Genomic DNA, 57671 nt, shown 5'->3' on the forward strand with positions numbered 1-57671 from the left:
GAAATTCGCCTTCCTCGGCCCACTGGTGGGTGCCCTGGTACGCCCATTGGGCGGCTGGCTGGCGGACAAGCTCGGTGGTGCGCGAGTGACCCTGTGGAACTTCGTGGCGATGATCGTGATGGTCTTCGCGGTCATGCACTTCCTGCCGCAGGACGGCAAGGGCGGCAACTTCTACGGCTTCCTCGGCATGTTCATGCTGCTGTTCATCACCACCGGCATCGGCAACGGCTCCACCTTCCGCATGATCCCGGTGATCTTCCGCACCCAGCATGAAAAAGCCGCCGCCGGCAAATCCGCCGCGGTGCGCGAACAGGCGCTGAAAGATGCCGGTAAAGAGTCGGCCGCCGTGCTCGGCTTCAGTTCGGCCATGGGCGCCTTCGGTGCGTTCTTCATTCCCAAGACCTTCGGCTCGTCAATGGCGCTCACCGGCAGCCCGGCGATGGCCTTCTACATGTTCGTCGGCTTTTACCTGAGCTGCATCCTCGTGACCTGGTGGTGGTACGCGCGCAAAGGCGCCGCGACACCCTGCTGAGACGACCTGAATCCAACCATTGCGTGGGCGGGGCGCAGAACCCCGCAGCAAGCCTGAGAGGACTACACCGTGAGTCATTTACTGGATCAACTGCGGTTTTTCAACCGCAAGCAAAACGAGTTTTCCGAAGGCCATGGCGAGACTCGCAAAGAGTCCCGCGACTGGGAGAACGTCTACCGCTCGCGCTGGCAGTATGACAAGATCGTGCGCTCGACCCACGGGGTGAACTGCACCGGTTCGTGCTCGTGGAAAATCTACGTGAAGAACGGCCTGATCACCTGGGAGACCCAGCAGACCGACTACCCGCGCACCCGTAACGACCTGCCCAACCACGAGCCTCGTGGCTGCCCGCGTGGCGCCAGCTACAGCTGGTACATCTACAGCGCCAACCGCCTCAAGTATCCGAAAATCCGCAAGCCGCTGCTGAAATTGTGGCGCGAGGCACGGCGGACCCTGGCGCCGGTCGAGGCCTGGGCGAGCATTGTCGAGAACAAGGCCAAGGCCGACTCGTATAAAAGCAAGCGCGGCATGGGTGGTTTCATTCGTTCCAGCTGGGACGAAGCCAACGAGATCATCGCGGCGTCCAACGTCTACACCATCAAGCAATATGGCCCGGACCGCATCGTTGGCTTCTCGCCGATCCCGGCCATGTCGATGGTCAGCTACGCCGCCGGCGCCCGTTACCTGTCGCTGATCGGCGGCGCCTGCCTGAGCTTCTACGACTGGTACTGCGACCTGCCACCGGCCTCGCCGATGGTCTGGGGCGAGCAGACCGACGTGCCGGAATCGGCCGACTGGTACAACTCCAACTACATCATTGCCTGGGGCTCCAACGTCCCGCAGACCCGTACGCCGGATGCGCACTTCTTCACCGAAGTTCGTTACAAGGGCACCAAGACTGTATCGATCACCCCGGACTATTCGGAAGTCGCCAAGCTCACCGACCTCTGGCTCAACCCGAAACAGGGCACCGACGCCGCACTGGCCCAGGCCTTCAACCATGTGATCTTCAAGGAATTCCACCTCGACAAGCCGAGCGCCTATTTCACCGACTACGCCAAGCGCTACACCGACTTGCCGGTGCTGGTGCTGCTCAAGCCCATGGGCGATGCCGGCTACCAGCCTGACCGCTTCCTGCGCGCCAGCGACCTGACTGACAACCTCGGCCAGGACAACAACCCGGAATGGAAAACCATCGCCCTCGATGCCTACGGCGAACTGGTATCGCCGCAAGGTTCGATCGGTTATCGCTGGGGCGAGAAGGGCAAGTGGAACATCCTGCCCCGTGAAGGCGGCGAAGGCCGCGAGATCGACCTCAAGCTCAGCCTGATCGGTGAAGACGTCGCCGAAGTGGCCTTCCCGTATTTCGCCGGCGAAGCCCACGACTACTTCCAGCATGTTGCCGGTGATGCCGTGCAATTTCGCCGGGTGCCGGTGCACAGCCTGACCCTGGCCGACGGCAGCGTGGCCAAGGTCGCGACAGTGTTCGACCTGTCCGCCGCCAACCTGGCGATCGACCGTGGCCTGGGTGGCGACAACGTCGCCAAGGACTACAACGACGCCTCGGTGCCCGGCACCCCGGCCTGGCAGGAAAAAATCACCGGCGTCAGCCGTGAAAAAGCCATCCAGATTGCCCGTGAGTTCGCCGACAACGCCGACAAGACCCGTGGTCGCTCGATGATCATCGTCGGCGCGGCGATGAACCACTGGTACCACATGGACATGAACTACCGTGGGCTGATCAACATGCTCATGCTCTGCGGTTGCGTCGGCCAGACCGGTGGCGGCTGGGCGCACTACGTCGGCCAGGAAAAACTGCGTCCGCAGTGCGGCTGGCTGCCCCTGGCGTTCGGCCTGGACTGGAACCGTCCATCGCGGCAAATGAACGGCACCAGCTTCTTCTATGCCCACAGCTCGCAATGGCGCCACGAGAAAATGAACATGCACGATGTTCTCTCGCCGTTGGCCGATAAATCCCAGTTCCCCGAACACGCGCTGGACTACAACATCCGCGCCGAACGCGCCGGCTGGTTGCCGAGTGCGCCGCAACTCAACACCAACCCGCTGCACATCTGCCGCGACGCGGCGGCGGCCGGCATGGAACCCAAGGACTACGTGGTCAAGTCGCTGCAGGACGGCTCGCTGCGCTTTGCCTGCGAACAGCCGGACAGTCCGGTGAACTTCCCGCGCAACATGTTCATCTGGCGCTCCAACCTGCTGGGCTCCTCGGGCAAGGGCCACGAGTACATGCTCAAGTACCTGCTCGGCACCAAGAACGGGGTGATGAACGAAGACCTTGGCAAGACCGGCGACTGCAAGCCGCAAGAGGCGGAATGGGTCGACGAAGGCGCCATCGGCAAGCTCGACCTGGTGACCACCCTGGACTTCCGCATGTCCTCGACCTGCATGTACTCCGACATCGTCCTGCCGACCGCTACCTGGTACGAAAAAGACGACATGAACACCTCGGACATGCACCCGTTCATCCACCCCTTGTCGGCGGCCATCGACCCGGCGTGGGAATCCCGTTCCGACTGGGAAATCTACAAAGGCATCGCCAAAGCCTTCTCGGCCATGTCCGAGGGGCACCTGGGTGTGGAGAAAGACCTGCTCACCGTTCCGCTGATGCACGACAGCGTCGGCGAACTGGCGCAACCCTTCGGCGGCACCGACTGGAAAAGCGCCGGCGTCGCTCCGCAACCGGGCAAAAACGCGCCGAACCTGCAAGTGGTCGAGCGCGACTACCCGAACATCTACAAGCAGTTCACCTCGCTCGGCCCGATCCTCGAAAAACAAGGCAACGGCGGCAAGGGCATCAACTGGAACACCGAGGATGAAGTGAAATTCCTCGGCGAACTCAACCACCACGAAACCGCCGCCGGGATCAGCAAAGGCCGGCCAAAAATCGACAGCGCCATCGACGCCGCCGAAGTGATCCTCTCCCTGGCCCCGGAAACCAACGGCCAGGTCGCGGTCAAGGCGTGGGCGGCGCTGTCGGAATTCACCGGCATCGACCACAGCCACCTGGCGCTGTCCAAGGCTCACGAAGCGATTCGCTTCCGCGACATCCAGGCACAGCCGCGCAAGATCATCTCCAGCCCGACCTGGTCGGGGCTCGAAGACGATCACGTCAGCTACAACGCCGGCTACACCAACGTTCACGAGAACATCCCATGGCGCACCATCACCGGCCGCCAGCAGTTCTACCAGGATCACCCGTGGATGCAGGCGTTCGGCGAGCAATTGATGAGCTATCGGCCACCGGTCAACACCCGGACCATCGAGGGCGTCAAAGGCAAACGCAGCAACGGCGAGACCGAAATCGTCCTGAACTGGATCACTCCGCACCAGAAATGGGGCATCCACAGCACCTACAGCGACAACCTGCTGATGCTCACCCTGAGCCGTGGCGGACCGATTGTCTGGCTCTCGGAGAACGACGCCAAGCGCGCCAACATCGAGGACAACGATTGGATCGAGTGCTTCAACGCCAACGGCGCATTGACCGCCCGGGCGGTGGTCAGCCAGCGGGTCAAGGACGGCATGGTGATGATGTACCACGCCCAGGAGCGGATCGTGAACGTGCCCGGCTCTGAGACCACCAAGACCCGTGGCGGCCACCATAACTCGGTGACCCGCGTGGTGCTCAAACCGACCCACATGATCGGCGGCTATGCCCAGCAGGCCTACGGTTTCAACTACTACGGCACCGTCGGCTGCAACCGCGACGAGTTCGTCGTAGTGCGCAAAATGTCGAAAATTGACTGGCTCGATGGCTCAACCGGCGATGACCTGCCGCGTCCGTTGCCGACCGATATCGAGGAGAACTGAGATGAAGATTCGCTCACAAATCGGCATGGTCCTGAACCTGGACAAATGCATCGGCTGCCACACCTGCTCGATCACCTGCAAAAACGTCTGGACCAGCCGCGAAGGCATGGAATACGCCTGGTTCAACAACGTTGAAAGCAAGCCTGGTATTGGTTACCCGAAAGAATGGGAAAACCAGGACAAGTGGAAGGGCGGTTGGGTGCGCAATGCCAACGGCAGCATCAACCCGCGCATCGGCGGCAAGTTCCGGGTGCTGGCGAACATCTTCGCCAACCCTGATCTGCCGAGCATCGACGACTACTACGAGCCGTTCGACTTCGACTACCAGCACCTGCACACCGCACCGCTGGGCGAGCACCAGCCGACCGCGCGGCCACGTTCGGTGATCTCCGGCAAGCGCATGCAGAAAATCGAGTGGGGCCCGAACTGGGAAGAAATTCTCGGCACCGAGTTCGCCAAGCGTCGCAAGGACAAAAACTTCGACAAGATCCAGGCGGACATCTACGGCGAGTACGAAAACACTTTCATGATGTACCTGCCGCGCCTCTGCGAGCACTGCCTCAACCCGGCGTGCGCGGCGTCCTGCCCGAGCGGCGCGATCTACAAGCGTGAAGAGGACGGCATTGTCCTGATCGACCAGGAGAAATGCCGCGGCTGGCGGATGTGCATCAGCGGCTGCCCGTACAAGAAAATCTACTTCAACTGGAAGAGCGGTAAATCCGAGAAGTGCATTTTCTGCTACCCACGGATCGAAGCCGGCATGCCCACCGTCTGTTCGGAAACCTGCGTCGGACGTATTCGCTACCTCGGCGTACTGCTTTACGACGCCGACCGCATCAGCGAAGTGGCGAGCACCGCCAACGAGCACGACCTCTATGAGAAGCAACTGGAGATCTTCCTCGACCCGAACGACCCGGCAGTGATTCGCCAGGCCCTGAAAGACGGCGTACCGCAGTCGGTGATCGACTCCGCCCAGCGTTCGCCGGTGTACAAAATGGCCGTCGACTGGAAACTCGCACTGCCGCTGCACCCGGAATACCGCACCTTGCCAATGGTCTGGTACGTGCCGCCCCTGTCGCCGATCCAGAACGCTGCCGAGGCCGGCACCGTCGGCATGAACGGGGTGATCCCGGACGTCGACAGCCTGCGTATTCCGCTGCGCTACCTGGCCAACCTGCTGACCGCCGGCGATGAAAAACCGGTCAAGCGCGCGCTGAAACGCTTGCTGGCGATGCGTGCCTACAAACGCTCCGAGCAGGTCGATGGCCTGCAGGATCTGCAAGTGCTCAAGGATGTCGGCTTGAGCGTGGAACAGGTCGAGGAGATGTACCGCTACCTGGCCATCGCCAACTACGAAGACCGCTTCGTGGTGCCGAGTGCCCACCGTGAAGACGCCATGAGCGACGCCTTCGCCGAACGCTCCGGTTGTGGTTTCAGCTTCGGCAGTGGTTGCAGCGGCGCTTCCGACACCAACATGTTCGGCGCGAAGAAAGCCAACCGCCGCGACGTTCTGAAAACCGTACAGTTGTGGGAGGACTGAGCATGCAAATTCTTAAAGTGATTTCGCTGTTGCTCGATTACCCGACCGAACACCTGGTCACTGGCCGTGACGAACTCGAGCAAGCGATTCTGCAGTCGCGGGAAATCAGCCCGAAACAGCGCGGCGCCTTGTTCGAGTTGCTCGAGCTGATCTGCGGCAACGACTTGATGGATGGCCAGGAGCACTACGGTGCGCTGTTCGGCCGTGGCCGCGCGCTGTCGTTGCTGCTGTTCGAACACGTGCACGGCGAGTCCCGCGACCGTGGCCAGGCCATGGTCGACATGATGGCCCAGTACGACGCCGCCGGTTTCGCCATCGGCGTCAAGGAGCTGCCGGACTACATCCCGCTGTACCTGGAATACCTCTCGACCTGCGACGACCTCGATGCCCGCGAGGGCCTGGCGGATATTTCGCACTTGCTGGCGTTGCTCGCGGCGCGTCTGGAGGAGCGTGAAAGCGCCTACGCCAGCTGCTTCCGCGCGCTGCTGCAGATTGCCGGCGCCGAGCCTCATCAGGCGGTGGCCGATTTGCGCGAGCAAGTGGCCGCCGAGGTGCGCGACGACTCCCTCGAAGCCCTCGACAAGATCTGGGAAGAGGAGGCCGTGGACTTCCTCAAGGCCGAGCAGCAGGACCGTTGCAGTTCGCTGCCAAGCGCCCCGGGCAAGGCCCGGGAAGAAAGCGCGGTGCCGTTGCACTGGGTGGATTTTCAGCATGAAGGGCTGGCCGCCGCGCCGGCCAAGGAGGCACGCAATGTCTAAGTGGAATCTGTTGGCGTTCGGGATTTATCCCTATGTCGCCCTGGCGATTTGCCTGATCGGCAGCTGGGCCCGGTTCGACCTGTCGCAGTACACCTGGAAGGCCGGGTCCAGCCAGATGCTCAGCGGTCGCGGAATGCGTGTGGCAAGCAACTTCTTCCACATCGGCGTGCTGTTCGTGCTGGCCGGACACTTTGTCGGCCTGCTGACCCCGGCCTCGGTCTATCACCACGTGATCAGCACCGAGCACAAGCAGTTGCTGGCGATGGTGTCCGGCGGCTTCTTCGGCCTGCTGTGCCTGATCGGCTTGCTGATGCTGGTCAACCGCCGTCTCAGCGACCCTCGGGTGCGGGCCACGTCCAGTACTTCGGACATCCTGATCCTGCTGGTGCTGCTGGCGCAGTTGGTGCTCGGCCTGCTGACTATCGTCGCCTCGACCTCGCACATGGACGGCTCGGTGATGGTGATGCTTGCTGACTGGGCGCAGAACGTGGTGCTGCTGCGGCCGATCGAGGCGGCGCAATCGATCGCCGAGGTGGGCCTGGTCTACAAGCTCCACGTGTTTCTTGGCTTGACCCTGTTCGTGCTGTTCCCGTTCACCCGCTTGGTGCACATCGTCAGCGCGCCGATCTGGTACCTGGGACGTCGTTATCAAATCGTTCGGCAGAAATTCTGAGGAGAACATCATGTCAGGTGGATGTGGATGTGGCGGCGGTAACGGCGGCAGCGGTGGTTGCGGTTCTTCGGCCAAGGCCGAGGCGCTTGCGCCGGTCGTTGAGCCAGTGGTTGTGGCGCAGTTCGAAGGCTTAGCGGTCGAACCCGAGACACCCGCGCAGTTGATCGCCAGCAGTGAGCAGGAATGGCCGATCATCAGCGTCAACGAAGTCTCGATCAGCCCCGAGGCAATGGCCCAGGAGCTGCAGTATCACCCGGCTGACAGCCGCGAGGAGGCGGTGTACCAGGCCGCCAGCGCGCTGGTGATCCGCGAGCTGTTGCAGCAGCGGGTGGCCGAGCTCGGCGTGTCCCTGGAGATTGGCGCCGGCGAGAACGAAGAGGAGGCGGCGACCCGCTTGCTGCTCGAACGTGAAGTGCAGGTGCCGGAATGCGACGAGCCAACCTGCCTGCGCTTCTTCGAAAACAACCGTGCGCGTTTTCACAGCGCGCCGTTGCTGGCGGTGCGGCACATCCTGCTCGAATGCGCGCCGGATGATGCCGAGGCGCGGGGCATGGCCCACGATCAGGCGGAAGTGCTGTTGCAACGGCTGGCGGATTTCCCCGACAGCTTTGCCGAGCTGGCCGAGAAGTATTCGGCCTGTCCGTCGAAGGCCCAGGGCGGTTCGCTGGGGCAGATCAGTAAGGGCCAGACAGTGCCTGAGCTGGAGCGTCAGCTGTTCACCTTGCAGGCAGGGCTGGCGGCCAAACCGCTGGAAAGTCGTTATGGCTGGCACGTGATCAGTGTCGACCAGCGCATCGACGGCCAGCCTTTGCCGTATGAGGCGGTGGCGACGGCGATTCGCACGCAGTTGCAGCAGGGCGTCTGGCAAAAAGCCCTGGTGCAGTACCTGCAAACCCTGATTGGCGCGGCCGATATTCGCGGCATTCGCCTGCAGGGCGCCGACTCACCGCTGGTGCAGTAAGAAAACCGGGAGCTGTGATGGACGCTGTGATGCTGGATGGAATTGGGCGGCAAATCGATTATCTGCGGATGTCGGTGACGGATCGTTGTGATTTTCGCTGTGTGTATTGCATGGCGAAAAACATGACCTTCCTGCCCCGTCAGCAGGTGCTCACCCTGGAAGAGTTGCAGCGCCTGGCGACGCTGTTCGTCGGCATGGGCGTGCGCAAGATCCGCCTCACCGGCGGCGAGCCGCTGATCCGTCCGGGCATCGTCGACCTGTGTCGCAACATCGCAGCCTTGCCGGGCCTGCGCGAACTGGTGATGACCAGCAACGGCTCGCAACTGGGGCGCCTGGCGCGGCCCCTGGTGCAGGCCGGGGTCAAGCGCATGAACATCAGCCTCGACAGCCTCGATCCGGAGAAATTTCGCGCGATCACCCGCAACGGTGATCTGGCCCAGGTGCTCAACGGCATCGAAGCGGCGCGGGAGGCCGGGTTCGAGCGGATCAAGCTCAACTGCGTGGTGATGAAAGGCCGCAACTTCGACGAAGTGCCGGCGCTGGTGCAGTACGCCATCGACCAGGGCATCGATATCAGCTTTATCGAGGAGATGCCGCTGGGCGATGTGGGTCGTTCCCGGGGTGAATCCTTTTGTTCCAGCGATGAAGTCCGGGCGCTGATCGCCACCCGCCACAGCTTGCTCGATAGCACCGAAAACAGCGGCGGCCCGGCGCGCTACGTGCGCCTGGCACAACACCCCGAGACCCGCATCGGTTTCATCTCACCCAGCAGCCACAACTTCTGCGCCAGCTGCAATCGGGTGCGGATGACGGTCGAAGGTAAGTTGCTGCTGTGCCTCGGCCAGGATAATGCCCTCGACTTGCGTGGGCTGTTGCGGCGTTACCCGCTGGATGATCAGCCGGTGATCAAGGCGATCCACAAAGCCTTGCGTGGTAAGCCGCTGCGGCATGATTTCAATCCGCAGGGGGAGGTGCAGGTGGTGCGGTTTATGAATATGAGTGGGGGGTGAGTTTAAGTCTTGTGAGCGCTCGCTCAACAGTGAGAGCTGGCCTGTCGGGCCGCCGCATCGCAGCGATGGCTTAATTCCGGTGTACATATCCATTCCTGCGGTAACGGCCACCTATGGTTTCGCCCTTACGGCGAGTCCCTTTTCCAAACGCCGAAAAGTAAGCAAAAGGCTTTGCCCCAACGTCCGGCCCCTCGCCTAGGCTCGGGGTCCCTTCGCTCCAGTATCCATCCGTGGGTCATCGCCTCCGGTTGGCTTCGCTGGCACCTCCTCTCGATGACTGCGGCTGCGCCGCAGCGCGCTACGCGCTCCCCGCGGATGAATACCTGCGCTCAGCCTCCCGACGGGGCCTGTGAATCAAGATCAAAAGCGGCAGGCGAGCTAACGCTCGGCCTGTTGAGTGGTAACGACGAACGAGGCGGCCTGCCAGCCGACCTGATTGTTTGCGCCGTTCACCCCCTGTAGGAGCGAGCCTGCTCGCGAAAAACCTGAGGTCGCCGCGTGCATTCTGGATGCACGCGTTATCGTTAACGATCTTCGCGAGCAGGCTCGCTCCTACAATTTCCGTGGCCGATCGCAAAATCTGCATGCACCGCAGATCCACTGTAGGAGCGAGCCGGCTCCGGGCGGCGTTCCGACGAAAAACCTGAGACCGCTGCGTGCATTCTGAATGCACGCGTTGTCGTTGACGTCCATCGCGAGCAGGCTCGGTCCTACAATGTTCGTGGTCGATCGCAAAATCTGCGTGCACCGCAGATCCACTGTAGGAGCGAGCCTGCTCGCGAAGAACCTGAGACCGCTGCGTGCATTCTGAATGCACGCGTTGTCGTTGACGTCCATCGCGAGCAGGCTCGCTCCCACAATTTCCGTGGCCGATCGCAAAATCTGCATGCACCGCAGATCCACTGTAGGAGCGAGCCTGCTCGCGAAAAACCTGAGACCGCTGCGTGCATTCTGAATGCACGCGTTGTCGTTGACGTCCATCGCGAGCAGGCTCGGTCCTACAATGTTCGTGGTCGATCGCAAAATCTGCGTGCACCGCAGATCCACTGTAGGAGCGAGCCTGCTCGCGAAGAACCTGAGACCGCTGCGTGCATTCTGAATGCACGCGTTGTCGTTGACGTCCATCGCGAGCAGGCTCGCTCCCACAATTTCCGTGGCCGATCGCAAAATCTGCATGCACCGCAGATCCACTGTAGGAGCGAGCCGGCTCCGGGCGGCGTTCCGACGAAAAACCTGAGACCGCTGCGTGCATTCTGAATGCACGCGTTGTCGTTGACGTCCATCGCGAGCAGGCTCGCTCCTACAATGTTCGTGGCCGATCGCAAAATCTGCATGCACCGCAGATCCACTGTAGGAGCGAGCCTGCTCGCGAAAAACCTGAGGTCGCCGCGTGCATTCTGGATGCACGCGTTGTCGTTGACGATCTTCGCGAGCAGGCTCGCTCCTACAATTTCCGTGGCCGATCGCAAAATCTGCATGCACCGCAGATCCACTGTAGGAGCGAGCCGGCTCCGGGCGGCGTTCCGACGAAAAACCTGAGACCGCTGTGTGCATTCTGAATGCACGCGTTGTCGTTGACGTCCATCGCGAGCAGGCTCGCTCCTACAATGTTCGTGGTCGATCGCAAAATCTGCGTGCACCGCAGATCCACTGTGGGAGCGAGCCGGCTCCGGGCGGCGTTCCGACGAAAAGCCAGAGGCCACCTCGTACATTCAGGACAGCTGCGTCATCGTTGACGACCATCGCCAGCAGGCTGGCTCCCACAATGTCCTGGTCGTTCGAAAGATTTTCATCCACCGCATAGATCCTCAGTCAGGCCGGCCGGTAGGCCGCCTCGGCTGCTTTTGATTTTGATCCACCGGCCCCGTTACAGAAGGCTGAGTGGAGGCATTCATCCGAGGGGAGCGCGTAGCGCGCTACGGCGCAGCCGCAGTCATCGAGAGGAGGTGCAGCGAAGCCAACCGGAGGCGATGACCCGCGGATGGATGCCGGAGCGAAGGTACCCCGAGCCTAGGCGAGGGGGCCGGATGTTGGGGCAAAGCCTTTTGCTTACTTTTCGGCGTTTGGAAAAGTGAGTCGCTGTAAGAGCGAAACCATAAGCGGCCGTTACCGCAGGAATGGATATGTACACCGATAAATAGCCATCGCTGCGATGCGGCGGCCCGACAAGCCAGCTCCCACAGGGGATCAACGGTGGCTGCGGAATTTAGCAAGACTTCTCCAGGCCACCTCGTACATTCAGGACAGCTGCGTCATCGTTGACGACCATCGCCAGCAGGCTGGCTCCCACAATGTCCTGGTCGTTCGAAAGATTTTCATCCACCGCATAGATCCTCAGTCAGGCCGGCCGGTAGGCCGCCTCGGCTGCTTTTGATTTTGATCCACCGGCCCCGTTACAGAAGGCTGAGTGGAGGCATTCATCCGAGGGGAGCGCGTAGCGCGCTACGGCGCAGCCGCAGTCATCGAGAGGAGGTGCAGCGAAGCCAACCGGAGGCGATGACCCGCGGATGGATGCCGGAGCGAAGGTACCCCGAGCCTAGGCGAGGGGGCCGGATGTTGGGGCAAAGCCTTTTGCTTACTTTTCGGCGTTTGGAAAAGTGAGTCGCTGTAAGAGCGAAACCATAAGCGGCCGTTACCGCAGGAATGGATATGTACACCGATAAATAGCCATCGCTGCGATGCGGCGGCCCGACAAGCCAGCTCCCACAGGGGATCAACGGTGGCTGCGGAATTTAGCAAGACTTCTCCCACCCAATCTTGACATCCATCAATTCCAACCCCGCACTTTCTCCGTACCCTGCACCGCATGTTGTGTTTTTAAACGATTAAGAACCTATATGTAGTGTTTGGGGGCTGAATGCACAGTACGTTGATCTCAACCGGATGCAACCGTTTGCACAAGCGCAATGGCGACGTGGTTGCCTTTGATGCCGACAAGATCCGCCAGGCGTTGATCGCTGCCGGCAAGGCCACCGGCGACTACACCGAGCTGGAAGTCGAGGGCTTGTTGCCGGCGGTGCTGGCGCGCTTGGAGGGTATGAGCCGGCTGCATGTCGAGCAGGTCCAGGACCGGGTCGAGCGAGTGTTGATGGACGCCGGTTACTTCAACGCGCTGCGCGCCTACATCGTCTACCGCGAACAGCACGGACGCATGCGCCGCGACCGGCGGACCATGGTCGAGGTCGCGACGTCGATGAACGAGTACCTCAATCGCGAAGACTGGCGCGTCCAGGCCAACGCCAACCAGGGCTATTCCCTCGGCGGCCTGGTGCTCAACGTCTCGGGCAAGGTCACTGCCAACTACTGGCTCGACGAGGTCTACAGCGAAGCCATCGGCCAGGCCCATCGCGAGGCGGATCTGCATGTGCATGACCTTGACATGCTCGCCGGCTACTGCGCCGGCTGGTCGCTGCGCACCCTGTTGCACGAGGGCCTCAACGGCGTGCCGGGACGGGTCGAAGCCGGGCCGCCGAAGCACCTGAGCAGCGCCCTGGGGCAGATGGTCAACTTCCTCGGCACCCTGCAGAACGAATGGGCCGGCGCCCAGGCCTTCAGTTCATTCGACACCTACCTGGCGCCCTACGTGCGCAAGGATCAGTTGCCCTATGACGAAGTGCGCCAGGCCATCCAGGAGTTCATCTACAACCTCAACGTGCCCTCGCGCTGGGGCACCCAGACACCTTTTACCAACCTGACTTTCGACTGGGTCTGCCCGGAGGATTTGCGCGAACAGATCCCGGTAATCGGCGGTGAGGAAATGCCCTTTGCCTATGGCGAACTGCAAGTCGAAATGGACCTGCTCAATCGCGCCTACATCGAAGTGATGCAGGCCGGCGACGCCAAGGGCCGGGTGTTCACTTTTCCGATCCCGACCTACAACATCACCCACGACTTCCCCTGGGATAGCGAAAACGCCGACCGCCTGTTCGAAATGACCGCGCGCTACGGCCTGCCGTACTTCCAGAACTTCCTTAACTCGGACATGCAGCCCAACCAGGTGCGCTCGATGTGCTGCCGCCTGCAGCTGGACGTGCGCGAGTTGCTCAAGCGCGGAGGCGGGTTGTTCGGCTCGGCGGAACAGACCGGTTCGCTGGGGGTGGTGACGATCAACTGCGCGCGCCTGGGTTATCTATTCAAGGGCGACAGCAGCGGTTTGCTGCAGCGCGTGGATGAGCTGATGGAGCTGGCGATGGAGAGCCTGGAGGTCAAGCGCAAGGTGATCCAGCACCACATGGACGCCGGCCTGTACCCCTACACCAAGCGCTACCTGGGCACCTTGCGCAATCACTTCTCGACCATCGGCCTCAACGGCCTGCATGAAATGCTGCGCAATTTCAGCGGCGACGAGGAGGGCATGCACACCGAACAGGGCCGGCACTTCGCCGTGCAGTTGCTGGACCATGTGCGCGCGACCCTCGTGCGTTTCCAGGAAGAAACCGGCCACCTCTACAACCTCGAAGCCACCCCGGCGGAAGGCACCACCTACCGTTTCGCCAGGGAAGATTTGAAGCGCTACCCGGAGATTCTCCAGGCCGGCTGCCGCGAGGCGCCGTACTACACCAACTCTTCGCAGTTGCCGGTGGGCTACACCCAGGACCCGTTCGAGGCCCTGGAACTGCAGGACGAACTGCAGTGCAAATACACCGGCGGCACCGTGCTGCACCTGTACATGGCCGAGCGGATTTCCTCGACCCAGGCCTGCAAGCAACTGGTGCGCAAGGCCCTCGGGCGCTTCCGTCTGCCGTACCTGACCGTGACCCCGACCTTCTCGATCTGCCCGGTCCACGGCTACCTCGCCGGCGAGCACGAGTTCTGCCCGAAATGCGACGAAGCCCTGCTGTTGCAGGCGCAGAAAACCGCCAGCGTCCACTGATTTCGATCCACCCAACCGCAAGGAGCTACACCATGACTGCATCGACAACACTGCCCCAGGCGCAACGTCAACGCTGTGAAGTCTGGACCCGGGTGATGGGCTATCACCGCCCGGTCTCGGCCTTCAACCCGGGCAAACAATCGGAGCACCGCGAGCGCGTACATTTCACTGAAAGCGCGGCGCTGGCCGGGCGCCAATGAGCCGAATGCTCAGGGTCGGGGGCCTGTTGCCCCTGACCACCATCGACTATCCGGGGCTACTCGCCTGTGTGCTGTTTTGCCAGGGGTGCGCCTGGCGTTGTCGTTACTGCCATAACCCGCAACTGATCCCGCCTCGGGGTACCGAGGAAATGGACTGGCTGCGGGTTCTGGCGTTTCTGCAGCGCCGTCAGGATTTGCTCGATGCAGTGGTGTTCAGTGGTGGCGAGCCGACCTTGCAGCACGGCCTGCGGGGTGCCATGGATGAAGTGCGCGAGATGGGTTTTCGCATCGGTTTGCACAGCGCCGGGATCAAGCCGCAGGCGTTCGCCAAGGCGGTGGATGGGGCGGATTGGGTGGGCTTCGACGTCAAGGCGTTGCCTGAAGATACCCAGCTGATTACCCGGGTCGGCGGCAGCGGCGCGGCCAATTGGTGCAGCCTCGATTATCTGCTGGCCAGCGGGGTCGACTATGAATGTCGCACCACGGTGCACTGGCACCTGATCGATCCGACGCGGCTGCTGACCCTGGCCCGGCGTTTAAGCGAGCGCGGGGTCAAGCGCTACGCGGTGCAACTGGTGCGCACCGAGCAGATGTTCGATCCCTTGCTGCCAAGCCTTTCGGTCCATGGGGCAGCGCTACCGGAGTTGTGGCAGGCACTGCGTGAGTTGTTCCCGGTGTTTGTCTTGCGCGGATGACGGGGCAGGGCGATTCAGGCCCAGCCCCAGAACTGCAGCCACCAACCCACACCGATCATGCCAACGGCCAGCAGCAGACAGGCGCTGGCCGCGAGTTGCCGTTGCAAAGGCAGACGCGCGCTGTTCAGACGTTGCCAGCCCAGCAGCAGACTCCAGGCCATCGCCGCCAGCAGCAACGCCGCTCGGGCCGGCTGCACCCAGTCCAGGATCAGGCCTTCATAGCGCAGCAATTTCACCGTGGTCGCCGACAGGCCGAGAAACAGCCCGGCGCCACCCAGGGGTGTGAGTGTCAGGGCCAGCGGCCAATAGAGTGTTCGATCTCCCGCCAAACGCGCCGCCATCCTTGTTATCAGAACCAGCGCGCCGCCGAGCAGCAGCGAACTCAGCCCCAGGTAGGCGACGATGCTGAAACCGTCGAGCCAGCTGAAACTGTCGTTGAGTTGCGGGTAGTGAGTAAGCAGCCACCAAGGCGCGTTATCGGCCAGGGCCCAGAGTTGATCGTGCTCCACCAGCCATTGCGCGAGGCTCTGTTTGAGGGTGATGAACCACGGGCTGACCGTCCACTGGAACGCGCCCATGGCCAAGCCGATCACCCCGAACAGCAGCAGGCGCGCGTCCCAGGGTGAGAGGTTCTGCGCGCTCGCCTGGACAATCTCCTGATTGCTCGAACGGGCGATCAATTGCACCGCCCCGCGTTGCCCGCTGCAGCGTCCGCAGGCGTGGCAGTCGCTGGCGCCGCGCATGCGGCGGATATCCAGCAGCGGCGCGCAATTGGGCGGTGGCAAGCGCGCGGCGGAGTTTTCCAGCCAGCGCTGTTCATCGACCCGAAAATGCACCGGCGCCAGGCGTGCCAGCAGGCCGAACACGCCGCTCACCGGGCACAGGTAGCGGCACCAGATGCGTTTGCCGCGGGCGAACAGAAAACCCACCAGTACCGCCGCCACGGTGGATCCGCCGAGAATCAGCAGCGCCGCCTGGGCGTAGTCGTAGACGCTGATGAGTTGGCCATAGAGGGTGGTCAGGTAGAACGCCAACGTCGGCCAGCCGCCCCAGCGCAACCAGCGCGGCACTCGCAGGCCCTTGCCATGCTGGCTGGCCCACTCGCTGAGTGAGCCTTCGGGGCACAACACGCCGCACCAGAGCCGACCGAACAGCACAATCGACAGCAGCACGAACGGCCACCAGATGCCCCAGAACAGAAACTGCGCGAGCAGGGTCAGGTTATCGAGGATCCGCGCCTGGCTGTCCGGCAGCGGCAGCATCGCCGGGAGTAGCAACAGCACGGCGTAGAACAGCACCACCAGCCATTGCAGCCCACGAATCACTCGCGCGTGCCGGCGCATGCCGTCGCCCAGGCGTTGCAGCCAGCGATTGTGCGCACTCAGCCCAGGCATGGCAGCGGCTCCTCGCGGCGTTGTCGCAGCCAGCCGGCGATCAGCAGCCAGTAACCGAGCCACACCGCCAGGGTCAGGGCGCTGGGAGTCGCCCGATAGCCGGCGAATCCCGCGAGGAAACCGCCGATGCCATGGCTGTCATTGAGCCAATGGCTGCTGTCCCACAGCGCGTCGCCGACGCTGCCGTAGACCCATTCCGGCAGGTCCATGGCCAGCAGTTGACCGCCGATGCGCTCGCTGGCGCTGACCAGCAATGCGGCGCCGAGCATCAGCAGCACGGCTTCGCTGAGGGCGAAGAAACGCCGCCAGGAAATAAACCGTCGACTGCTGTGCAGCAAGACAATGGTCAGCGCCGACAGCACCAGGCCCAACAGCCCGCCAACGGCGAACAGCCCCAGCTCCGGCCCGCGCAACCGCGCCCCGGCGCCATAGAGGAAGACCACGGTTTCACTGCCTTCGCGGCTGACCGCCAGCAGCGCCAGCAGCATCAGGCCCAGGCCACCCCGGCGAGCCAGATGCTGGTCGGCGTGGCGCTGCAGGTCCTGCTTGAGGCTGCGGCCGTGGCGATGCATCCAGCCGACCATCTGCACCATCAGCAAACTGGCGATCAGCGCCATCCCGGCCTGGAACCATTCGTTCAGCGCGCCGCTCATGGCGTCGCCGGCAAACATGATCAGCAGCGCCAGCAGGCCCGAGAGCAACAGCCCCAGCAGCACACCGCTCCAGAGGAATTTACTCAGCCGGTGGCTTTGGCTCTGCTGGCTGATCCAGGCCTGAAGAATACCGATGACCAGCAGCGCCTCGACGCTTTCACGCCAGACGATGAACATTGATTGATTCATGCAAGCTCCGTAGGTCAACGGCTCACTTGGCGAGGATGCCGCCTTCTGGCAGCTGGGGGTTGAACTCGTCGAAGAAGGGGTAGTGACCGGGTTTGAGGGGATGAATGACGACGAAGGTGGTGACCCCGGGCGACAGGACTTTCTCCACCCGCAACGGCGTGCTTTCGAATTCGGCGGGCCCCTGGCCGATGTTTTTCAGGACGATCTTGAAGCGCTGCCCCGCCGGCACTTCGAGCACGGCGGGGGAGAAGTGGCCGTCGTTCAGGCTCAGTTCATAGCTGGGCAATTCGGCCAACGCCGGCAGCGGCAGGGCGGCGGCCAGCAGCAGCCAGGCGATCGGCGGGCGTTTCATTTAATAGCCGCCTTTTTTACCGATGCCGGCGTAGACGAACTCGTAGTGCAGTTCGCAGCGTTCGAACCAGGGCGCGACGCCGGTTTCCTTGTCGGTGTGACGGCCCAGTGAGCCATGGCCGCCGGGTGGCAGCAGGGTGAAGGTCAGTTGGTATTTGCCTGGGCCGAGCAGCTTGACGTTGTCACCGTAGTGCGGCCCGTCGTTGGCGACCATGGCGTGGAAATCGCCCTGGATCTGCTCGTCGCTGCCCTGTTTTTTCAGGTTGAACGAGACGTTGAGGTAAGGCACGAAACTGCCTTCCTGAAAGCCCTGGCGATTGTCGGCGGTGGCGCGGATGTCGGCTTCCAGGTGGACATCGGAATCGGCGGTGGCGCGCATCATCCCCGCCGGTTCCATTTCGATCGGCTGCAAATACACCGCCCCGACTTCCAGCCCCGGGCACAACTGCGGCGCACCGATCGGGTATTCCTTGGCCTGCGCCAGCGGAGTGAGCAGGAACAGGGCGAGTGACAGCGAAAACGCGGTACGCATGGTGGATTCCTGAGACGGCGGAGTGGGAAGCCGAGTCTAGGAAGCTTTGTTGTAAACAATAATGATTGTGATCAAGTTTTGAAGAAATCAGCCGGCCGGGTCTTCCCGCCGCTGAAAGCGTTCGGCGCGCTCCACACTGTGGACCATCTGCTGCGCCGCATGCAGGGTCAGCGGATGTTGGGTGAAACCGGGGCGCGGCGAAATGTACTCGGCCATCTCCCGGGCCACCTCGCGCTGGCGCTCCGAACCCTCGGCCAGCAGCGCGACTACCAGGTTTTCCAGGGCAATCACCCGCACCCGCAGGTGCACCAGTTCGGCATGGGTCAGGGCCGGTGGGGTGGTAAAGGCCTCGTTGTCGAGGGTGCTGACAATGCCCTGGTCGTCCCAGGTCGACAGCGGCGGCACAGTGTTTGGAGCAGGATTCTTGTTGAGCATCGGGTTATCTCCAGGTGACGTTTATTCAGGATATACGCGTTGTCGGCTATCGCTAGCAGCGGAGCTCCCACAGAGATCACAAGAACTGCGGTCACAGCGAAACATGTAGGAGCTGGCTTGCCAGCGAAGAACTCAGCGACACCGCGTCATCCAGAATGAACGCGGTGTCTGGGCGTTTTTCGCGAGCGAGCTCGCTCCTACAATGGTGTGTTGTATTGCCGCGGCCACCGCCGGCCTTGTGGTCGACCACAAAACCTGTAGGAGCCAGCCTGCTGGCGATGAGGCCATCAGCTCACACCGCATCAACTTCATCGCTAGCATGCTCCCCCAGAGGTGCTTCCCCAGATTCTTGATTTGCATCAAGGCCGGCAGCACGCGAGAGGATTAGATTGAACCTGCGCCCCTCACTTCCCGGAGATCGGCATGGCCAAGCATTTCCCCGACAACCCCAGCCACCCCGAGCGCATCTGCTGGGGCTGTGACCGCTATTGCCCGGCCAAATCCCTGGCCTGCGGCAACGGTGCCGACCGGACCATGCATCCGGTGGAGGTGTTTGGCGAGGATTGGAATGCGCCGAACGACTGGGGCCTGGCCGCAGCCACCTCCGAGCAGGCTGCAGAAGCCCCGTTGATCGTCAAATCCTGAGCGTCGCCCCCCCGTAAATCGCCCGCCAACATCCCTTCTCGCCATCACCACTCGGCGTTTCATTGCATCACCCGTGAGGGTTTGGAGCAGAAGAGCACGGTGAGTCGGTTTTTGCAGGTGTTGGTGGTTTGCCGGTGGCCGGGTCGAGGACCATGGCGTTGGCCAGTTGCTGGATCAGCGCCGGGCTGGGCTTTTCCGGGGGGATGTTGGCGAGGCGTTCTTCGAGCCATTGCAGTTTGCCGTCCCAGGCGGGGAGTTTGGCGGGGGGCAGGGGGACGATGTCGTTGAGTTCCGGGACTTTGGGATTGACGTAGGAATAGCCATAGAGCACTTTCCAGATCTTCTCGTAACGTTCGGCACGTTCGAGATCTTCGGTTTGAGCGAGGTAATGCAGTTGATCATCTGGCTTGGGGCCTCGGAAACTTTTTGCCAGGAAAGAAGCAGAGGTACTATCACCGGCCGCAACTCCTAACTGAAAGGCTTCCATTGCCTCTTGATATTGTCCATCAGTCGATAGGTGAACACCCAACACTCTTGCTGCTATGCCGTGACCTTGCGCTGCAGCACATTGGCGCATTGATAAGGCTACTGTTGGCGCAATACTGATCGGTGCCAACTTCTCGGCTATGTCGTACTGAGCCTGGGCATTGCCCTCATCAGCGGCTTTTCGGAAATAACGCAAGGCCATCTCCGGATCCTGTTGCAGGCCGGCCGAACCCTGCTTCAAAAAAATCCCCACGAAGTAGTAACCCGTCGCCACATTCTTATCGATCAGTTGTTGGCTGAGGCGCAGGTGCTCTTGGCCACGTAAGCTGAAGTTGCCGCGCATCGCGCCGTTCTGCAGGTTGATATTGGCCTTGAAGTGGCCGTTCTCGGCGGCAATGCGATACAGACGCTCAATCTCGGTATCAACAGTTTTATCTTGCTTGAGCACGTTGTTTTTTTGCAGCCAGCGAGCGTACTGGAACAGCACATCAGCCTCGGCAGAAGCCGCGGGAATCTGCTCATGGGCGCAGGTGAAATCCAGCTTGGCCTTGATTTCACTCAGTGGATTCAAGGTTACTTCCGGGGTCGAACGGCCGCTGTCGCAAGCAACCAACAGCAGGCTCGACAACAGGAGTAACCCGCTCATCCGGCATACACGGTGGACGGTCATATCCGAATCGCTCCTCATCATCCGAGCAACTTCCAACCCGGGTAGATAAGGGTGGGGGTTTTCTGCGGGGACAGCGGCCACATGCGTGTGCGGTAGTAAGAGCAGGCCACGGGCGGCAGGATCTCGCCTTGTTTGAAGTAGCGAGTGTCGGGGTGCACATCCAGGATGTAGCGCTCATAGTTGAACGAATCGACCGTCCAATAACCGCTTTCCGGGCAGGCTGAACCGGCGGTGCAGGTCGGTCCGTGAAAACTCGCGTCGCGCAACGCGGGAGAACCGGGCATAGGTTTGCCGGTGGCCGGGTCGAGGACCATGGCCTTGGCCAGTTGCAGGATCAATGCCGGGCTGGGCTTTTCCGGGGGGATGTTGGCGAGGCGTTCTTCAAGCCATTGCAGTTTGCCGTCCCAGGCGGGGAGTTTGGCGGGGGGCAACGGAACGATTTCGTTGATCTCGGGGACGCTGGGGTTGGCGTAGGAGTAGCCATATAACACATCACCAATTTTCTCGTAACGCTCGGCGCGCTCAAGATCTGCATCGTGGCCCAGGTAATACAATTGATCATCCGGCGCGGGACCTCGAAAGCCATTTTCCAGAAATGAAGCTGCGCCGCTGTCGCCCGCTGCTACCCCTAACTGGAACGCTTTAAGAGCTTCCTGGTAGCGCTCTTTAGTCGATAAGTAAACGCCCAATGCTCTTGCCGCTTTGCCATGACCTTGCGCGGCAGCACATTGGCGCATTGACAAGGCTACTGCTGGCGCAATACTGATAGGAGCCAACTTCTCGGCTATGTCGAACTGAGCTTGGGCATTGCCCTCATCAGCGGCTTTTCGGAAATAACGTAAGGCCATCTCCGGATCTTTCTGCAGACCGGCCGAGCCCTGTTTCAAGAAAATCCCCACCAAGTAATAACCAGTCGCCACATTCTTATCGATCAGTTGCTGGCTGAGGCGCAGGTGTTCCTGGCCTCGCAGACTGAAATGCCCACGTATCGCTCCGTTTTGCAGGTTGATATTGGCCTTGAAATGACCGTTTTCGGCGGCAATGCGGTAAAGACGCTCCATCTCGACATCAATGGTTTTATCCTGCTTGAGCACGTTATTTTTTTGCAACCAGCGGGCGTACTGGAATACCACGTCGGCCTCGACAGGAGCCTCGGGGATCTGTTCATGGGAACAAGTAAAAGTCAGCTTGGCTTTGATTTCAGTCAGTGAGTTCAAGGGCGTTTCCTGGCGCGAAGTCGAGGAAGTGCTGCTGGAGTCGCAGGCGACCAGCAGCAGGCAAGAAAACAGTAGGAGCAAGCGCATTAGTCGAGGTCCGACAGGATGGCTTCGTCGTAATAGAACTCGACCAGAGGGGCGTAGGGTGCCCGCTCCTCTGATTGAAGAGTTTTGTTGAGGTCGATGATGTCCTGCCAAGCCTTGAATGCTTTACCCGCATCATCCTGCACCCCCTTCCCATCCGTATGCAGATCCCACAACCGCCTGCGTAACGCCTGGGTCACACTCGCCCACTCATGGGCAATGTTCATCTCGCTGTCGACCTGCATGCTGCGGGTGTTGATGTTGGCCGAGCCGTGGGTGGTGAAGACGTCGTCGACGATCATCAATTTGGAGTGGATGTACACCGGCATCCAGGGTTTTCCGGCGGGCGAATCGGGCGCCACCAGCGAGCACACATGGACGTTCAGGCCCGGGATTTTGGGTTTTTCTTTGAAGGTTTCTTTCTCGATTGCTTTGATTTTTTCTTCGAGATCGGCCATCCGCCAGCGGTTGTTGTTGGCCGCCTCCTCCCGAGCCTTCCAGGCCTTGAGGCTGCTCTCGCCGTCGGTGGCGGCATCGGTCAAGGTGGTGAGGGCGATCAAGGCCCTGCGTTCCAGCAACTCACCCAGAGTGGGTGCTTCTACTGCGGCCTGGGCTTTTGCCTGTTCGATGCGGCGCAGTTTTGTGACCTTGGGCATGGTGTCGCCGCGCCCCAGGCTTTCGAGCATGCGCTGGGTGTTGACCGTGCCCTTGCCGATACCGTCATCGGTGGCGTTGGTGATCACGAACAGGTGCAAGGCACCATGCAGGCCGGGATCGCGCCCGTCCAGCGTCTGTTTGGCAGCGTTGTGCTTGATCAGGTCGGCCAGCGGTGGCCACCGGAAGTACTGGTTTTCGATGTAGATGAACTGGGTCGCATTGTTGGCGGTTTGCAGATAGAGCCGCTCGATGTCGCGCTTGCCTTCCTGGGGCTGGGTGCGCAGCAGTTGCGCCAACTGGCGGGTCACGCCGGGCTTTAAAGGCAATTGCGGGCCAATGAGTTTGGCCTGGCGCAGGATGAACAGGTCTTCTGTGGTTTCCTTGCGCCAGGCAATGGCGAAGTTGTGGTGCAGGTGTTCGAGGATCGGGCCGCTGATCTGGCATGAAATGTCCTGACGCGGAGTGGCACCGCGCGGGCCAGCATCGGGCGCGGGTTTTTCTTTGTCTGAACGTCGCAGGGCCGAGTGCTGGTTGGTGTCCCAATACTCGTCGAGCATGTTGTGACCCATTACAAAGCCGATAGCACTGTCGGGCAGTTCGTAGTCGACAATTACCGTCTTCTGATGGTGGGTCGCGGTGGTGGTCAATATCGCCAGCGTCGAGGGACTTAACTGCGGGTCGAGGCTTTTGTACTTCGCCTGGTGGGCAATTTCCGTCCTCTCGCTGAGGTTGAATCCACGGCTGACGAACACCGGCACATTGCGCGCCATGAGCATCGCCGGTGCCAGGTGGTCGCTGTGGGCACATCGGGAAAACCACTGGCGGTCGAAGGCGTATTGCTCATCCGAAGAAGGTTGCAGCTTCCGGTCGTAGAATCGGTAAGGGCCCTTGCCGGGCAGATTGGCCTCCCCGGCATAACCTGCACTGTTGAATGGCATCTCCCAGCCCAGCAGCCGCACCTCAACCCCTTTGCTGGCTTTTTCCATCAACAAGTCTCCGATGCACGGCGCCTTGCCATCGCGGATAAAAAACATCGAGGGCTGGAAGCCCCAGCAGATGATGTCCACCGACTTCTTCGCCTGGGCGATGGCCAGGTGCACGGCGCGAAAGGTTTCCTCGCCATTGATCAGCGGTTCATAGGTGGCCTCCAGCGGATGGTATTCGGTGCGCTGCACGTACCAAGGGGCGGTGCAGGTCGCGGTCTGGGTGTGCTGCAAGGCGATGGGCACGATGATGTCGGCTTGGCTCATGGGTATTTACCTTCCTGGTCGCTGTGGGGGTTCAGCACCGCTTCGTAGCGATCGCGGTGATCCGTGTGGGAGGAGGGCGCGGCGTATTCGTCATCGCTGACCTGGCCGGGGTGGTTTTGCAGCCCGGCATTGGCCAGGTGCGCTTGCTCGGGATTGCGGTACTCGGTGGGCACCGGCACGCCGAAGGACACGCCATTGCTCAACACCATGCGGTAGCTGCGGGTGACCACTTGATGGTCGATGAGCACCGAGCCGCTGTCGTCAAGGACCCCGCGTTGCAGCTCCGCACCATCGGCGTACAGCGTGTAAGGCATGCCTTCCCAACCCCGACCAGATGCATTGGGCACACGCGGCACGCTGAGCCGCACCTGCTGCTGTTGGGACAGGCTTTTTGGGTAGTCCGGATGGGTCGCTTTGATGCTCGCCGGGCCGGTGAAGAACTGCCTCGCCGATTTCACCCGATAATCCCCCACCGTCCCCGACTCGATGCCGCACTCATCCAGGGTGATGTAGCTACCGCCGGCATTCAGGGTGATTTTCTTTTTCGCGGTGATGCGGATTTCGTCTTCGCTGCTGCTGATCTCCAGGCCGTGGCGGGCGATCAGTTCCAGGCGGTCGTTTTGTGCCTGAATCTGCACCGGGCCCTGGTTGGCGATCAGCTTGATCCCGAGCTTGCGCACGAACAGGCTCAGGCCTTCGCCGACGCCGATGAACAGGCGCTTGACCACGCTGAGATCGGCCTGGCCACCGGCGTTGAGCATGAGGTTGTGCTGGGCCGCCAGTTGCAGGTGTTGGCCGCTGGTGAGGGCGATGCCCTTCGGTGCGCTGAGCAGCACGACTTCTGATTGCAGTTGCTTGAGGTCTTCGCGCAGCAGCTTCAGTTGTGCGCTGACGTCCGCCGGATCGGCGTTGGCGGCCTGGGCGTCGACCGAGAGTTTTTGCAGCTGTTCGCCGGCCTGTTGCAGGCGTGCCACGGCGCTGTCCATTTCCAGCACCGGGCCTTGCGCCTTGGGCTGCGCATCCGCACTGATAAAGATCCCCTTGCCGGCCCGAATCACCCCCCAATCATCGGTCCTCAGCTCAACCCCTTCCCCGCGCTTCTGTTTCTTGGCATCCACCAAATGCCCCAGATTCAGCTGACTCTTGCCGCCATATTCCGTGCTGAGCTTGACGTGCTCCTGCCTGCGCAAATCCTCCATGCGCAATTTGTTGTTGGCCGGGGTGCGCAGGACGTTGCGGCTGTGGTCGCGCTTTCTGTCGGTGATGACGTCGGGGCGGTCGCTGTCGTGCAGGGCGTGGGCGATGTAGGGGCGGTCCGGGTCGCCTTCTTCGAAAGCGATCGCCACTTCGGTGCCGAAAATCAGCGGTAGATGTAGGCCGTAGGTGTCGCCGGCGTAGGGCCGGGCCAGGCGCAGCCAGCGGCTTTCGCGGCCTTGGGGCCAAGTGTCGCGGTCGAAAAGGAATTTGACCCGGTAGTAGCCATGGCCGTCGAGGTAGGCATAGGTGTCGCCGGCGGAGTGGCTGCTGATCCGCGCAGGAAGTGTCCCGACCATTTGTGGTTTTGGCAGTACGGGCGGACGGAAGCAGATGAAGTGGTCGTAGGGCATCGCCTCGAAGTGGGCGATGAAACTGGCGTCGCGGGCAGCGCAGGTGCGCAGGTGGGTGATCACCGCGCCTGGGCGAAAGGCCTGGGGGGCGCCTTCAGGCATGTTCAGCACTTGCCCGGGGGCCAGGGTCGGGCTGTCGGTGCTGCCGCTGAGGCGGGTGCGTTGGTTGAGAAAACGCTCGTGACGCAGGCGGGCAAAGTGGTAGCCGCTTTCGCTGGCCAGGCTTTCGAATTGGTACAGCTTGTTGCCCAGTTCGCTGTAGGGCAAGCCGTAGTAAAACGCCTCGCCAGAGGTGGTCTTGTCGTTGCGAACCTGATTGACGTCGCCATCAAGGTAGGCGCGGGCATCCAGCGGTTTATAGCTGCGGAAGGTGATGTGTTTTTCCACCACCTGGTGGCGGGTCTGCAGGTTCCACACGCTGTCCTGATCGCCGCTGCTCAGGCCCGTGAGGCCGCGGTACGGCAGCTCGATGTCGAATTGATAACCCTTCTGTTCATCGTGAAATTCCACGACGTCATGACCGGTTGTCGGGTGGCAGCCGATGCGGTACCAGATGCCGACTTCGGCGAGCAGACGATGAATAAAATCCAGGTCGCTTTCGTCGTACTGCATCACCTGCTCGCGCCGCGGGTACTCACGCACCAGATGGAACGGGCAGTCGAAATGCTCCATGTCGTGACGGCCGAGCAGGATGCTTTTGACGATTTCCGGCACCGACTGCTGTTGGTAAATCCGGCTCTGCTTACCGCGCCCGGCCAGGGCCAGGCGCGGTTGCAGGGTGACCGAATAGCGCGCCTCGTCGCGGCTGGCGGATAGGCGCTGAAAGCCGGTGATCACCCCATAAAAGGTGCGCAAAAGCGTGGACACCGGGGTTTGAAAGAACACGAGATTCTTCACCGGCGGCGCGTGCAGGCTGAACCAGGCACGCTGATTGAGCACCTGCTCGACGCTGATGTCCTGCTCGGCGCTGGTGAATTCAATGGTGTAGAGGAAGGGCTGACTCAGGCCTTCGACGCCGTCGAAAGTGAGGACGTCGATGGGGGTCTTGAGGTTGTTGATTTCGAGGGTGTGGCGGCTGTGGTTGTAAAATACACGCGGACTGCTGGACACAATTCGTACTTCCCTGGACTGGTTTAGAGTGCTCGGGAAGGACGTTTCCCACCCTCGATAAAGCGCTGGAAGGCTTTCACGAAGGGGATAACTGTGGGTATCAGACGTTTCCGGGTGGTTCGTAGGATGGGTCTTTATCTGGCAGTGGCAGGGTGTCAGACTTTCCAAGCGTCATCGGCACCCCGTGACCATTCACCTCCCTAAATCAACCACGACCGCACTGGTCGGCCGCGAGCAGCACAGCAAAATACTCCCGCCCTGCGGCACATCCAGCGGCTCTTCAAAATACTCCACCGACCCTTGGCGCAGCGATACCTGGCAGGTGTTGCACAGGCCTGCCCGGCAGTTGAAGGCTGGGGTCAGGCCGGCCTGTTCAGCGAGTTCCAGCAGGGAGTGGCAACCCGGGTCCCAGGCCACTCGCTTGCCGGAGGGCAGGAACTCGACGCTCAGTTCACCCTCGAGCAGAGTGGGGGGCTCAACTATCGGCGCAGCAGGTGCGCAATCTTCATCTTCCTCAAGAATGGTCGCCGGGCCGAAGAATTCGTAGTGGATGCGCCCGGCGGCGATGCCCAGGCTGCGCAGCAGGCGCCAGTTGGCCTGCATGAACGGGCGCGGGCCGCACAGGTAAACGTCGTAGTCGTCCAGCGGCAGCAGCTGTTGCAGGGTTTCGCGGCTGATCAGGCCCTGGCTGTGGAAGGCCGGCTGGGCCTTGTCCTCCGGAGTCGGATTGCGGTAGCAAAAGTGCGCGGTGATCCCCGGACGGCGGTCGGCCAGAGCCAGCACTTCATCGCGGAACCCATGCACCGCGCCATTTTCGCAAGCGTGGAGGAAGTACACCGAGCGCAGTGATTCGCGGCTCAATCGGTGCAGCATGCTGAGCATCGGGGTCAGGCCGACGCCGCCGCTGAACAGCAGCACCGGGCGCGGGCTGTCTTCATCGAGGACGAAACTGCCGGTGGGGCCGGCGATCTCCAGGCTGTGGCCGACCTGCACTTGATCGTGGAGGTAGTTGGAGCCCTGGCCCGCCGGCAGGTCCGGGCGGTCGAACGGCGCCGGCTCGCGCTTCACCGAAATGCGCAACCGCGCCGGGTCCGCCGGGTCGCCGGACAGGCTGTAGTTGCGCACGGCAGTCACACCATCGCCCAGTTCCAGACGCACCACGAGGAACTGTCCGGGGCGAAAGTGCAGGTGGGAAACACCGTCGGCCGCCTCCAGTACGAAGGAGGTGATCACCGCGCTTTCGGCTCTTTTCTCAACCACCCGATAGCGTTTGAACCCGCTTGAGGTGTGCAAAGGCGTGCCCATCTCAGGCCTCCAGCTGACGCGAGAGGGGGATCAGGTTGGCCGGCTGTTCCTGGGCAATCAGTTTGTCCAGATTGCGGCGAAAGCGCAGCGGCCCGGAGTCGGAGGCCAGGTCGATGTTCGGCGTGCGCTTGTTGGCCATGCCCTGGTGTACGGCGGTCAGCACCACCCGATCCTCGGCAAAGGCGTGGCGCACGTCTTCGTCGAACTGGCGTGATACGTCCTCGTTCTCGGTATCGAAATTGCGCACCTGGAACCAGTAGTAGCGGGTGTTATTTTCATCGACCGGGGTCATGAAGTTGTAGGAGTTCATCAGGAACACCTGCTCGTGCAGTTCGCCGTCGTCGCGACCGGTGCCGGCGGGGGTGAACAGGGCCTTGATGATCGCCTGGGACGGGTAGTGCACTTCGTAGTGTTGCTTGCGATCGCAGTGGCCGCTGAACTGGACGAACTTGGCATAGAAGGGCGCCACCTCGACGTCACGCATCCAGCGCGAAACGATTACACCCTGTTCGGTGACTGTGGTTTGCAGCGGTTCCTCGGCACAGGCCGCATTGCCGAAGGACGACTGATGGACCCAGGCGACATGGGCCGGGTCCAGCAGGTTGTCGGTCATGTACAGGTAGTTGCACGGGATCAGCATGCTGTCGCCGCGATTCAGGCCCCAGGCCGGATCGCCCCATTCCGGGACGTGGCAGATCTGCGCTGGATCGGCCTGCGCCGGGTCGCCCATCCAGATCCAGATAAACCCGTAGCGCACCTCCAGCGGATAACTGCGCACCCTGGCGCCCTGGGGAATGCGCTGGCTGCCGGGCGCGCGCACGCAACTGCCGGAGCAGTCGAAGGTCAGGCCGTGGTAGCCGCACTCCAGGTCGTCACCTTTGCGCCGGCCCATCGACAGCGGCAGCTTGCGGTGCGGGCAGGCGTCTTCGAGGGCGACGGGCGTGCCGTCGCCCTTGCGGTACAGGACCACGGCTTCACCGAGCAGGGTGACGGGGTGCAGTTGTTCAGCCAGTTCGGCTTCACTGGCGGCGACGTACCAGGCGTTTCGCAAGAACATGGGGATGGCTCCTTATCGGGATGGCGGGCGACGGGTTCAGTTGTAGATGTCGAAACTGAAGTACTGCTTCTGCAGCCGGTCGTAGGTGCCGTTCTTGTGCATTTCTGCCAGCGCGCCGTTGATCGCGTCCGCCAGTTTCTGGTCGTCCTTGCGCAGGCCAATGGCGATGCCCAGGCCGAGGATCTGTTCGTCGCGGACCGCGTCGCCGGCAAAGGCGAAACCGGTGTTGCCCGGGGTCTGCAGGAAGCCGATATCGGCCACCACTGCGTCAGTCAATGTGGCGTCGATGCGCCCGCTGGTGAGGTCCGGGTAGACCAGGTCCTGGTTGTTGTAGGAGACCATGGTCACCCCGTGCGGCGCCCACTTGGCCTTGACGTAGGCTTCCTGGGTACTACCTTGGGCGACGCCGACGCGCTTGCCCTGCAGCGATTCGACGGTGGGCAGCAGGCCGCTGCCGTCCTTGGCGATCAGGCGGCTGGGGGAGTTGTACAGGCGGTCGGAGAAGTCGATGGTCTGCTTGCGCTTTTCGTTAACGGTCATCGCCGAAAGAATCGCATCGAACTTGTTCGCCTTCAGCGCCGGGATGATGCTGTCGAAGGCGCTTTCGACCCACACGCACTTGGTCTTGAGCTGCGCGCAGATGGCGTTGCCCAGGTCGATATCGAACCCCACCAGTTGCCCGCTGGGTTCGCGCGATTCGAACGGGGCGAAGGTCGGATCGACGCCGAAGCGCAGGGTGGTCAGGTCATTGGCCAGGGCACTGGTGGAGGCGAGCGCGAGAACCGTGGCGAGCATGAGTTTTTTCATTGTTCCGGGCCTTTTTTGATTTTTCGAGTGGGCGGCTGGGCTAATGCAAGGTCGTGGTACAGGTCCAGAATACGAGAACCTGAAATTTCGAAAAGATGGCTAAAACTGTTGCTTCGTTTAGCTCAGCTAAACTAATAATCGGCCCTCGCCACACGGGAGATGCCGATGAACAACTTGCCTTCGCTGCGTGCCATTCAGGTGTTTGAAGCCGTCGGGCGTTACGGCGGGATTGTCGAAGCGGCGCGCCGCCTGGGCATTTCGGCGGGTGCGGTGAGCCAGCAGATGAAGCTGCTGGAGGACAGCCTGGGCCTGAGCCTGACCTTCCGCGTCGGCAAGCGAATCAGCCTGACCACAGCGGGGCAGCGTTATCACGACAGCTGCGTGGCGGCGTTCGAAACCCTGCGCATCGCCCAGGTCGAAGTCGAGCGCGCCAGGAGCACCCATAACCTGCGCATCAGTGCCTTGCCGTCGCTGCTTTCCGATTGGCTGGCGCCGCTGATCTACCGCTGGCAGAGCGAACACCCGGGGCTCAATCTGTTCCTCGACGGCAGCCACGCCGAACCGTCGCCCGAGGGTTATGAAATCGATTTTCGGGTGACGTACGGCGACCATCGCGCCAGCGAACATGCGGTGGAGCTGTTTCGCGATTGCGTGGTGGCGGTCTGCAGCCCGCGGCTGTTGCGCGAGGATTTACCGCTGCGCACGCCGGCGGATTTGCTGAGCTATCCCTTGCTGTCGATCGACTGGCTACCGAAATTCGCCTCGCCGCCGTCCTGGCGCGACTGGTTCAGTTCGCAGCAAATCGACGTCGCGGCAATGGGCGAGGCGTATCGGGTTTATTCGCTGTCATCGATGGCGATCCAGGCGGCAGTCCTCGGCCAGGGCGTGGTGCTGGCGCAGCACTCGATGATCGCCGAAGCGCTGGCCGACGGGCGCTTGATCATGCCGTTCGGCCACGCCCTGCAGATGCCTTCGTCCTATTACCTGGTGGGGGCCAAGGACGCCTTCGACAAGACTCATTGCCGGGACTTTCAGCGTTGGCTGGTGGCCCGTGGAAGGGATCAGATGGCGGTCAATCAGCGGTTGTTGGGTGGCTCGCCACGCTGACAACCCTCGCCGGTATGGGGCCAGGGGTCACCTTGGACGGGTATAGGCCGATGCTTCGGCGCTTCCTACTATGGGGTCATGTTCAATGCCCCATTGGGTAACAGGAAGCCTGAGTCATGGCGATCGACCGTAATGATTATTCCCGTCTGTGTCCGGCAGCCCGCGTGTTTCTGGAGCGCAGCCACGGCCACTTTATCGATGGTCAATGGCAGTCTCCCACCTCCAGCATTGCCGTGCTCGACCCCTCCAGCGGACAACAAGTGAGTGCAATCGGAGCAGGCGCTGCCGCCGAAGTCGACGCTGCGGTGCAGGCCGCACATCGGGCTTTCCATCATCCGTCCTGGCGCGGCCTTGCCGCACTGGAGCGTGAATGTCTCATGCTGCGTCTGGCGGAGTTGATTGAAGATAATGCGCTGCTGCTGTCGCAAATTGAAAGCGTGGATAACGGTATGCCGCTTGGCTTTGCCGAAATCAATGTCGGCGGTGCTGCGGGTGTTCTGCGCTACATGGCGGGCTGGCCTTCGAAAATTGTTGGCGACACGGTCGACGTGAAGATGCCATTTCCCGACAGCCAGTTTTTCGCTTACACCGCGCGTGAGGCTGTGGGCGTGGTCGGCGCCATTGTCCCGTGGAATGTGCCGTTGATGATGGCGGTCTGGAAGCTGGCCCCGGCGCTGGCGGCCGGTTGCACGGTGGTTTTGAAGCCGGCAGAAGATGCCTCGCTGACCGCATTGATCCTGGCCGATCTGATTCAGCAGGCGGGGTTTCCAAACGGTGTGGTGAACATCGTCACCGGTTACGGCGCCCAGGCAGGCGAAGCGCTGGTGCGGCACCCGCTGGTTACGAAGATTTCCTTTACCGGATCCACTGAGACCGGCAAGCAGATCAATCGTCTGGCCACCGACACCTTGAAGAAGGTCACCCTCGAATTGGGCGGTAAATCGCCCACCATTGTTTTTGATGATGCCGATCTGGCGCAAGCCATCAGTGGCGCAGCGAATGCCATTTTCACCAATGCAGGACAAATTTGTGTCGCAGGCTCGCGCTTGTACGTTCAGCGTCGGGTGTATGAGCAGGTCCTAGAAGGTGTTGCTCGCCAGGCCGACAGTCTGCGTCTGGGCGCCGGGCTCGTCGTCGGCAGTCAGATGGGGCCGCTGATCAACGCCCGTCAGCTCGAGCGAGTAGAAGGTTATGTGCAGCGCGCGGTTGAGGCGGGCGCAAGCCTGGTGACCGAAGGCCGCTCACCTCAGGGCGCGGGGTATTTCGCCGCACCGGCGGTATTGGCCGGTGTCGGGCAGGGGGACGATCTGGTGCAGCAGGAAGTGTTTGGCCCAGTCCTCGCGGTTTTGCCATTTGATGATCTTGAAGAGGCGGCGATGCTCGCCAACGACTCGGTCTACGGTCTGGCGGCGAGTGTCTGGAGTCGTGACCTGAGCCGCGTGCATCGCCTGGTTCCACTACTCAAGTGCGGCAAGGTGTCCGTCAACACTGAAGGTTTTCCTTATCCTGCGCTGCCGGAAGGCGGTACCAAGCAATCTGGTTTCGGCCGTGACCTGGGTCGTGAAGGCCTGGATGGCTACCTGGAAAGCAAAACAGTGCTGGTTCGCGTGAGCTGATCGGAGCGACTTGCAGGGGGGGAGCAGATGCCTCATTTGATCGTTGAGTACAGCGCCAATCTGGAGCACGAGCTGGACCTTGAAGCGTTGTTCGCCAAGGTCCATCGGCAATTGATCGGCATGCAGTTGTTTCCAACGGGCGGTATTCGTAGCCGGGCACGGCGCACCGACCACTACCGGTTTGCCGATGGGCTGGGTGACTTCGCCGGGGTGCACGTCGAACTCAAGCTCAGTGCCACTCGGACGCAGACTCTGCGTGAAGAAATCGGGCAAACAGTCTTCAGCCTCCTGCAGGCGCATTTTGCACCGCTACAGGAGCGGCGTTATCTGGCGCTGTCGATGGAAGTCGGGGTGTTCCATCCCGGGTCGTTCTTCAACTCAAATAATTTGCACGCGTTGTTCGAGCCTTCATGACGCAGAGGCGTGGGCTGAGGAGGCCCACGTTGTCTGCCTCGCCAATGGCTGCCTATTCAATGAATGGAGTTAGAAACATGAAGCTTGCGTCACTTAAATCCGGGCGGGACGGCCAACTGCTGGTGGTCAGTCGCGATCTGCGACTGGCGGTCAAAGTGGGTGAGCGCGCGCCTACCCTGCAGTTTGCGCTGGACAACTGGGATGAACTGGAAGCGCCGTTGCGCGAGTTGTATGACGGCTTGAATCACGGCCAGGTCGACGGGGCATTTGCCCTGGAGTTGAGTCAGTTGGCCGCGCCATTGCCCCGCAGCTATCAGTATCTGGATGGTGCCTGCTACCTCAGTCACATTCAGCGCAATCGCGCAGCACGGGGTGAAACATTGCCTGCAGACCTGTTGGAAAAGCCGCTCGTTTACCAGGGCATATCCCATGGATTCATGGCGTGGAACGATCCCATCTGTCTGCCTGACGAGGGTCTGGGCATCGACTTCGAAGCGGAAATCGCCGCCATCACCGGTGATGTACCAATGGGCGTTTCGCCGCAGGACGCCACAGGCTACATCCGCTTGTTTGTCCTGCTCAACGATGTTTCCCTGCGCGCACTGATTCCCGCCGAACTCAAGCGCACCTTCGGTTTTGTCACCAGCAAGTCAGCGTCCACGCTGGGGCCTATCGCAGTAACGCCCGATGAGTTGGGTGAGTTGTGGGATGGCAAACTGGTGTCGGGAAAAATGAAGTGTTGGGTTCGCGGGGAGCTTTTTGGCGACATTGAAACCGGCATCGATACGCCGTTTCACTATGGGCACATGATTGCTCATGTCGCGCAAACCCGTGACTTCGAGCCTGGCAGTCTGGTGGGTCTGGGCACGGTTTCCAATGAAGACGATAGCGTCGGTTGCGGTTGTATCGGGGAGTGGCGTGCGCTGGAAACCATCAAGACCGGCCAGGCTTCCACGCCGTTATTGAAATTTGGCGAGCGAGTCAAAATCGAGCATTTCGACCGCGACGGTCACTCGGTTTTTGGTGCCATCGATCAGCTTGTCGCACCACGCAAAATCAACTGACCTCACTAGACAACCCAGTACAGGGAGCCCCGCATGCTCTGTAAAAGTCTCCATCACGCCGCGTTTCGTTGCCAGGATGCGCGCAAGACCGTCGAGTTTTATACCGATGTCCTTGGTTTGAAGTTCATCCATGCCATGGGTGAGGACCATGTGCCTTCAACGGGGGCTTACAGCCCGCACATTCATATTTTTTTCCAGATGGAAGATGGCAGTTGCATCGCCTTTTTCGAGTTGCCCAATGATCCTGGCGCGGTTTCAGGACGGGATCCACAAACGCCCGGCTGGGTCCAGCATTTCGCCTTCAGGGTCAAGGACGTCGAGACGTTGCTGCAAGCCAAGGCCGACCTGGAGTCGAAGGGTGTTGAAGTGCTTGGGCCGGTCAATCATGATGATTTTCTGCTTTCGATCTACTTTTTCGATCCTTCCGGGCATCGCCTGGAACTGGGTGTGCACACGGCCACAGCCGAAATGGACGAAGCGTACGAGCTTGAAGCCCCGGCAGTATTGAAACATTGGGATGAGCGGCACAACTGGTCCGAGCGGGCGCTTATCTTTGGCGCGGACCACGGCTATAAGCACTGACCGCAAGACGGCCGACACCCTGTTATAGGCCGGGCTGGCGCCCATTACTCAATCCATTTACCCAAAACCCCGACGGGCGTCTCGACAGGCGCCCGTTTTTTTTCGTCGTCGATCTGGAGGCGTCCGGTGCGGCGTCACCCTTCAAGGTGACGTTAGATGCTTCGCGGGAGCGTAATTTCAGCTATAGCAAGTCGGTGAAAATAACATTCCGATATTTCCGACTGCTTGCACTGAGGATACGTTCATGAAGCATAAGTTTTCTCTGGGTATCTGCGGCTTGTTGGCCGGTGCTGTCCTGACCGGTCATGCTTCGGCTCAGGTCACCGTAGTGTCCTGGGGAGGCGTTTTTCAGGACGCGCAGCGTGAGGTGTTCTTCGATCCCTTGCGTGCCGAAGGTTTGAAAGTCAAGGAAGACAGCTGGGACGGTGGCATCGGCATCTTGCGCTCGAAGATTCTGGCGGGCGATTCCGGATGGGACCTGGTCCAGGTGGAACCCGAAGAAATGGTCCTGGGGTGCGAGGAGGGGTTGTACCAGCCACTGGATTTCGCCCGTATCGGCAAACCCGCGCAGTTCATACCGGGGGCTGCGAGTGAATGCGGTCTTGGCGCCAACGTCTACAGCATTGTCATGGCCTACGATGGCAACGTACTGAAAACCGGCCCTCAAACCTGGGCCGATTTTTGGGACGTAAAGAAGTTTCCCGGCAAGCGGGCACTGCGCCAGGGGCCGAAGATGAACTTGGAATTCGCCCTGATGGCCGATGGTGTTGCGCCTGATCAGGTCTACAGCGTGTTAAGTACGCCGCAGGGGGTCGATCGAGCATTCGCCAAGCTTGAGGAACTCAAGCCGAATCTGATCTGGTGGTCGGCCGGCAATCAGCCCATGCAACTGTTGGGCTCCGGGGAGGTGGTCATGACCAGCACTTACAACGGTCGTGTGTTTGCCGCCAACCAGTCGGATAAACGCAATTTCAAAGTGGTGTGGAATGGCGGGGTGTTCATGGTCGATTCCTGGGTGCTGCTCAAGGGTAGCAACAATCAGGATGACGCCTACCGTTTCCTTCAATACTTTGGCGATGCGCGGAACCAGGCGCGTTTCCCGCTGAAAATTCGCTACGGGGTCGCAAACAAGGACGCCAACAACCTGATCCCCGCGGATGTTCAGGCTGAACTACCGAGTTCTCCAGACACCCTGGCCAAATCCGTACCCTTCAATGCTGAATACTGGCTGGAGAATATCGACTCTCTGACTGAGCGATTCTCCGCATGGTCTGCAAAATGACGGTCGTTAACTCGCGCGATGCAGGCGCTACAGGCGGGGTGGCCGCAGTTGAACCACGCGTCAGGGCATTGGCTCGAAGCTGCCCGCAGTTGCGCCGCCGGCAGTGCATGGCGTTGCTGCTGATTACGCCATTGTTTCTGTTCCTGGTGGGTACATTCATCCTGCCGCTGAGCGGCATGCTCAAACTGGCGGTCGATGATCGGGAAACAGCCCTGCTATTGCCTCGCACGTTGTTGGCCTTGCAGGGTTGGGACCAGCGGTCCTTGCCGTCCGATGCCGCGTATGAAGCGCTGGTGGCCGATTTGCGTCAGGCGCAGGTGGATAAAACCGTCGGGACTATCGCACGGCGGCTCAACTACGACACGCCGGGGTTGCGCAGCCTGATCAGCAACAGCGCGCGCAAGCTGATGAGTGCCCAGGCGCAAGACGGCAGTTGGCGCCAGCGACTGAGCGCTATCGATCCACAATGGGCACAGTTGGAACCCTGGATTGCCCTCGAGCGTGCCCGTGGACCCGTCACCAGCCTTTACCTGTTGACGGCGCTGGATCTTAAGCAAAACGTGCAAGGGCAAATCACCCGGGTCGCCGACGGGCAATCGAACTACCTGGGCATTCTGGCGCGAACATTCGGCATCTCGTTATCCGTGACCGTGATCACCCTGTTGCTCGCGTTCCCGGTGGCGCAATACATGGCGTCGGCATCGCCTCGTATGGGCGCAATCATCATGTTGCTAGTGCTTCTGCCGTTCTGGACCTCGGTGCTGGTACGGACCATGGCGTGGGTGGTTGTCCTGCAGGGCAACGGCCTGATCAACAGCTTCCTGCAAGCGTTGGGTGTGATCGAAAGTCCGTTGCACATGCTTTACAACCGTACCGGGGTGCTGGTTGCGCTCAGTCATGTGCTGCTGCCCTACATGATCCTGCCGCTTTACGGCGCCATGCGTGCGGTCCCTCCTGCTCAGATGCGAGCGGCCGTATCGTTGGGGGCCGGAGCGGTCACGGCGTATCGCAGGGTGTACTTGCCGCAACTGATTCCAGGTATCGCGGCGGGCTCACTGTTGGTCTTCATTCTTGCACTGGGCTACTACATCACACCGGTCTTGATCGGTGGTTCGAATGACCAGTTGATCAGTTACTACATCGCCTTCTTCACCAGCGGCACCATCAACTGGGGCCTGGCTGCAGGGTTGGGCATGGTCCTGCTCATGGCAACACTGGTGCTGTATCGGGTCTATGTCGGCCTGGTTGGCGTACAGCGCATCGGGCGTTAGGAGAACGTATGCAAAGCTTTGTGTTTTGGCGCTGGTTCAATCGGTGCGCAGCCTGGATGGTGTTGATATTTCTGATGGCGCCCATCCTGGTGATCATCCCCTTGTCGTTCAATGGCGGCAGTTTTCTCAGCTTTCCCATGGATGGTTGGTCGTTGCGTTGGTATCAGCAGGTGTTCAACTCGCCTCAATGGCTGTTCGCGCTCAAGAACAGTGTGTTGATCGGAGTCGCCAGCATGAGCTTGGCCACGGTACTCGGCACATTGGCGGCGCTGGGTCTGAACCTAGCGGATTTCCGCATGAAGGCGCTGCTGATGGCGGTGTTGTTGTCGCCGATGATTGTGCCGACGGTGATCACTGCGGTGGGTATCTACTTCCTGTTCTCGACCCTCGGATTGGCCAGCACCTACCTGGGCATGGTACTGGCGCACACCGCGCTGGCGACGCCCTTTGTGTTGATCGCAGTGAACGCCACGCTGCAGGGGCTTGATCGCGGTTTGCTGCGGGCGGCTGCGAGCCTGGGGGCCGGTCCGGTGCGCACGTTCTACCGGATCACCTTGCCGTTGATTCTTCCCGGCGTGGCCAGCGGCGCGGTGTTCGCCTTTGCCACGTCATTCGACGAGGTGGTGGTGTCGTTGTTGTTGGCAGGCCCAGAGCAGCGGACGTTGCCCCGGGAAATGTTCTCGGGGGTGCGCGAGAACCTGAGCCCGTCCATCACCGCCGTGGCGTTCTTGCTCACCTTGCTCTCGACACTGTTCCTGCTGACTTTGGGCTGGTTGCAACGTTACGCCGGGCGCATGGCTGGGAAACGGCTGGCATCCGAAAGCTGATCGCAGTTGCAACGAGATCGTAGCCAATGTGAATTTCAATCGAGAGCGTGACTTCATGTCGAACAATAAAGAAGCCTACGTCAGGTTCGCTGGCGTGAAAAAAAGCTATGACGGCCAGAATCTGGTGGTCAAGAACCTCAATCTGAATATCCGGGAGGGGGAGTTCATGACCCTGCTCGGCCCTTCCGGTTCAGGCAAAACCACCTGTCTGATGATGCTGGCTGGTTTTGAAACCGCCAGTGAGGGCGAGATCTACCTGGATGGTCAGCCGATCAACCGCATCGCGACCCACAAGCGCAATATCGGCATGGTGTTTCAGAACTACGCGTTGTTTCCGCATATGAGCATCGCCGACAACCTTGCATTTCCGTTGCAGGTTCAGCGCCTGGACAAGGCCGAGATTCGCAATCGAGTGGGGCGCGCCCTGGAGATGGTGCACCTGCAGCACCTGGCGACACGTAAGCCAGCGCAATTGTCCGGTGGTCAACAGCAACGAGTGGCGGTGGCGCGTGCGTTGATCTTCGAACCCAAGGTGGTGTTGATGGACGAGCCACTGGGTGCGCTGGATAAACAACTGCGCGAGCAGATGCAGTACGAAATCAAACGTCTGCACAGCCAGCTGGGCATCACCATGGTTTACGTCACTCACGATCAGGGTGAGGCCCTGACTATGTCTGATCGAGTGGCGGTGTTCAATGACGGTGTGATTCAGCAACTGGCCAGTCCGGGCGAACTCTACGAACGTCCTGCGAATGCCTTTGTGGCGCAGTTCATTGGCGAGAACAATCAACTCAAGGGCAATGTCCTGAACCTGCTGGGCGATCGCTGTGTGATTGCCATGGACACCGGCCAACAGATCAATGCAATGAGTTCACCGGGCCTGAAAGTCGGGCAGCGTTGTTGCCTGGCGCTGCGTCCCGAGCGGGTCAGCTTCCTGGAGCCTGGTGTAGAACTGAGCAACAACTTTGAAGCAGATGTCTGCGAAGTCATCTATCACGGTGACCACCTGCGCACACGCCTCAAGCTCTGTGGGCATGACGACTTCATTATCAAGATTCCCAATGTCCAGGGGTTGCAGCCGAGCTTGCCGGGGCACCGAGTGCGCATTGGCTGGCACCTGCAGGATTGTCACGCGCTGAGTGTCTGAAACCTCCCTCAAGGGCACATGACTCACCCCTTGAGGGTAGAGACGCGGTAGGGAGCAGACCCTAGATTCAGGGACAAGGATTACACCTTGCGGTGAGTCCTCTCCCAAACGAATGACCTGGAGTGGCAGTATGAACAGCAACAACAAAGCCTGGCTCAAAGAGCACAACACGGTGCACATGATGCATCCGATGCAGGATCCGAAAGCACTGCACGAACAGCGCCCATTGATTATTCAGTCCGGTAAGGGCGTACACATCACTGATGTTGACGGGCGTCGCTTCATCGATTGCCAGGGCGGACTATGGTGCGTCAATGCCGGTTACGGTCGACGTGAAATCATCGACGCGGTGACCCGGCAGATGGAAGAGCTGGCGTACTATTCGTTGTTTCCCGGCAGCACCAATGCGCCGGCCATTGCGCTTTCGCAGAAGTTGACCGAGGTGGCGGCCGAGGAGGGCATGGTCAAGGCATCGTTTGGTCTCGGCGGTTCGGACGCCGTGGAGACTGCGCTGAAAATCGCTCGTCAATACTGGAAGCTGGAAGGCCAGCCCGACAAGGTCAAGTTCGTCTCGTTGTACAACGGCTATCACGGCCTGAACTTCGGTGGCATGTCCGCCTGTGGCGGCAACGCCTGGAAAAGCAGCTACGAACCCTTGATGCCGGGCTTCTTCCAGGTCGAATCACCGCATCTATACCGCAACCCTTTCACCAATGATCCAGAGGAACTCGCAGAAATCTGTGCGCAGATCCTTGAGCGGCAAATCGAAATGCAAGCGCCGGGCACTGTCGCGGCGTTGATTGCCGAGCCGATCCAGGGAGCTGGCGGAGTCATCGTACCCCCAGCCTCTTATTGGCCGCGCTTGCGCCAGATCTGCGACAAGTATGACATTCTACTGATCGCCGATGAGGTCATCACCGGACTGGGTCGCAGCGGTTCGTTGTTCGGTTCCCGTGGTTGGGGGGTCAAGCCCGACATCATGTGCCTGGCAAAAGGTATCAGCAGCGGTTATGTGCCTCTGAGCGCGACACTGGTCAACTCCCGCGTCGCCCGGGCATGGGAGCGTGATGCCGGTTTCACCTCGGTCTACATGCATGGCTACACCTATTCCGGTCACCCTGTCTCTTGCGCCGCTGCGCTGGCGGCCATCGACATCGTGCTGCAGGAGAATCTCGCCGAAAACGCACGGGTGGTTGGCGACTATTTCCTGGAGAAGCTGCTGATACTCAAGGACAAACATCGGGCCATCGGCGATGTGCGCGGCAAGGGGCTGATGCTGGCAGTCGAGCTGGTCAAGGAAAGGGCGACCAAGGAGCCGTTCGGCCCGGCAGACGCTTATCCGCTGGCCATTTCCGAGGCCTGTGTGAATAACGGAGTGATGATTCGTACCATCGTCAACAAGCTGATCATCTCGCCGCCGTTGACCTTCACCACCGAGCATGTCGACGAAGTGATCGAGGTGCTCGACCGCGCCTTCGTTGCCAACCCCTGGTAACCCGTTGCTGACCAGTATCTATACAGATGCTGGTCACCCTCCATCCTGATAATGAGTGTCGCCATGAATTCAACGTTGGATTTGGCGTGCGAGCTGCGCCAACGCTTGTCGTGCCTTGACGATGCAAGTCTCGATCGGCTGTTTCGTGATGGGCGCAGCCACAGTGCCTGGCAAACACGTCCGGTGAGCAACACCTTGCTTGAAGAACTGTGGGCGTTGGCGCAATTTGCGCCGACATCGGTCAATGGCATGCCGGCAAGGCTGGTGTTCGTCACCAGCGCTTCAGGCAAGCAACGTTTGCAGCCCTGCCTGAGCCCTGGCAACGTCGACAAGGTGTTGAGTGCACCGGTCACGGTGATCATCGCCTTTGATATGAACTTCTGGCAGCACCTTCCCCGATTGTTCCCACATGCGGATGTAAGCGACATGTTCCGCGATGATCATGCGGCGAGTGAAGAGTGCGCGTTCCGCAACAGCTCGTTGCAAGCGGCCTGGTTGATGTTGGCCGCCCGGGCGCTGGGCCTGGACTGTGGGCCGATGTCAGGCTTTGACCGGCAGGCCGTGGACCGTGAGTTCTTTGCAGGAACCGGGGTTTGCAGCAATTTTCTCTGCAACCTGGGGTATGGCGACGCCAGCAAGTTGTATCAACGCTTGCCGCGTTTGTCTTTCGAGGAGGTGTGCACCTACGCCTGATATCGCCTGCCAGTGTCCACCGATCAGGCGGGCACTGGCCCTGCAGTCAATTCAGATTCAGCGCGCCATCCATATTGTCGTAATAACGAGCGAACAGTTCGTTTTGGCAGGAAATACCCAGTTTGGCATAGGCCCGCTTACGGTGGGTCGCCACCGTGTTGACCGAAATTCCCAGGTTCAGGCCAATCCCCAACGTCGTGTAGCCCAATGCGATAGAGGCGCAGATCTGCGCTTCGCGTTGAGTCAGACCACCGGCCGCCTTGAGTAGCGTGCTGCGCAAGTCCTCATACATCTTTTCGCGGCGCTCCAGGCTCAGTACCGGTTTTGTCTCCGGCACAATTGCCCGGCGTCCAAGTTCAAGCATCTGCGTGTGTTTGCTCAGCGCCTGAGTCAGGAAACCACTCAGATACTGGAGCCGCAGCGTGTCTTGCGTGACAAAATCCCGTTGCTCATCGCTGCGATAAAAGCTGCAGTAGAGGACGCGCTCGTCGGTATGGCTGACCAGCGCAAGTTCCTGATGCACCAGTGCGTCATGATAAAAGCGTCGCCGGTAGTCTCGATCATCGATATGTGCCGGAGAAACGCAACGTACCAGCATTGGCTGTTCAGGGGTCAGGGCGGCTTGTCCCAGGGTGATGTTCGGATCTCGGCGGAAGGCTCCTTCGGTGTACTCCTGAGCAAGGGTGCGAGTCAGCTTGCCTGCCTGGCTATGCAGGGCCTCTGCAACCAGGCACTGAGGATTGCCCTGATGATCGAAGCTGAAAACGGTGCATTGATCAACGCTCAACTGATCACGGCAAAAGCTGAAGAAATCCCGGGAAAACTGGCTGCCGCCAATCCCTCCAACGAGATTCGCCATTTCATTCATGCCAGGGATCATGCTGGTTACTCCTCACGCAATGGTTTTGATCTTCGTGGGCGTCGCTGGCGCTCACTCAGCACCGCATCTGCGATGCATACCTTCTGAAAATATAGGCATAAACCAGGCCATTGGCGCCCATCGCGCGGGAAAACAGAACTCAAGGGCAATTTCCCTGATTAGCTTGGGCGGTTCAGCGAATATCCCTGATCAAACTGAGTGACTCATCGTTATCGTCCTCGGCATTTGGGGTTTTCACGTGGGGATGCATCCAATCAGGGCGACTCCCGCACTGTCCGGCAAAGCTATCGGACGCGACTTGCGGATAACTTTTTTGGGAAGGTCAGGCCAGTAACAGTGTGGTGTTCGATTGGTAACACTTTCCGGCCCAGGTTCCTGCTACGGAACGCCGGCCTTTTGCTCGTCTGCTCCCATTGCAAACAAATGCTCGAACCCCTGTAAGGTGCTGTCGACGAAGCGCTCATCCGAGGTGCCCGCCGGAAACTGCAACACGCCATGAATCACCAGCGAGGCCAGGCCGTGGGTGTAGGACCAGGCGGCCAATGCGGCGCGGCGCACCTCGCTGGAATCCGGATCCTGTCCGAGCACTTCGACCATGATCTGCTTGAGTTGGCCAAAGGCCGTATCGCGAGCCTCGATGTAGTCGAGCGGCATCTCGTTACCGGCCAGCTCCGGGCCGAACATCAACTGGTAAAGCGCCGGATTGCGCCGTGCGAAGCTGAAATAGGCAAGGGTCGCGTTGCGCAGTTTCTGCCGGCCATCGGGTTGTTCAGGCTCACTGCGCATCACCTTGGCCAGCTCGCGAAAGCCCTGGGCCGCCAGTTGTCCCACCAGTTCGGCACGGTTGGCGTAGTGGTGGTAGGCCGCCGTGGCACTGACGCCGACCCTTTCCGACACCGCACGCAGCGACAGTTTGGTCGGCCCGACTTCTTCGAGCATCTGCCGCGCGGCGTCGAGCAACTGTGGGGCGAGGTTGCCGACGTGGTAGGTGTCGCGGGCGCGTTGCGCAGTCTTGCTCATGGGGCAGGGCCTTGGAAACGAGGGGAGTGCAAGGGGCTGGATCTTATCACTGGAAAATATCTTGACGCTGCTAAGATGTGATCTTAGCATCGCTAACATTCGCCTCGGAGGCGTTTTTTTTAACCTGATCTTATCGCTGTAAAGTTGGAGGTGATCGATGAAGCACTACGATGCCGTGGTAATCGGTGCCGGCAATGCCGGGCTGACCGCTGCGACCGCGCTGCAACGGGGTGGCAGTCGCACCTTGCTGATCGAGCGGCACAACATTCCCGGCGGCTGCGCCACCTCGTTCGTGCGCGGCAACTTCGAATTCGAGGTGGCCTTGCATCAGCTCAGCGGCCTGGGCACCGAGGACAAACCGTTCGTGATGCGCAAGCTGTTCGACAAGCTCGGGGTGCTGGACAAGGTCGAGTTCATCCAGGAGCACGCGCTGTATCGGCTGGTGGTGCCGGGCGAATTGGATGTGACCCTGCCGGCCAGTTGGTCGGGGATCCGTCGCCTGCTGCAGGCGCTGTATCCAGCTGAAAGTGAGGCCGTCGAGCGCTTCATGACGCTCTGTGAAAAGGTCACCCTGGAAAGCTTCATGACCTTGCCCCAGGCCACCCGGGCCAACAGCGAGGCGTTGCTCAAATCGTTGTGCCCGAACTATCTGCAGTACGGCTTGCGCTCGGCGCGGGAGGTGCTGGATGAGTTTTTCAGCGACGCCAAGCTGAAGAACATTCTGGCGACCTACTGGCTGTACCTCGGCGTGCCGCCGGAGCGCCTGCCGTTCTCCGACCTGGCGACCATGCTCTACGCCTACGCGGTGTTCAAGCCTTGGCACATCAAGGGCGGTTCCCAGGCCATGTCCAGTGCCCTGGTGGAGTCGTTTCTCGAGGCCGGTGGCGAGGTGCGTTTCAACTTCGCTGTCGAGCAGATTCACACCGACGCCGGGCGAGTTTGCGGCGTCAGCCTGGAAGGCGGCGAGCGCGTCAGTTGCGCGGCGGTGGTGTCCAACGCCAGCCCGCTGATCACCTTCAACGAACTGCTTGACCTTGAGCGGCCGCCGTTGCAGATCCAGGCCGATTTCAAGTCTCGGCGCATGGGCACGTCGGCCTTCGTGATCTACCTCGGACTGGACTGCACGCCGCAGGAACTGGGGGTGACCACCGCTTCCAGCTTTATCTACGAGACCCTCGACGAGGCGCAGATTCACGCGCGCATGGGCAGCCTCGAGCCGCCGTTGGGCGGCATGTTGACCTGCTACAACCTCGAGGACCCGAGTGCCGCGCCCGAGGGCAAAAGCCAGGTGGTGCTGGTCTGCCTGCAGTACGGCGACGTGTGGAAATCGGTCGCGCCCGAGGATTACGCACGGACCAAGTATGAATTCGCGGAAAAGCTCATCGCCGTGATCGAGAAGGTCTACCCCACGGTGCGCCAGCACATCGAGGAGGTCGAGGTGGCCACGCCCCTGACCATGATGCGCTACCTCAACACCCCGGGCGGGGCGATCTACGGGTTCCAGCAGACGACCCAGGACTCGGCGCTACTGCGCGAGCGCCTGGACGCGGTGCCGGGGCTGTACATGGCCGGCGCCTGGACTTCCATGGGCGGTTTCCAGCCGACCTACATGGCCGGCGAATCCACGGCCAGGGCCGTGCTCAAGCAACTGAAAACCAATGAGGTGGCGCATGTCTGAACAGAGTCCATTGCACCTGATCGCCGGATACACCGAGGCGCTCGCGACCAAGCGGGCGCTGGAGCACAGCGGTTCGGATTTCTACGAAGCGCGCGGCGAGGTTGCCAGCACCGTGGTCCAGTTGCACCCCAAGCGCCTGGCGCTGGAAGTGGTGCAGGTCATCGACGACACGCCGAGCACCAAAACCTTGCGCCTGCAGGCGGTGGATCGCCAGCTGCTGCCGCCGTTCCAGGCCGGGCAGTACATCAACCTGTTCGTCGAAATCGACGGCGTGCACACGGCGCGACCCTATGCGATTTCCTCCTCGCCAATGCAGCGCCAGTACTACGATCTGACGGTCAAGCGCGCAGTGGGTGGCTTCGTTTCCGGGTACTTGCTGGACCGCGTGCACGTGGGTCAGCCACTGCGCAGTTCGGGGCCGATGGGCACCTTTCACCATAATCCGCTGTTTCATGGTGACGAACTGGTGTTTCTCGCCGGGGGCTCAGGAGCGGCGCCGACGCGCAGCATGTTGCTGAACATCCTCGAGCGAGGCTTGGAGCAGCGCTTGCATCTGATCTATGTGAACAGCTACGTCGATGATGTGATCTACGCCGAAGCATTTCGCACCCTGGCTGAGGCGCACCCGCAGTTTCGCCTGACCGAGGTGATTTCCCGCCCGCCCGCTGGTTATCGCGGGCACAGCGGGCGTTTGAGTCGCGAGCTGTTGCAGGCGCAGTTGGGCGAGATGGGCAATCGGATGTTCTATGTCTGCGGGCCGACGCCGTTCAATGACAGCTGCTTGGAACTGCTCAGCGAGCTGGGAGTGGCGCGGCGACGGATTCGGGTCGAGGCCAACGGTGCACCGAAGTCACCGGATCGGCAGCCGGGTTGGCCTGAGGGGATTGATCTGGAGGCTGAGGTGCAGGTAACGGTGCAGGGGCGTGGCAGCTTTCGCAGTAAGGTGGGTGAGCCGTTGCTTAATGCTTTGGAGCGCAATGGTTACTTCGTTGAGAATGCTTGTCGGTCGGGGGAGTGCAGTTTGTGTCGGGTGAAGTTGGTGTCTGGCCCGGTGTTTAATCCGCAGGAGGCGCACCTGCGGCAGTCGGACCGGGATTTTGGCTGGGTTTATTCCTGTGTGGCGTTTGCGACGGGGGATGTGGAGGTGATGTTGTAGGGGGTGTCGGGGACTGTCAGATTTTTTGTGTGCGGGCCGGTAATGGCCTGCCGTCAGGCAGGCCCTGATTTTCACCAGGTCGGCCTGATGAACCGATCTCCGTACAGAATCGCAAATTGATTCATCGCACTTTTCCAGTCATGGGCCGCTGAGCCCCAGTTTGCCGTGATGTTTCGTAGCCCCAACCAGATCAGTTTGGTCGCTGCATCGTCGTTCGGGAAGTGGCCACGGGTCTTTATGATCTTACGTAGCTGAGCATTGATGCTCTCAATCGCGTTGGTGGTATAGATCACCTTCCGGATGGCGGGCGGGAAAACAAAGAATGGAATCACTCGATCCCAAGCGCGTCTCCAGGCGGCCACGACCGTTGGATACTGTTTGCCCCAAGGCCCGTTTTCAAACTCATCCAAGGCCTGCTCAGCCGCTTCTGCGTTGATGGCCTGATAAATCGGCTTCAGCGCCTTGGCCAGTGCTCGACGCTTGTCCCAAGCCGCGTAGTCCAGGCTGTTGCGAATCAGATGCACAATGCATGTCTGCAGTGTTGTTTCTGGAAACACTGCGCTGAGGGCCTCTGGCATGCCCTTGAGGCCATCGGTCACGGCAATCAGCACGTCCTCGACGCCTCGCGTTTTGAGGTCGTTGAACACCTTCATCCAGAACTTCGCACCCTCGGTGTTCTCGATCCAGATGCCCAGGATATCGCGCGTCCCGTCGGGTAAAACACCCAACGCCAGGTAAATGGCCTTGTTGCGTACCAAGCCTTCTTCGCGGATCTTCACCCGTAGCGCATCAAAGAAAATGACCGGGTACATCGGCTCCAGCGGGCGCTGTTGCCACGCGCCAATCTCTTCCATGACCTCGTCGGTCACAGAGCTGATGAAATCGGGCGAGACGTCCGTGCTGTACTGCTCAGAAAGAAACGCACGAATCTCTCTGACCGTCATTCCACGGGCGTACATGGCGATGATCTTGTCATCGAAACCGGTATAACGGCGCTCATGCTTGGGGATCAGAATCGGCGAGAAACTGCCGTTGCGGTCGCGCGGAATATCCAGGCGTATCGGGCCATCGCCGGTGAGCACCGTCTTGCCGCTCTTGCCGTTGCGCTGGTTGGTTTCGTCCTCCGGGCGCTGCGCGCCCGATGGATAACCCAAATGGTGGCCAAGCTCGGCATTTAGGGCGCGTTCAATCAGCGCTTTCTTGAAGGCCGCAGAAGCCTCTTCGATCGCCTCAGCGGTCATCAGTGTTTGAGGGAGTTGATCCAGCAGTTCCTTTGGAAGCTTCGGCAGCTCCCGCACCGGTTGGCGCTCAGATTTCTTTTTGGTTGGCATACATGCACCTCTTACTCATGTTATGCCCGAACACAAAATTTCTGACACCCCCGGGTGTCGGGGCGCTGCATCGCCAGCGAAAAATCAGTGGCACGCCGCATGCATCCAGGACAGCGGCGTCAACGTTGGAGGTCTTCGCTGCGATGCGGCGGCCCGACAAGCCAGCTCCTACAGGGGGATGCGTCATTCTGCTACATCGCCATCCAAACCGTAGGAGCTGGCTTGCCAGCGAAAAACCAGAGGCCACCGCGTACATTCAGGATAGCTGCGTCATCGTTCACGCCCATCGCGAGCAGGCTCGCTCCTACAATGACTGTGGTCGATCACAAGATCTCCATACATCGCAGATTCACTGTGGGAGTGAGCCGGCTCCGGGCGGCGTTCCGACGAAAAACCCGAGGCCACCGCGTACAACCAGGACAGCTGCGTCATCGTTGACGATCTTCGCTGCGATGCGGCGCCCCGACAAGCCAGCTCCTACAAGGGATTGAACTGCGGGAGCCCGCAAAATCACGCAGCACTCACCACTGCATCGCCCCCCACCAACCTGTTCTGCACCGACCGATACAACAGACTCGAGACCATAAACCCAACCAACGCCAGCACACTCATCAGGCTGAACACATAGTTGTAGCCCTGCTCACCGGGAAAGTGGTCGAGGATCGAGCCGTAGATCACATAGGCGAACATCCCCGGCGCGTAGCCGATCAGGCAGCCGATGCCGAAGGCGGAGCCGGTGATGTGCGACGGGATGCCGACTTCGCCCATGGGCGCCCAGAATACTCCGCGCATGGAGAACACGATCAGCGCGAAGGACAGGGTGGCGGCCATGCCGGCGTAGATGAAGCCCGGGCTTTTCGGGATCAACAGGATGACGCCCATCAACGGCAGCAGGGCGAGGAAGGCCCATTTCAGGTAGCGGCTGGTGCTTTTGAATTGCTTGTCGGCAATGAAACCACCGGCCGGGCCGCCGAGGATTTTCAGGAAGTACTGGTTGATGATGCCGTAGGCGCCGACCAGGGCCACCGGCAGGCCGTACATTTCCTTGAGGTAGGGAATGAAGTAGGTCAGGCCGCAGTAGACGATGTAGACCATGAACACGTTGAGGCTGACCAGCCAGATGCCTGGCACCTTGATCGCTTCCAGCAGGTTGCCCATGCCTTTTTTCGGCTTGGCGCTGGCCTGCGTGTCACCGCTTTTCAACAACAGCCAGATCAACGTGCCGGCGAGGATGTCGATCACCGAGTAGAACAGGATCGCCGATTTCAGCCCGGCTTCACCGGAGCCGAGGGCGACGAAAATACCCAGCGCAGAGAACGCCACCAGGGTATCGATCACCCCGCGACCGCCTTCGAGCAAGCCGAACAGGCGACCCTGTTCCTGCTCGTCGCCAAGGTTGCGGATGGCCTTGAGCAGCGAAGGCCAGAACAGGCAGTCGGCGCACACCGCCAGCAGGCTGAAGACGATCAGCAGGCTGCTGAACGGTGGAAAGGTCGCCAGGTACAGCCCCAGGCCACCGGTGCCGATCAGCCCGAGGGGGATCATTTTGCGGGTGTCGTAGCGGTCGGCAAGCATCCCGCCGAGGACGAACAGGGCGGTGGCGATGATCGCGTTGGCGCTCAGCAGCAGGCCAATTTCGGTGTGGCTCAGGCCCATGAATTGCTGCATGGGGATGTAGAAAGCGTCCTTGAGGTTCGCCAGTTTGTAGATGGTCCCGCCGCCGAGGACGAGGATCAGGAAGCGCAGCCATTTGGCCTTGTCTTGGGTTGTCATTGTTATTCTCCAGGCGTGATTGGATGAAGCGAGTCGCGGCAGGGTCAGGCGTGGTTGTCGTGGGCCAGGGTCAGTTCGGCCAGGGTGCGCAGTTCGGCCAGCAGGCCGCGCACGTAGGCCACCTGGTTGTTGGCCCAACGGTGCTCGTCGGCCAGCATCCGTTCCAGGGAAAAGCCTTGGGGCAGGGCGGTTTCGCTCATTTCCCGGTAGGCAATGAACGGATCGCTGGCCTCGTCGACCTGACGGAACGCCGGCGCCACGTAGTGATTTTCCTGCTCGAGAATGAAGGCGACGACTTGCGGGCTGGAGTCTCCGAGCAGCAGCAGTTCGAACAGCATCCGCGCATTGGGCAGGTCGTCTTCGGCGCTGCCCTGGAGCACGCCGTAATGGCCGAAACCGTTGTATTCGGGGACCACGCGCACGCCCTTGAGGTGGACCTGGCGGATGTGCGGCGCGAGGTTGCGCAGCGCCGGCAGCGGTTGTTCGCAGGCGTTGATCATGTTGCCGAAGTCGAACAGCGCATGCAGGCGCGGGTGGTTGAGGCGACTCAACAGTTGGGCGATTTCGTCGCTCTTGAGTTCTTCGTGCTGCTCGAAATCGAAGAACAGGTCGTGCTCGTCGGCTTGCTGCGCGAGGTAGTGCAGGTCGGTCTCGATCCGGTCCATGACCTGCGACAGCGTGCCTTCGTAACGCGAGTAGACGCGGATATTGCGCGTGCCCAGGGCCCTGGCGATGGCTACCACCTGATCGACATCGGCTTTGCGCGTACTGCTGATTTCCAGGTGCACGGCCAACTCCAGCGCCCGAGCTTTGTCGGCGAATGCCTGGAGTTGATCGGCGTTCATCTGGCCGAGGCTGTTTTCCTCACCGTCCAGCAGGTGCAGGCTCAGACCCTGCAACTCGTGGCGATAGGCGAAGTCCAGCAGGTCGGCGGGGGTGACGCGGCCGTGGGTCAGGTTGGTCAGCAGCGGGTAGGCGTGGGCGAACAGGCGCAGTTGGTCGAGGCGCTCAAGCAACTGGCGGGCCAGTGCCGGGGTCAAGGTCGGGACTGTTTCGTTCGCCCCAGCCTTGTGGCTGAGCAAGGTGTTGAAGCGCTCTTGGATCTTATTGTTCATTCGAGTCGTTCCTGGTTCAGACACCGGGTCTACCGGCGCAGCCTTTATCGCGCCAGTCAGGAACTCTCGATAGATCCATTATCGGTTAAATCATAAGACCACTTGCCGGCCCTCAATCGGCCTGGGTCAGGTAACCCAATTCCCCCAAGGCGCGAGCCAGAGCTTCGACACGGGTCTGCGCGAGTTTTTCCGGGGTGCCGGCGAAGCCCATCAGCAACGCCGGCGGCAGGCGATGGGCGAGGCAGTAGTCGCTCAAGGCGTAGGTGTGAATGTTGTGCCGGGCCAAGTCGCGGGCGACCTGATCGTCCTCCAGGTTCGCGGGCAACCAGGCGATCAGGTGCATGCCGGCGTCCACCGGGGTGAGGGTGAAGAAGTCGCCGAGTTGCCGTTGCAGTTGCTCCACCAGCGCCTGCTGGCGCGCCTGGTACAGGCTGCGCATGCGCCGGATATGACTGAGGAAATGGCCCTCGCTCATGAAGTCGGCGGTGGTCGCCTGGAGCAGCGTCGGCGGGCTGCGGTCCATCACCGCGCGCAGGGTGCAGAAAGGTTCGACCAGGGCCTGGGGCAAAATCACGTAGCCCAGGCGCAGGGCTGGAAACAGCACCTTGCTGAAGGTGCCGACGTAGATCACCCGGGTCATGCGGTCCATGGCACAGAGCGCCGGGAGCAACCGGCCCTGATAGCGAAATTCGCTGTCGCAGTCGTCCTCGATGATCCAGCTCTGCTGTTGCGTCGCCCAGTCAATCAGCGCCTGGCGCCGTCCGTAGCTCATGGTCACGCCGAGCGGGTGCTGGCGCGACGGCGTGGTGAATACCAGGCGCGCGTCCGGGCATTCGGCCAGGCCTTGGGCGATGTCGATGCCTTGCTCGTCGATGGGCAGTGGCACCACCTGGGCGCCCTGGGCCTGCAGGGCAATGCGCGCGGCGATGTGCCCGGGGTCTTCCATCCAGGCGCGGTCCTGGGGATTGAGCAGCAGCATGGCCAACAGGTTGAAGGCCTGCTGGGCACCGGAGACGATCACCACTTGTTCGACCTTGCAGTCGATGCCACGGGCGTCGAACACGTAGTCGGCAATGGCCGTGCGCAACGCCTGCAGGCCCTGCAGTTCGCCGTAGCCGAGCATCGATTTGGTCGGCTTGAGCAGGTGGCGGTTCATCAGCCGTCGCCATACCGCCAGCGGGAAGCTGTCGTAAGTGCTGTGGCTGGGCAGGAAGGAGGTCGGGGTCGCCGGGTCCCAATCGGTATAGGACACCCCACGAAAATGATCGCTGCGCAGCGACAGCATCGACTGGCTGAGGTCCGACAGGCGCGGAGGCGGTTCTTCAGCCTCGGCATCTCGCGCCCCACGGTTTTCCCATTCGTCGCCGACATAGGTGCCGGCGCCGGTGCGCGAGGCGAGGAAGCCCTCGGCGATCAGTTGGTCAAAGGCGTTGAGAATGGTGATCCGCGACAGCGCCAGTTCCTTGCTCAGGGTCCGCGTCGACGGCAGGCGCACGCCACCCTGCAGCTTGCCGCCGAGAATCTGTTTGCGAATCTGCAGATACAGCTGGCGGTACAGCGGCACCGCGCTCTCGCGATCCAGCTCGATGGCCGACAGCAGCAGGCCTGCGGGGGATTTCATGGGTTGCTCGCCGAGTGCATGGCAGGACTGGCCTGCGGGGTGATCTGCGCAGGTTAGCGGCCGCCGGCAGATAAGTCATCCATTGCCGGGCGGCGCCCTGTCATCAAATGAAAAGCCGTTGTCGCCTGATGAGAAGCGAGCCAACGGGTGGCGACCTACAGTCCAATCAGCGCAAATCGATACCGAATGCCAACCCTGTATTGGAGAATAATAAAACATGGCCAAAGCCATTCGCTTCTACGAAACCGGCGGTCCCGAAGTCCTTCGCTATGAAGATGTCGACGTCGGTGAACCCGGTCCTGGGCAGGTTCGTCTGCGCCATGTGGCCGTCGGCCTCAACTATGCCGACACCTATTTCCGCAATGGCACCTACCCGATCCCGATGCCCAACGGCATGGGCGTCGAGGCCTCCGGCGTGGTCCAGGCCGTCGGTGAAGGGGTGACCAACGTCCAGGTGGGCGACCGCGTCACCTACACCGGTTTTCTCAATACCCTGGGTGCCTACAGCACCGAGCGCCTGATCCCGGCCGCGCCGCTGATCAAACTGCCGGAAACCATCAGCTTCGAAACCGCCGCGGCAATGACCATGCGTGGCCTGACCTCTTCGTACCTGATGCGCCGTATTTACGACTTCAAAGCCGGTGACACCATCCTGCTGCACGCCGCTGCCGGCGGTGTCGGCCTGATCGTTTCGCAATGGGCCAAGCTGCTCGGCCTGAACGTGATTGGCACCGTGTCCACCGAGCAAAAGGCCGAAATCGCCCGCGCTCACGGTTGCGACCACACCATCAACTACAGCCATGAAGACGTCGCCGCCCGCGTGCGTGAACTGACCGACGGCGTCGGCGTCAACGTGGTGTTCGACAGCGTTGGCAAGAACACTTTCATGGGCTCCCTGGATTCGTTGAAGCCGCGCGGCCTGATGGTCTGCGTGGGGACCGCGTCGGGGCCGATCCCGGCGTTCGACCCGGTGCTGCTGGCGATGAAGGGTTCGCTGTTCCTGACCCGTCCGGCCCTGGCCAACTACATCAGCGACCCGGCGGAAAAAGCCGAGCTGGCCGGCGAGTTGTTCGACCACGTTGGCAGCGGCCGGATCAAGATCGAGATCAACCAGCACTACGCCCTGCAGGACGCGGTGCAGGCCCATCGCGACCTTGAGTCACGCAAGACCACCGGCTCGTCGATTTTCGTCATTTAAGGAGCGGCCAGCCATGAAAGTCGAACAATTGACCTGCAGCATTGGCGCCGAGCTGATTGGCGTCAATCTTGCCGACGCGGTGCATGATGACGGTCTGTTTGCCGAGATCCGCCAGCAGTTGCTCCAGCATCGCGTGGTGTTCCTGCGCGACCAGGACATCACCCGCGCCGAACACGTGGCCTTCGCCCGGCGTTTCGGCGAGCTGGAAGACCACCCGGTGGCCGGCAGCGACCCGGAGCATCCGGGCCTGGTGCGGATCTACAAGAATCCGGACCAGCCGATGGATCGCTACGAGAACGCCTGGCACACCGACGCCACCTGGCGCGAGGCACCGCCCATGGGCTGCGTGCTGCGCTGCGTGGAATGCCCGCCGGTGGGCGGCGACACCATGTGGACCAACATGGTCCAGGCCTACGCCAACCTGCCGGACGACGTGAAGCTGAAAATCGCCGACTTGCGTGCCCGCCACAGCATCGAGGCGAGTTTCGGCGCGGCCATGCCGATCGAAAAGCGCCTGGCGCTCAAGGCCATGTACCCGGACGCTGAGCACCCGGTGGTGCGTACCCACCCGGAAACCGGCGAGAAGGTGTTGTTCGTCAACGCCTTCACCACCCATTTCAGCAACTACCACACCCCGGATCGGGTGCGTTTCGGCCAGGACGCCAACCCCGGCGCCGGCGAGTTGCTGCGTTACCTGATCAGCCAGGCGTACATCCCCGAGTATCAGGTGCGCTGGCGCTGGAAGCCCAACAGCATCGCGATCTGGGACAACCGCAGCACCCAGCATTACGCGGTCATGGACTACCCGCCATGCCATCGCAAGATGGAGCGCGCCGGGATCATCGGCGACAAGACCTACTGATCCACCGCTTCTGCATTCGCTCTCGTAAACACGTCCGCCCGGCGCGAACCCGGGTGGACGGGACAATCATAAGAACTGGAGTAACTCATGCAATTCTTCGACGATTCCCTGCACCCGGAAAACATGGAAAAGGTGGTCATCACCGTGGCCCCGTATGGTCCGGAGTGGATGCCGGAAGATTTCCCCGAAGACATCCCGCTGACCATGGACGAACAGGTGCAGAAGGCCGTCGAATGCTATGACGCCGGCGCCACCGTGCTGCACCTGCACGTGCGTGAGCTGGACGGCAAGGGCTCCAAGCGCCTGTCGAAATTCAACGAGCTGATCGCCGGTGTGCGCGAAGCCGTGCCGGAGATGATTATCCAGGTCGGCGGTTCGATTTCCTTCGCCCCGGAAAGCGACGGCGAAGCGGCCAAGTGGCTGTCCGACGACACCCGGCACATGCTCGCCGAACTGACGCCGAAACCGGACCAGGTGACGGTGGCGATCAACACCACCCAGATGAACATCATGGAACTGCTGTATCCGGAGTACCTCAAGGGCACTTCCCTGGATAACCCGATGATTCATGCTGCCTACAGCGAAATGACCGTACCGGCCGGCCCGGCCTGGGTCGCCGAGCACCTCAAGCGCCTGACCGAAAACGGCATCCAGCCGCACTTCCAGCTGACCGGCATGCACGCCCTGGAAACCCTCGAGCGCCTGGTGCGTCGTGGCGTGTACATGGGCCCGCTGAACCTGACCTGGATCGGTATCGGCGGCGGCTTCGACGGCCCGAACCCGTTCAACTTCATGAACTTCATCCACCGCGTGCCGGACGCCTGCACCCTGACCGCCGAGTCGCTGCTGAAGAACGTGCTGCCGTTTAACACTATGTCCATGGCCATGGGGCTGCACGCTCGGGTGGGCAACGAAGACACTATTATTGATCACAAGGGCGCGCGTTTCGGCTCGGTGGATCAGATCAAGCAAACCGTGCGCATTGCTCACGAGCTGGGTCGCGAAGTCGCCAACGGCAAGGAAGCCCGCGAGATCTATCGCATCGGTGTGCAATACAACAGCATCGAAGAAACCCTGCTGGCCAACGGTATGGCCCCCAACCGCAAGGCTGGGCAAAAAGGTGTGCCGCAGCGCGGCTGACCGTCGCACCGGGCGCGCGTCCGTGAACGCCCGCCCGGTGCGCTTTACATGCTTGATAACAACAATAAAACAAAGCTTTGAGGAGGCTAAATGGCCTTTCACCCAATTGCCGACGGCGATGACGACCAAGGTTGTGTCGGCGTTGCACGCAGCTACGCCTGGATCGTCTTTGCCCTGACGTTCGGCTTGCTGATTTCCGACTACATGTCGCGCCAGGTGCTCAACGCGGTGTTCCCGCTGCTGAAAAGCGAGTGGGCCCTGAGCGACGGCCAGCTCGGCCTGCTCAGCGGCATCGTTGCGCTGATGGTCGGGCTGCTGACGTTTCCGCTGTCGCTGATGGCCGACCGTTATGGCCGGGTCAAGAGCCTGGCAATCATGGCCATGCTCTGGAGCCTGGCGACCCTCGGCTGCGCGCTGGCCCAGGATTACCAGCAAATGTTCATCGCCCGCTTCATGGTTGGGGTGGGTGAGGCGGCCTATGGCAGCGTCGGGATCGCCGTGGTGATTTCGGTGTTTCCCAAGCACATGCGGGCAACCCTGGCCAGTGCCTTCATGGCCGGGGGGATGTTTGGTTCGGTGCTGGGCATGGCGTTGGGTGGGGCGATTGCGGCCAAGCTCGGCTGGCGCTGGTCGTTCGCCGGCATGGCGCTGTTCGGCCTGGTGCTGGCGCTGCTGTACCCGCTGATCGTCAAGGAAGCGCGGATCGCCCCGCAGCGCGTGGCCAAAGCGGCAGCCAAGGTCAAGCAACCGTTGCGCACCCTGTGGTCGAGCCGTTCGGTCGTCGCCACCTACGTCGCCAGCGGCTTGCAATTGTTCGTCGGCGGCACGGTGATGGTGTGGATTCCCAGCTACCTCAACCGCTACTACGACATGCCCACCGACAAGGCCGGCGGCATGGCGGCGATCATCGTCCTGTGCAGCGGCGCCGGGATGATCCTGTGCGGCATGCTCAGCGATCGCCTGTGCCGGCATTCGCCGGAGCGCAAGGTCAGCCTGGCCATCGCCTTCTGCCTGGGCAGTTGCCTGCTGTTGTCGGCAGCGTTTGCCTTGCAGGCGGGACCGCTGCAACTGGTGTTGATCTGCCTGGGCATGTTGATTGCCACCGGTACCACCGGCCCGTGCGGGGCGATGGTTGCCAACCTGACGCATTACTCGGTGCACGGCACCGCGTTCGCCACCCTGACCCTGGCCAATAACCTGCTGGGGCTGGCGCCAGGCCCGTTTATCACCGGTCGGGTGTCTGACCTGATCGGCCTGCATGCCGCGTTTCAATTGGTGCCACTGGTCAGCCTCGCGGCGGCGGCGGTGTTCTTTTACGCCAAGTGTCACTACCACAAAGATATTGCCCGCCTTCAGGGACAGCGCGTGGCTGTTGCCGTTGCCGAAACCGGGTTAGAGGTGAAGTTGTGAGTCGTCGTTTACAGATTGATGTGTTTTTCGATTTGATCTGCCCCTGGTGCCTGATCGGCAAGCGTCAGCTGGAACATGCTTTGGTGCAGTTCCGCAGCCGTCAGCCGGATGTGCAGATCGATACCCAGTGGCATGGCGTGCAATTGCTGCCGCAACTGCCGGTGCAAGGTGTGCCGTTCGCTGAGTTCTATCGCCAGCGCCTGGGCAGTGTCGAGGCCGTAGAGATGCGTCAGGAACAGGTGCGCCAGTCGGCGGCAGCGGTGGGCTTGAACATCGACTTCAGCCGAATCGCGACCATGCCCAACACCGCCGACGCCCATCGACTGTTCGAGCATGTCAGCGTCGTGGGCAATGTGGTGCAGCGCGATGTGCTGCTGGAGCGCCTGTTCGCCGCCTACTTCCACAAGGGCGAGGACCTCGGCGACCGTGAAACCCTGCTGCAGATTGCCCGTTCCTGTGGCATCGACCCGCAAGTGGTGGCCGACAGCCTGTTGGGGGACGGCAGTGCCTATGTCGGCGCGCCCGGTGGCGGCAGCGGGGTGCCGAGCTTCCAGTTCAACCAGGGCATGACGGTGGTCGGCGCGCAGCCTGCTTCAGCCTTGCTCGGCGCGATGAGCCAAGCGCTCAAGGACAGCGAGCGGCAGCTTGCATGAGCCGGCGTGTGGCGGTACCGGCCGGTAAATACCCGCCGGTGGGTGGGCGCGCGTTGTTCGAATTCGATGACAAGAGCCTGGCGTTGTTCAACGTCGACGGGCAGTTGTTTGTGATCGACGACAGTTGCCCGCACCAGGGCGCTTCGCTGTGTGGCGGGCGTCTTGAAGGGCGAGTGATCCAGTGCTGCGCCCATGGCCTGCGCTTCGATTTGCACAGCGGTTACCTGCTCAATTCCAACGCTGTAAAAGTCACGAGCTACCCGGTCGAGATCATCGACGACCAGGCGTTTATCGTTATCGCAACCGAGGAGTCCGCGCCATGAGCGCCATTGCTCTTACCCGTATCCACAGTCGCACGCGCGAACTGGCGCCGGGATTTATCGTCAGCCTGATTGTCGCGGCGGCGGCGTCTTTTTTGTCGGAGCACTACGGTGCGCCGGTCATGCTGTTTGCCTTGCTGCTGGGCATGGCCCTGAATTTTCTCGCTGATGACGGCCCGTGCAAGGCCGGCGTCGAGTTCACCGCGCGCACCGTGTTGCGCATCGGCGTGGCCCTGCTGGGCATGCGCATCACCCTGGAGCAGATGGCAGCGCTGGGCTGGAAACCGATCGCCCTGGTGGTGATTTTGGTGGTGGTGACCATCGGCGTGTCGGTGATCGCGGCCAAGGCCCTGGGTTTCCAGCGCCTGTTCGGCATGCTCACCGGCGGCGCCACGGCGATCTGCGGCGCCTCGGCGGCCCTGGCGCTGGCGGCGGCCTTGCCCAATCATCCGCAGAAGGAGCGGGCGACCCTGTTCACGGTGATCGGCGTGTCG

General features: G+C 61.2%; 50 protein-coding genes (2 of these 50 only partly in view). 31 read left to right on the forward strand and 19 right to left on the reverse strand.

Annotated features, from left to right (window positions below):
• The 7 genes from KW062_RS11760 to moaA form a co-directional block, all read left to right on the forward strand.
• On the forward strand, positions 1-532 hold the end of the coding sequence (locus tag KW062_RS11760) for a NarK family nitrate/nitrite MFS transporter (protein WP_027620422.1). Its footprint begins 866 nt before the window's first position; 532 of the gene's 1398 nt are visible here — the last part of the coding sequence; its start codon lies off the left edge, out of view; the stop codon is at positions 530-532.
• Positions 533-601: 69 nt separating this feature from the next.
• Positions 602-4363 (forward strand): nitrate reductase subunit alpha, encoded by a 3762-nt coding sequence (locus KW062_RS11765; RefSeq protein ID WP_027620421.1) that lies wholly within the window; start codon positions 602-604, stop codon positions 4361-4363.
• 1 nt (position 4364) lies between these two features.
• Positions 4365-5903, forward strand: a complete 1539-nt coding sequence (gene narH, locus KW062_RS11770) for a nitrate reductase subunit beta (protein WP_027620420.1) — start codon at positions 4365-4367, stop codon at positions 5901-5903.
• Between the two features lie 2 nt (positions 5904-5905).
• The gene (narJ, locus tag KW062_RS11775) at positions 5906-6661 is read left to right on the forward strand and encodes a nitrate reductase molybdenum cofactor assembly chaperone (RefSeq protein ID WP_027620419.1); all 756 of its coding nucleotides are present in this window, start codon (positions 5906-5908) and stop codon (positions 6659-6661) included.
• On the forward strand, positions 6654-7334 hold the full coding sequence (narI, locus tag KW062_RS11780; RefSeq protein WP_027620418.1) for a respiratory nitrate reductase subunit gamma: 681 nt from the start codon (positions 6654-6656) through the stop codon (positions 7332-7334). Before narJ ends, narI begins: the two co-directional genes overlap by 8 nt.
• A gap of 10 nt (positions 7335-7344) precedes the next feature.
• Positions 7345-8295, forward strand: a complete 951-nt coding sequence (locus KW062_RS11785; RefSeq protein ID WP_105755627.1) for a peptidylprolyl isomerase — start codon at positions 7345-7347, stop codon at positions 8293-8295.
• A gap of 17 nt (positions 8296-8312) precedes the next feature.
• Positions 8313-9305 carry a GTP 3',8-cyclase MoaA gene (moaA, locus tag KW062_RS11790; protein WP_105755626.1) on the forward strand — a complete coding sequence of 331 codons (993 nt, stop codon included), beginning with the start codon at positions 8313-8315 and terminating at the stop codon, positions 9303-9305.
• A gap of 552 nt (positions 9306-9857) precedes the next feature.
• Here the strand turns inward: moaA and KW062_RS28890 are convergent.
• Positions 9858-10481: a hypothetical protein gene (locus tag KW062_RS28890; protein WP_256350984.1), complete on the reverse strand. Its 624-nt coding sequence runs from the start codon at positions 10479-10481 to the stop codon at positions 9858-9860.
• A 1681-nt stretch (positions 10482-12162) separates the two neighbouring features.
• Between KW062_RS28890 and KW062_RS11805 the strand changes: the two genes are divergently transcribed.
• Genes KW062_RS11805 through KW062_RS11815 form a run of 3 tightly spaced genes read left to right on the forward strand, consistent with a single transcriptional unit; the run spans position 12163 to position 15073 of the window.
• Positions 12163-14178 (forward strand): ribonucleoside triphosphate reductase, encoded by a 2016-nt coding sequence (locus tag KW062_RS11805; protein WP_105756087.1) that lies wholly within the window; start codon positions 12163-12165, stop codon positions 14176-14178.
• 32 nt (positions 14179-14210) lie between these two features.
• Complete coding sequence (nrdD, locus tag KW062_RS11810; protein ID WP_027620414.1) at positions 14211-14378, forward strand: anaerobic ribonucleoside-triphosphate reductase; 168 nt, start codon at positions 14211-14213, stop codon at positions 14376-14378.
• Positions 14375-15073, forward strand: a complete 699-nt coding sequence (locus KW062_RS11815) for an anaerobic ribonucleoside-triphosphate reductase activating protein (RefSeq protein ID WP_177433294.1) — start codon at positions 14375-14377, stop codon at positions 15071-15073. Before nrdD ends, KW062_RS11815 begins: the two co-directional genes overlap by 4 nt.
• A 14-nt stretch (positions 15074-15087) precedes the next feature.
• Here the strand turns inward: KW062_RS11815 and KW062_RS11820 are convergent, their stop codons facing one another.
• From KW062_RS11820 to KW062_RS11840, 5 genes are all read right to left on the reverse strand, one after another.
• Positions 15088-16467: a 4Fe-4S binding protein gene (locus KW062_RS11820; protein ID WP_105756085.1), complete on the reverse strand. Its 1380-nt coding sequence runs from the start codon at positions 16465-16467 to the stop codon at positions 15088-15090.
• Positions 16455-17309 (reverse strand): FTR1 family iron permease, encoded by an 855-nt coding sequence (locus KW062_RS11825; protein ID WP_027620411.1) that lies wholly within the window; start codon positions 17307-17309, stop codon positions 16455-16457. Before KW062_RS11825 ends, KW062_RS11820 begins: the two co-directional genes overlap by 13 nt.
• Before the next feature lie 22 nt (positions 17310-17331).
• A complete protein-coding gene (locus KW062_RS11830) occupies positions 17332-17661 on the reverse strand; it encodes a cupredoxin domain-containing protein (RefSeq protein WP_027620410.1) in 330 nt (109 codons plus the stop codon).
• Positions 17662-18192, reverse strand: coding sequence for an iron transporter (locus KW062_RS11835; RefSeq protein WP_105756084.1), 531 nt, complete (start codon positions 18190-18192; stop codon positions 17662-17664).
• Positions 18193-18279: 87 nt separating this feature from the next.
• Positions 18280-18627, reverse strand: a complete 348-nt coding sequence (locus tag KW062_RS11840) for a hypothetical protein (protein ID WP_027620408.1) — start codon at positions 18625-18627, stop codon at positions 18280-18282.
• A 423-nt stretch (positions 18628-19050) separates the two neighbouring features.
• On the opposite strand from KW062_RS11840, the gene KW062_RS11845 reads away from it, so the two are divergent.
• The gene (locus tag KW062_RS11845) at positions 19051-19272 is read left to right on the forward strand and encodes a DUF3079 domain-containing protein (protein ID WP_105756083.1); all 222 of its coding nucleotides are present in this window, start codon (positions 19051-19053) and stop codon (positions 19270-19272) included.
• Between the two features lie 67 nt (positions 19273-19339).
• Here the strand turns inward: KW062_RS11845 and KW062_RS11850 are convergent, their stop codons facing one another.
• From KW062_RS11850 to KW062_RS11880, 7 genes are all read right to left on the reverse strand, one after another.
• Positions 19340-20428: an SEL1-like repeat protein gene (locus tag KW062_RS11850; protein ID WP_371321434.1), complete on the reverse strand. Its 1089-nt coding sequence runs from the start codon at positions 20426-20428 to the stop codon at positions 19340-19342.
• A 17-nt stretch (positions 20429-20445) separates the two neighbouring features.
• Positions 20446-21645 (reverse strand): SEL1-like repeat protein, encoded by a 1200-nt coding sequence (locus tag KW062_RS11855; RefSeq protein ID WP_327192036.1) that lies wholly within the window; start codon positions 21643-21645, stop codon positions 20446-20448.
• Between the two features lie 86 nt (positions 21646-21731).
• On the reverse strand, positions 21732-23636 hold the full coding sequence (locus KW062_RS11860) for a phospholipase D-like domain-containing protein (protein WP_105756080.1): 1905 nt from the start codon (positions 23634-23636) through the stop codon (positions 21732-21734).
• A complete protein-coding gene (locus KW062_RS11865) occupies positions 23633-26353 on the reverse strand; it encodes a type VI secretion system Vgr family protein (protein WP_218424841.1) in 2721 nt (906 codons plus the stop codon). The genes KW062_RS11860 and KW062_RS11865 overlap by 4 nt, the downstream gene beginning before the upstream one ends.
• Positions 26354-26545: 192 nt before the next feature.
• Positions 26546-27658, reverse strand: a complete 1113-nt coding sequence (locus KW062_RS11870; protein WP_105756013.1) for an FAD-binding oxidoreductase — start codon at positions 27656-27658, stop codon at positions 26546-26548.
• Position 27659: 1 nt separating this feature from the next.
• Positions 27660-28715, reverse strand: a complete 1056-nt coding sequence (locus KW062_RS11875; RefSeq protein WP_027620406.1) for an aromatic ring-hydroxylating dioxygenase subunit alpha — start codon at positions 28713-28715, stop codon at positions 27660-27662.
• Between the two features lie 36 nt (positions 28716-28751).
• Positions 28752-29522: an ABC transporter substrate-binding protein gene (locus KW062_RS11880; RefSeq protein WP_105756014.1), complete on the reverse strand. Its 771-nt coding sequence runs from the start codon at positions 29520-29522 to the stop codon at positions 28752-28754.
• A gap of 165 nt (positions 29523-29687) precedes the next feature.
• Here KW062_RS11880 and KW062_RS11885 point away from each other — a divergent pair, with 165 nt between their 5' ends.
• From KW062_RS11885 to KW062_RS11935, 11 genes are all read left to right on the forward strand, one after another.
• The gene (locus KW062_RS11885; protein ID WP_027620404.1) at positions 29688-30629 is read left to right on the forward strand and encodes a LysR substrate-binding domain-containing protein; all 942 of its coding nucleotides are present in this window, start codon (positions 29688-29690) and stop codon (positions 30627-30629) included.
• Between the two features lie 116 nt (positions 30630-30745).
• Positions 30746-32245: an aldehyde dehydrogenase family protein gene (locus KW062_RS11890; protein WP_105756015.1), complete on the forward strand. Its 1500-nt coding sequence runs from the start codon at positions 30746-30748 to the stop codon at positions 32243-32245.
• A gap of 27 nt (positions 32246-32272) precedes the next feature.
• Positions 32273-32659: a hypothetical protein gene (locus KW062_RS11895; RefSeq protein ID WP_027620402.1), complete on the forward strand. Its 387-nt coding sequence runs from the start codon at positions 32273-32275 to the stop codon at positions 32657-32659.
• A 77-nt stretch (positions 32660-32736) separates the two neighbouring features.
• Entirely contained in the window at positions 32737-33723 is a 987-nt protein-coding gene (locus tag KW062_RS11900; protein ID WP_027620401.1) for a fumarylacetoacetate hydrolase family protein, read from the forward strand.
• A 33-nt stretch (positions 33724-33756) separates the two neighbouring features.
• Complete coding sequence (locus KW062_RS11905; protein ID WP_027620400.1) at positions 33757-34305, forward strand: VOC family protein; 549 nt, start codon at positions 33757-33759, stop codon at positions 34303-34305.
• Between the two features lie 244 nt (positions 34306-34549).
• The gene (locus tag KW062_RS11910) at positions 34550-35587 is read left to right on the forward strand and encodes an ABC transporter substrate-binding protein (RefSeq protein ID WP_027620399.1); all 1038 of its coding nucleotides are present in this window, start codon (positions 34550-34552) and stop codon (positions 35585-35587) included.
• On the forward strand, positions 35584-36858 hold the full coding sequence (locus KW062_RS11915) for an ABC transporter permease (RefSeq protein ID WP_051550599.1): 1275 nt from the start codon (positions 35584-35586) through the stop codon (positions 36856-36858). Before KW062_RS11910 ends, KW062_RS11915 begins: the two co-directional genes overlap by 4 nt.
• An 8-nt stretch (positions 36859-36866) precedes the next feature.
• Complete coding sequence (locus KW062_RS11920) at positions 36867-37685, forward strand: ABC transporter permease (protein ID WP_033866383.1); 819 nt, start codon at positions 36867-36869, stop codon at positions 37683-37685.
• A 55-nt stretch (positions 37686-37740) separates the two neighbouring features.
• Positions 37741-38832, forward strand: coding sequence for an ABC transporter ATP-binding protein (locus KW062_RS11925; RefSeq protein WP_027620396.1), 1092 nt, complete (start codon positions 37741-37743; stop codon positions 38830-38832).
• Positions 38833-38962: 130 nt separating this feature from the next.
• Positions 38963-40327: an aminotransferase class III-fold pyridoxal phosphate-dependent enzyme gene (locus tag KW062_RS11930; RefSeq protein WP_081786405.1), complete on the forward strand. Its 1365-nt coding sequence runs from the start codon at positions 38963-38965 to the stop codon at positions 40325-40327.
• A gap of 63 nt (positions 40328-40390) precedes the next feature.
• The gene (locus KW062_RS11935) at positions 40391-41020 is read left to right on the forward strand and encodes a malonic semialdehyde reductase (RefSeq protein ID WP_051550581.1); all 630 of its coding nucleotides are present in this window, start codon (positions 40391-40393) and stop codon (positions 41018-41020) included.
• Between the two features lie 46 nt (positions 41021-41066).
• On the opposite strand, the gene KW062_RS11940 is transcribed toward KW062_RS11935, so the two are convergent.
• Positions 41067-41900, reverse strand: coding sequence for a helix-turn-helix transcriptional regulator (locus KW062_RS11940; RefSeq protein ID WP_027620393.1), 834 nt, complete (start codon positions 41898-41900; stop codon positions 41067-41069).
• A 378-nt stretch (positions 41901-42278) separates the two neighbouring features.
• Positions 42279-42920, reverse strand: coding sequence for a TetR/AcrR family transcriptional regulator (locus KW062_RS11945; protein WP_027620392.1), 642 nt, complete (start codon positions 42918-42920; stop codon positions 42279-42281).
• Between the two features lie 157 nt (positions 42921-43077).
• Between KW062_RS11945 and KW062_RS11950 the strand changes: the two genes are divergently transcribed.
• Positions 43078-44598: a phytoene desaturase family protein gene (locus KW062_RS11950; protein WP_105756016.1), complete on the forward strand. Its 1521-nt coding sequence runs from the start codon at positions 43078-43080 to the stop codon at positions 44596-44598.
• The gene (locus KW062_RS11955; RefSeq protein WP_105756017.1) at positions 44591-45754 is read left to right on the forward strand and encodes an FAD-binding oxidoreductase; all 1164 of its coding nucleotides are present in this window, start codon (positions 44591-44593) and stop codon (positions 45752-45754) included. The genes KW062_RS11950 and KW062_RS11955 overlap by 8 nt, the downstream gene beginning before the upstream one ends.
• Positions 45755-45825: 71 nt before the next feature.
• Here the strand turns inward: KW062_RS11955 and KW062_RS11960 are convergent, their stop codons facing one another.
• From KW062_RS11960 to pdxR, 4 genes are all read right to left on the reverse strand, one after another.
• The gene (locus tag KW062_RS11960; RefSeq protein ID WP_105756142.1) at positions 45826-47085 is read right to left on the reverse strand and encodes an IS256 family transposase; all 1260 of its coding nucleotides are present in this window, start codon (positions 47083-47085) and stop codon (positions 45826-45828) included.
• A 510-nt stretch (positions 47086-47595) separates the two neighbouring features.
• Entirely contained in the window at positions 47596-48858 is a 1263-nt protein-coding gene (locus KW062_RS11965) for an MFS transporter (RefSeq protein WP_105756092.1), read from the reverse strand.
• A 44-nt stretch (positions 48859-48902) separates the two neighbouring features.
• Positions 48903-49973 (reverse strand): sugar phosphate isomerase/epimerase family protein, encoded by a 1071-nt coding sequence (locus tag KW062_RS11970; RefSeq protein WP_105756091.1) that lies wholly within the window; start codon positions 49971-49973, stop codon positions 48903-48905.
• A 112-nt stretch (positions 49974-50085) separates the two neighbouring features.
• Positions 50086-51594 carry a MocR-like pyridoxine biosynthesis transcription factor PdxR gene (gene pdxR / locus KW062_RS11975; RefSeq protein ID WP_027620387.1) on the reverse strand — a complete coding sequence of 503 codons (1509 nt, stop codon included), beginning with the start codon at positions 51592-51594 and terminating at the stop codon, positions 50086-50088.
• Positions 51595-51811: 217 nt separating this feature from the next.
• On the opposite strand from pdxR, the gene KW062_RS11980 reads away from it, so the two are divergent.
• The 7 genes from KW062_RS11980 to KW062_RS12010 all read left to right on the forward strand — a co-directional run.
• The gene (locus KW062_RS11980) at positions 51812-52792 is read left to right on the forward strand and encodes a quinone oxidoreductase family protein (protein ID WP_105756090.1); all 981 of its coding nucleotides are present in this window, start codon (positions 51812-51814) and stop codon (positions 52790-52792) included.
• 13 nt (positions 52793-52805) lie between these two features.
• Positions 52806-53654: a TauD/TfdA dioxygenase family protein gene (locus KW062_RS11985; RefSeq protein WP_027620385.1), complete on the forward strand. Its 849-nt coding sequence runs from the start codon at positions 52806-52808 to the stop codon at positions 53652-53654.
• Positions 53655-53741: 87 nt separating this feature from the next.
• Positions 53742-54794, forward strand: coding sequence for a 3-keto-5-aminohexanoate cleavage protein (locus tag KW062_RS11990; protein WP_027620384.1), 1053 nt, complete (start codon positions 53742-53744; stop codon positions 54792-54794).
• Between the two features lie 90 nt (positions 54795-54884).
• A complete protein-coding gene (locus KW062_RS11995) occupies positions 54885-56204 on the forward strand; it encodes an MFS transporter (protein WP_027620383.1) in 1320 nt (439 codons plus the stop codon).
• Positions 56201-56857, forward strand: a complete 657-nt coding sequence (locus tag KW062_RS12000) for a DsbA family oxidoreductase (protein ID WP_105756089.1) — start codon at positions 56201-56203, stop codon at positions 56855-56857. The genes KW062_RS11995 and KW062_RS12000 overlap by 4 nt, the downstream gene beginning before the upstream one ends.
• Positions 56854-57180, forward strand: coding sequence for a Rieske (2Fe-2S) protein (locus tag KW062_RS12005; RefSeq protein WP_105756088.1), 327 nt, complete (start codon positions 56854-56856; stop codon positions 57178-57180). Before KW062_RS12000 ends, KW062_RS12005 begins: the two co-directional genes overlap by 4 nt.
• Positions 57177-57671 carry the beginning of a YeiH family protein gene (locus KW062_RS12010; protein WP_027620380.1) on the forward strand. It continues 516 nt past the right edge of the window, so only the first 495 of its 1011 coding nucleotides appear in the window; the start codon lies at positions 57177-57179; the stop codon falls past the right edge of the window. The genes KW062_RS12005 and KW062_RS12010 overlap by 4 nt, the downstream gene beginning before the upstream one ends.

The sequence above is a fragment of the Pseudomonas fluorescens genome (assembly GCF_019212185.1).
Classification (GTDB): domain Bacteria; phylum Pseudomonadota; class Gammaproteobacteria; order Pseudomonadales; family Pseudomonadaceae; genus Aquipseudomonas.

What these genes read in the sequence shown, in the direction of transcription:
- KW062_RS11815 (WP_177433294.1), top strand. Translation starts at nt 14,375, where the DNA reads ATGAGCCGAATGCTCAGGGTCGGGGGCCTGTTGCCCCTGACCACCATC.
- KW062_RS11995 (WP_027620383.1), top strand. Translation starts at nt 54,885, where the DNA reads ATGGCCTTTCACCCAATTGCCGACGGCGATGACGACCAAGGTTGTGTC.
- KW062_RS11850 (WP_371321434.1), bottom strand. Translation starts at nt 20,428, where the DNA reads ATGACCGTCCACCGTGTATGCCGGATGAGCGGGTTACTCCTGTTGTCG.
- pdxR (WP_027620387.1), bottom strand. Translation starts at nt 51,594, where the DNA reads ATGAAATCCCCCGCAGGCCTGCTGCTGTCGGCCATCGAGCTGGATCGC.
- KW062_RS11875 (WP_027620406.1), bottom strand. Translation starts at nt 28,715, where the DNA reads ATGTTCTTGCGAAACGCCTGGTACGTCGCCGCCAGTGAAGCCGAACTG.
- KW062_RS11880 (WP_105756014.1), bottom strand. Translation starts at nt 29,522, where the DNA reads ATGAAAAAACTCATGCTCGCCACGGTTCTCGCGCTCGCCTCCACCAGT.
- KW062_RS11930 (WP_081786405.1), top strand. Translation starts at nt 38,963, where the DNA reads ATGAACAGCAACAACAAAGCCTGGCTCAAAGAGCACAACACGGTGCAC.
- KW062_RS11890 (WP_105756015.1), top strand. Translation starts at nt 30,746, where the DNA reads ATGGCGATCGACCGTAATGATTATTCCCGTCTGTGTCCGGCAGCCCGC.
- KW062_RS11955 (WP_105756017.1), top strand. Translation starts at nt 44,591, where the DNA reads ATGTCTGAACAGAGTCCATTGCACCTGATCGCCGGATACACCGAGGCG.
- KW062_RS11905 (WP_027620400.1), top strand. Translation starts at nt 33,757, where the DNA reads ATGCTCTGTAAAAGTCTCCATCACGCCGCGTTTCGTTGCCAGGATGCG.
- KW062_RS11895 (WP_027620402.1), top strand. Translation starts at nt 32,273, where the DNA reads ATGCCTCATTTGATCGTTGAGTACAGCGCCAATCTGGAGCACGAGCTG.
- KW062_RS11805 (WP_105756087.1), top strand. Translation starts at nt 12,163, where the DNA reads ATGCACAGTACGTTGATCTCAACCGGATGCAACCGTTTGCACAAGCGC.
- KW062_RS11935 (WP_051550581.1), top strand. Translation starts at nt 40,391, where the DNA reads ATGAATTCAACGTTGGATTTGGCGTGCGAGCTGCGCCAACGCTTGTCG.
- KW062_RS11785 (WP_105755627.1), top strand. Translation starts at nt 7,345, where the DNA reads ATGTCAGGTGGATGTGGATGTGGCGGCGGTAACGGCGGCAGCGGTGGT.
- KW062_RS28890 (WP_256350984.1), bottom strand. Translation starts at nt 10,481, where the DNA reads ATGCAGATTTTGCGATCGGCCACGGAAATTGTGGGAGCGAGCCTGCTC.
- KW062_RS11990 (WP_027620384.1), top strand. Translation starts at nt 53,742, where the DNA reads ATGCAATTCTTCGACGATTCCCTGCACCCGGAAAACATGGAAAAGGTG.
- KW062_RS11940 (WP_027620393.1), bottom strand. Translation starts at nt 41,900, where the DNA reads ATGATCCCTGGCATGAATGAAATGGCGAATCTCGTTGGAGGGATTGGC.
- KW062_RS11965 (WP_105756092.1), bottom strand. Translation starts at nt 48,858, where the DNA reads ATGACAACCCAAGACAAGGCCAAATGGCTGCGCTTCCTGATCCTCGTC.
- KW062_RS11845 (WP_105756083.1), top strand. Translation starts at nt 19,051, where the DNA reads ATGGCCAAGCATTTCCCCGACAACCCCAGCCACCCCGAGCGCATCTGC.
- KW062_RS11885 (WP_027620404.1), top strand. Translation starts at nt 29,688, where the DNA reads ATGAACAACTTGCCTTCGCTGCGTGCCATTCAGGTGTTTGAAGCCGTC.
- KW062_RS11985 (WP_027620385.1), top strand. Translation starts at nt 52,806, where the DNA reads ATGAAAGTCGAACAATTGACCTGCAGCATTGGCGCCGAGCTGATTGGC.
- KW062_RS11830 (WP_027620410.1), bottom strand. Translation starts at nt 17,661, where the DNA reads ATGAAACGCCCGCCGATCGCCTGGCTGCTGCTGGCCGCCGCCCTGCCG.
- KW062_RS11910 (WP_027620399.1), top strand. Translation starts at nt 34,550, where the DNA reads ATGAAGCATAAGTTTTCTCTGGGTATCTGCGGCTTGTTGGCCGGTGCT.
- KW062_RS11900 (WP_027620401.1), top strand. Translation starts at nt 32,737, where the DNA reads ATGAAGCTTGCGTCACTTAAATCCGGGCGGGACGGCCAACTGCTGGTG.
- narI (WP_027620418.1), top strand. Translation starts at nt 6,654, where the DNA reads ATGTCTAAGTGGAATCTGTTGGCGTTCGGGATTTATCCCTATGTCGCC.
- KW062_RS11925 (WP_027620396.1), top strand. Translation starts at nt 37,741, where the DNA reads ATGTCGAACAATAAAGAAGCCTACGTCAGGTTCGCTGGCGTGAAAAAA.
- nrdD (WP_027620414.1), top strand. Translation starts at nt 14,211, where the DNA reads ATGACTGCATCGACAACACTGCCCCAGGCGCAACGTCAACGCTGTGAA.
- KW062_RS11915 (WP_051550599.1), top strand. Translation starts at nt 35,584, where the DNA reads ATGACGGTCGTTAACTCGCGCGATGCAGGCGCTACAGGCGGGGTGGCC.
- moaA (WP_105755626.1), top strand. Translation starts at nt 8,313, where the DNA reads ATGGACGCTGTGATGCTGGATGGAATTGGGCGGCAAATCGATTATCTG.
- KW062_RS11870 (WP_105756013.1), bottom strand. Translation starts at nt 27,658, where the DNA reads ATGGGCACGCCTTTGCACACCTCAAGCGGGTTCAAACGCTATCGGGTG.
- KW062_RS11970 (WP_105756091.1), bottom strand. Translation starts at nt 49,973, where the DNA reads ATGAACAATAAGATCCAAGAGCGCTTCAACACCTTGCTCAGCCACAAG.
- KW062_RS11860 (WP_105756080.1), bottom strand. Translation starts at nt 23,636, where the DNA reads ATGAGCCAAGCCGACATCATCGTGCCCATCGCCTTGCAGCACACCCAG.
- KW062_RS11840 (WP_027620408.1), bottom strand. Translation starts at nt 18,627, where the DNA reads ATGCTCAACAAGAATCCTGCTCCAAACACTGTGCCGCCGCTGTCGACC.
- KW062_RS11835 (WP_105756084.1), bottom strand. Translation starts at nt 18,192, where the DNA reads ATGCGTACCGCGTTTTCGCTGTCACTCGCCCTGTTCCTGCTCACTCCG.
- KW062_RS11825 (WP_027620411.1), bottom strand. Translation starts at nt 17,309, where the DNA reads ATGAATCAATCAATGTTCATCGTCTGGCGTGAAAGCGTCGAGGCGCTG.
- KW062_RS11980 (WP_105756090.1), top strand. Translation starts at nt 51,812, where the DNA reads ATGGCCAAAGCCATTCGCTTCTACGAAACCGGCGGTCCCGAAGTCCTT.
- KW062_RS12005 (WP_105756088.1), top strand. Translation starts at nt 56,854, where the DNA reads ATGAGCCGGCGTGTGGCGGTACCGGCCGGTAAATACCCGCCGGTGGGT.
- KW062_RS11920 (WP_033866383.1), top strand. Translation starts at nt 36,867, where the DNA reads ATGCAAAGCTTTGTGTTTTGGCGCTGGTTCAATCGGTGCGCAGCCTGG.
- KW062_RS11945 (WP_027620392.1), bottom strand. Translation starts at nt 42,920, where the DNA reads ATGAGCAAGACTGCGCAACGCGCCCGCGACACCTACCACGTCGGCAAC.
- narJ (WP_027620419.1), top strand. Translation starts at nt 5,906, where the DNA reads ATGCAAATTCTTAAAGTGATTTCGCTGTTGCTCGATTACCCGACCGAA.
- KW062_RS11950 (WP_105756016.1), top strand. Translation starts at nt 43,078, where the DNA reads ATGAAGCACTACGATGCCGTGGTAATCGGTGCCGGCAATGCCGGGCTG.
- KW062_RS11960 (WP_105756142.1), bottom strand. Translation starts at nt 47,085, where the DNA reads ATGCCAACCAAAAAGAAATCTGAGCGCCAACCGGTGCGGGAGCTGCCG.
- KW062_RS11820 (WP_105756085.1), bottom strand. Translation starts at nt 16,467, where the DNA reads ATGCCTGGGCTGAGTGCGCACAATCGCTGGCTGCAACGCCTGGGCGAC.
- narH (WP_027620420.1), top strand. Translation starts at nt 4,365, where the DNA reads ATGAAGATTCGCTCACAAATCGGCATGGTCCTGAACCTGGACAAATGC.